Annotated in this window: 56 protein-coding genes and 1 pseudogene (2 of these 57 cut by a window edge); 23 read left to right on the top strand and 34 right to left on the bottom strand. The window is 72.1% G+C overall.

Annotated elements, in window-relative coordinates:
• A protein-coding gene (locus ACLJN9_RS01310; protein WP_410809097.1) for a helix-turn-helix domain-containing protein crosses the window boundary here: on the bottom strand, positions 1–621 show its 5' portion. It extends 528 nt beyond the left edge of the window; only the first 621 of its 1,149 coding nucleotides appear in the window; the start codon lies at positions 619–621; its stop codon lies beyond the left edge, outside the window.
• Between the two features lie 21 nt (positions 622–642).
• Here ACLJN9_RS01310 and ACLJN9_RS01305 point away from each other — a divergent pair, with 21 nt between their 5' ends.
• Positions 643–2,364, top strand: a complete 1,722-nt coding sequence (locus ACLJN9_RS01305; RefSeq protein WP_410809096.1) for a hypothetical protein — start codon at positions 643–645, stop codon at positions 2,362–2,364.
• Positions 2,365–2,781: 417 nt separating this feature from the next.
• Here the strand turns inward: ACLJN9_RS01305 and ACLJN9_RS01300 are convergent, their stop codons facing one another.
• The gene (locus ACLJN9_RS01300) at positions 2,782–3,882 is read right to left on the bottom strand and encodes an FAD-dependent oxidoreductase (protein ID WP_410809095.1); all 1,101 of its coding nucleotides are present in this window, start codon (positions 3,880–3,882) and stop codon (positions 2,782–2,784) included.
• A gap of 71 nt (positions 3,883–3,953) precedes the next feature.
• On the opposite strand from ACLJN9_RS01300, the gene ACLJN9_RS01295 reads away from it, so the two are divergent.
• Together ACLJN9_RS01295 and ACLJN9_RS01290 are read left to right on the top strand one after the other, a co-directional pair.
• Complete coding sequence (locus ACLJN9_RS01295) at positions 3,954–4,664, top strand: TetR/AcrR family transcriptional regulator C-terminal domain-containing protein (RefSeq protein WP_410809094.1); 711 nt, start codon at positions 3,954–3,956, stop codon at positions 4,662–4,664.
• 94 nt (positions 4,665–4,758) lie between these two features.
• Positions 4,759–5,289: a YfbM family protein gene (locus ACLJN9_RS01290; protein ID WP_410809093.1), complete on the top strand. Its 531-nt coding sequence runs from the start codon at positions 4,759–4,761 to the stop codon at positions 5,287–5,289.
• A 51-nt stretch (positions 5,290–5,340) separates the two neighbouring features.
• Here the strand turns inward: ACLJN9_RS01290 and ACLJN9_RS01285 are convergent, their stop codons facing one another.
• Positions 5,341–5,880 (bottom strand): hypothetical protein, encoded by a 540-nt coding sequence (locus ACLJN9_RS01285; RefSeq protein ID WP_410809092.1) that lies wholly within the window; start codon positions 5,878–5,880, stop codon positions 5,341–5,343.
• A gap of 832 nt (positions 5,881–6,712) precedes the next feature.
• Between ACLJN9_RS01285 and ACLJN9_RS01280 the strand changes: the two genes are divergently transcribed.
• Positions 6,713–7,045, top strand: a complete 333-nt coding sequence (locus ACLJN9_RS01280; protein ID WP_410809091.1) for a DUF4279 domain-containing protein — start codon at positions 6,713–6,715, stop codon at positions 7,043–7,045.
• A gap of 141 nt (positions 7,046–7,186) precedes the next feature.
• Here ACLJN9_RS01280 and ACLJN9_RS01275 read toward each other — a convergent pair whose 3' ends face one another.
• The gene (locus ACLJN9_RS01275; protein ID WP_410809090.1) at positions 7,187–7,852 is read right to left on the bottom strand and encodes a Type 1 glutamine amidotransferase-like domain-containing protein; all 666 of its coding nucleotides are present in this window, start codon (positions 7,850–7,852) and stop codon (positions 7,187–7,189) included.
• Between the two features lie 427 nt (positions 7,853–8,279).
• Positions 8,280–8,660, bottom strand: a complete 381-nt coding sequence (locus tag ACLJN9_RS01270; protein ID WP_410809089.1) for a hypothetical protein — start codon at positions 8,658–8,660, stop codon at positions 8,280–8,282.
• A 413-nt stretch (positions 8,661–9,073) separates the two neighbouring features.
• Here ACLJN9_RS01270 and ACLJN9_RS01265 point away from each other — a divergent pair, with 413 nt between their 5' ends.
• Positions 9,074–9,784 (top strand): helix-turn-helix domain-containing protein, encoded by a 711-nt coding sequence (locus tag ACLJN9_RS01265; protein ID WP_410809515.1) that lies wholly within the window; start codon positions 9,074–9,076, stop codon positions 9,782–9,784.
• On the opposite strand, the gene ACLJN9_RS01260 is transcribed toward ACLJN9_RS01265, so the two are convergent.
• Complete coding sequence (locus ACLJN9_RS01260; protein ID WP_410809088.1) at positions 9,766–10,344, bottom strand: dihydrofolate reductase family protein; 579 nt, start codon at positions 10,342–10,344, stop codon at positions 9,766–9,768. The genes ACLJN9_RS01265 and ACLJN9_RS01260 overlap by 19 nt on opposite strands.
• Positions 10,345–10,589: 245 nt before the next feature.
• The gene (locus ACLJN9_RS01255) at positions 10,590–10,766 is read right to left on the bottom strand and encodes a tyrosine-type recombinase/integrase (RefSeq protein ID WP_410809087.1); all 177 of its coding nucleotides are present in this window, start codon (positions 10,764–10,766) and stop codon (positions 10,590–10,592) included.
• Positions 10,767–12,168: 1,402 nt separating this feature from the next.
• Between ACLJN9_RS01255 and ACLJN9_RS01250 the strand changes: the two genes are divergently transcribed.
• The 3 genes from ACLJN9_RS01250 (at position 12,169) to ACLJN9_RS01240 (ending at position 14,787) form a co-directional block, all read left to right on the top strand.
• Complete coding sequence (locus ACLJN9_RS01250; protein WP_410809514.1) at positions 12,169–13,140, top strand: quinone oxidoreductase family protein; 972 nt, start codon at positions 12,169–12,171, stop codon at positions 13,138–13,140.
• A gap of 366 nt (positions 13,141–13,506) precedes the next feature.
• Complete coding sequence (locus ACLJN9_RS01245; RefSeq protein WP_410809513.1) at positions 13,507–14,286, top strand: hypothetical protein; 780 nt, start codon at positions 13,507–13,509, stop codon at positions 14,284–14,286.
• Positions 14,287–14,367: 81 nt separating this feature from the next.
• Complete coding sequence (locus ACLJN9_RS01240) at positions 14,368–14,787, top strand: DUF6188 family protein (protein ID WP_410809086.1); 420 nt, start codon at positions 14,368–14,370, stop codon at positions 14,785–14,787.
• Positions 14,788–14,845: 58 nt separating this feature from the next.
• Here ACLJN9_RS01240 and ACLJN9_RS01235 read toward each other — a convergent pair whose 3' ends face one another.
• The 11 genes from ACLJN9_RS01235 to ACLJN9_RS01185 all read right to left on the bottom strand — a co-directional run bounded on the left by ACLJN9_RS01235 (position 14,846) and on the right by ACLJN9_RS01185 (position 24,676).
• The gene (locus ACLJN9_RS01235) at positions 14,846–15,502 is read right to left on the bottom strand and encodes a hypothetical protein (RefSeq protein ID WP_410809085.1); all 657 of its coding nucleotides are present in this window, start codon (positions 15,500–15,502) and stop codon (positions 14,846–14,848) included.
• Positions 15,503–15,747: 245 nt separating this feature from the next.
• Positions 15,748–16,494 (bottom strand): phosphotransferase family protein, encoded by a 747-nt coding sequence (locus ACLJN9_RS01230; protein WP_410809084.1) that lies wholly within the window; start codon positions 16,492–16,494, stop codon positions 15,748–15,750.
• A gap of 66 nt (positions 16,495–16,560) precedes the next feature.
• Entirely contained in the window at positions 16,561–16,878 is a 318-nt protein-coding gene (locus ACLJN9_RS01225) for an antibiotic biosynthesis monooxygenase family protein (RefSeq protein WP_410809083.1), read from the bottom strand.
• Positions 16,875–18,122: a beta-ketoacyl synthase N-terminal-like domain-containing protein gene (locus ACLJN9_RS01220; protein WP_410809082.1), complete on the bottom strand. Its 1,248-nt coding sequence runs from the start codon at positions 18,120–18,122 to the stop codon at positions 16,875–16,877. Before ACLJN9_RS01220 ends, ACLJN9_RS01225 begins: the two co-directional genes overlap by 4 nt.
• The gene (locus tag ACLJN9_RS01215; protein WP_410809081.1) at positions 18,119–19,393 is read right to left on the bottom strand and encodes a beta-ketoacyl-[acyl-carrier-protein] synthase family protein; all 1,275 of its coding nucleotides are present in this window, start codon (positions 19,391–19,393) and stop codon (positions 18,119–18,121) included. Before ACLJN9_RS01215 ends, ACLJN9_RS01220 begins: the two co-directional genes overlap by 4 nt.
• Positions 19,390–19,797 carry a cupin domain-containing protein gene (locus tag ACLJN9_RS01210; RefSeq protein WP_410809080.1) on the bottom strand — a complete coding sequence of 136 codons (408 nt, stop codon included), beginning with the start codon at positions 19,795–19,797 and terminating at the stop codon, positions 19,390–19,392. The genes ACLJN9_RS01215 and ACLJN9_RS01210 overlap by 4 nt, the downstream gene beginning before the upstream one ends.
• On the bottom strand, positions 19,790–20,545 hold the full coding sequence (locus ACLJN9_RS01205; RefSeq protein ID WP_410809079.1) for an SRPBCC family protein: 756 nt from the start codon (positions 20,543–20,545) through the stop codon (positions 19,790–19,792). Before ACLJN9_RS01205 ends, ACLJN9_RS01210 begins: the two co-directional genes overlap by 8 nt.
• Positions 20,542–21,981 (bottom strand): acetyl/propionyl/methylcrotonyl-CoA carboxylase subunit alpha, encoded by a 1,440-nt coding sequence (locus ACLJN9_RS01200; protein WP_410809078.1) that lies wholly within the window; start codon positions 21,979–21,981, stop codon positions 20,542–20,544. The genes ACLJN9_RS01205 and ACLJN9_RS01200 overlap by 4 nt, the downstream gene beginning before the upstream one ends.
• 21 nt (positions 21,982–22,002) lie before the next feature.
• On the bottom strand, positions 22,003–22,572 hold the full coding sequence (gene accB / locus ACLJN9_RS01195) for an acetyl-CoA carboxylase biotin carboxyl carrier protein (RefSeq protein ID WP_410809077.1): 570 nt from the start codon (positions 22,570–22,572) through the stop codon (positions 22,003–22,005).
• The gene (locus ACLJN9_RS01190) at positions 22,569–24,341 is read right to left on the bottom strand and encodes an acetyl-CoA carboxylase carboxyltransferase subunit alpha (protein WP_410809076.1); all 1,773 of its coding nucleotides are present in this window, start codon (positions 24,339–24,341) and stop codon (positions 22,569–22,571) included. The genes accB and ACLJN9_RS01190 overlap by 4 nt, the downstream gene beginning before the upstream one ends.
• Positions 24,338–24,676 (bottom strand): TcmI family type II polyketide cyclase, encoded by a 339-nt coding sequence (locus ACLJN9_RS01185; RefSeq protein ID WP_410809075.1) that lies wholly within the window; start codon positions 24,674–24,676, stop codon positions 24,338–24,340. The genes ACLJN9_RS01190 and ACLJN9_RS01185 overlap by 4 nt, the downstream gene beginning before the upstream one ends.
• 446 nt (positions 24,677–25,122) lie before the next feature.
• Between ACLJN9_RS01185 and ACLJN9_RS01180 the strand changes: the two genes are divergently transcribed.
• From ACLJN9_RS01180 to ACLJN9_RS01165, 4 genes and pseudogenes are all read left to right on the top strand, one after another.
• Positions 25,123–25,917: an AfsR/SARP family transcriptional regulator gene (locus ACLJN9_RS01180; RefSeq protein WP_410809074.1), complete on the top strand. Its 795-nt coding sequence runs from the start codon at positions 25,123–25,125 to the stop codon at positions 25,915–25,917.
• Positions 25,918–26,010: 93 nt separating this feature from the next.
• Positions 26,011–26,358, top strand: a complete 348-nt coding sequence (locus ACLJN9_RS01175; RefSeq protein WP_410809073.1) for a TcmI family type II polyketide cyclase — start codon at positions 26,011–26,013, stop codon at positions 26,356–26,358.
• A 13-nt stretch (positions 26,359–26,371) separates the two neighbouring features.
• Positions 26,372–26,491 (top strand): annotated as a pseudogene (locus ACLJN9_RS01170) (FAD-dependent monooxygenase); the annotation flags it as partial.
• A 271-nt stretch (positions 26,492–26,762) separates the two neighbouring features.
• Positions 26,763–27,911, top strand: a complete 1,149-nt coding sequence (locus ACLJN9_RS01165; protein WP_410809072.1) for a hypothetical protein — start codon at positions 26,763–26,765, stop codon at positions 27,909–27,911.
• A gap of 89 nt (positions 27,912–28,000) precedes the next feature.
• On the opposite strand, the gene ACLJN9_RS01160 is transcribed toward ACLJN9_RS01165, so the two are convergent.
• Positions 28,001–28,753 carry an Asp/Glu racemase gene (locus tag ACLJN9_RS01160; protein WP_410809071.1) on the bottom strand — a complete coding sequence of 251 codons (753 nt, stop codon included), beginning with the start codon at positions 28,751–28,753 and terminating at the stop codon, positions 28,001–28,003.
• Positions 28,750–29,577 carry a hypothetical protein gene (locus ACLJN9_RS01155; RefSeq protein ID WP_410809070.1) on the bottom strand — a complete coding sequence of 276 codons (828 nt, stop codon included), beginning with the start codon at positions 29,575–29,577 and terminating at the stop codon, positions 28,750–28,752. The genes ACLJN9_RS01160 and ACLJN9_RS01155 overlap by 4 nt, the downstream gene beginning before the upstream one ends.
• Positions 29,578–29,830: 253 nt before the next feature.
• Here ACLJN9_RS01155 and ACLJN9_RS01150 point away from each other — a divergent pair, with 253 nt between their 5' ends.
• The 3 genes from ACLJN9_RS01150 to ACLJN9_RS01140 all read left to right on the top strand — a co-directional run bounded on the left by ACLJN9_RS01150 (position 29,831) and on the right by ACLJN9_RS01140 (position 31,311).
• A complete protein-coding gene (locus tag ACLJN9_RS01150) occupies positions 29,831–30,037 on the top strand; it encodes a hypothetical protein (RefSeq protein WP_007460667.1) in 207 nt (68 codons plus the stop codon).
• 313 nt (positions 30,038–30,350) lie between these two features.
• A complete protein-coding gene (locus ACLJN9_RS01145) occupies positions 30,351–31,082 on the top strand; it encodes a TIGR03557 family F420-dependent LLM class oxidoreductase (protein ID WP_410809069.1) in 732 nt (243 codons plus the stop codon).
• Entirely contained in the window at positions 31,075–31,311 is a 237-nt protein-coding gene (locus ACLJN9_RS01140) for a hypothetical protein (RefSeq protein WP_410809068.1), read from the top strand. Before ACLJN9_RS01145 ends, ACLJN9_RS01140 begins: the two co-directional genes overlap by 8 nt.
• 108 nt (positions 31,312–31,419) lie before the next feature.
• On the opposite strand, the gene ACLJN9_RS01135 is transcribed toward ACLJN9_RS01140, so the two are convergent.
• The 4 genes from ACLJN9_RS01135 to ACLJN9_RS01120 all read right to left on the bottom strand — a co-directional run bounded on the left by ACLJN9_RS01135 (position 31,420) and on the right by ACLJN9_RS01120 (position 38,303).
• On the bottom strand, positions 31,420–31,956 hold the full coding sequence (locus ACLJN9_RS01135) for a hypothetical protein (protein ID WP_410809067.1): 537 nt from the start codon (positions 31,954–31,956) through the stop codon (positions 31,420–31,422).
• Positions 31,957–32,049: 93 nt separating this feature from the next.
• Positions 32,050–34,146 (bottom strand): amino acid transporter, encoded by a 2,097-nt coding sequence (locus ACLJN9_RS01130; protein WP_410809066.1) that lies wholly within the window; start codon positions 34,144–34,146, stop codon positions 32,050–32,052.
• A gap of 351 nt (positions 34,147–34,497) precedes the next feature.
• Complete coding sequence (locus tag ACLJN9_RS01125) at positions 34,498–35,268, bottom strand: DUF5995 family protein (protein ID WP_410809065.1); 771 nt, start codon at positions 35,266–35,268, stop codon at positions 34,498–34,500.
• Positions 35,269–35,402: 134 nt separating this feature from the next.
• On the bottom strand, positions 35,403–38,303 hold the full coding sequence (locus tag ACLJN9_RS01120) for a helix-turn-helix transcriptional regulator (RefSeq protein WP_410809064.1): 2,901 nt from the start codon (positions 38,301–38,303) through the stop codon (positions 35,403–35,405).
• A 268-nt stretch (positions 38,304–38,571) separates the two neighbouring features.
• On the opposite strand from ACLJN9_RS01120, the gene ACLJN9_RS01115 reads away from it, so the two are divergent.
• On the top strand, positions 38,572–40,617 hold the full coding sequence (locus ACLJN9_RS01115; RefSeq protein WP_410809063.1) for an AAA family ATPase: 2,046 nt from the start codon (positions 38,572–38,574) through the stop codon (positions 40,615–40,617).
• Positions 40,618–40,709: 92 nt separating this feature from the next.
• Here ACLJN9_RS01115 and ACLJN9_RS01110 read toward each other — a convergent pair whose 3' ends face one another.
• Together ACLJN9_RS01110 and ACLJN9_RS01105 are read right to left on the bottom strand one after the other, a co-directional pair.
• On the bottom strand, positions 40,710–41,276 hold the full coding sequence (locus tag ACLJN9_RS01110; RefSeq protein WP_410809062.1) for a dienelactone hydrolase family protein: 567 nt from the start codon (positions 41,274–41,276) through the stop codon (positions 40,710–40,712).
• Positions 41,277–41,331: 55 nt separating this feature from the next.
• Entirely contained in the window at positions 41,332–42,438 is a 1,107-nt protein-coding gene (locus ACLJN9_RS01105; RefSeq protein WP_410809061.1) for a nucleotide disphospho-sugar-binding domain-containing protein, read from the bottom strand.
• Between the two features lie 232 nt (positions 42,439–42,670).
• On the opposite strand from ACLJN9_RS01105, the gene ACLJN9_RS01100 reads away from it, so the two are divergent.
• From ACLJN9_RS01100 to ACLJN9_RS01070, 7 genes are all read left to right on the top strand, one after another.
• Positions 42,671–43,057 (top strand): hypothetical protein, encoded by a 387-nt coding sequence (locus ACLJN9_RS01100; RefSeq protein ID WP_410809060.1) that lies wholly within the window; start codon positions 42,671–42,673, stop codon positions 43,055–43,057.
• Between the two features lie 128 nt (positions 43,058–43,185).
• Positions 43,186–43,944, top strand: coding sequence for a class I SAM-dependent methyltransferase (locus ACLJN9_RS01095; RefSeq protein WP_410809059.1), 759 nt, complete (start codon positions 43,186–43,188; stop codon positions 43,942–43,944).
• Between the two features lie 89 nt (positions 43,945–44,033).
• Positions 44,034–44,510, top strand: a complete 477-nt coding sequence (locus ACLJN9_RS01090) for a fluoride efflux transporter FluC (RefSeq protein ID WP_410809058.1) — start codon at positions 44,034–44,036, stop codon at positions 44,508–44,510.
• Positions 44,507–44,869 (top strand): fluoride efflux transporter CrcB, encoded by a 363-nt coding sequence (gene crcB / locus ACLJN9_RS01085; protein WP_410809057.1) that lies wholly within the window; start codon positions 44,507–44,509, stop codon positions 44,867–44,869. The genes ACLJN9_RS01090 and crcB overlap by 4 nt, the downstream gene beginning before the upstream one ends.
• A 59-nt stretch (positions 44,870–44,928) precedes the next feature.
• Positions 44,929–45,453 carry a PadR family transcriptional regulator gene (locus ACLJN9_RS01080; RefSeq protein WP_410809056.1) on the top strand — a complete coding sequence of 175 codons (525 nt, stop codon included), beginning with the start codon at positions 44,929–44,931 and terminating at the stop codon, positions 45,451–45,453.
• Positions 45,450–46,130 (top strand): ABC transporter ATP-binding protein, encoded by a 681-nt coding sequence (locus tag ACLJN9_RS01075; protein ID WP_410809055.1) that lies wholly within the window; start codon positions 45,450–45,452, stop codon positions 46,128–46,130. The genes ACLJN9_RS01080 and ACLJN9_RS01075 overlap by 4 nt, the downstream gene beginning before the upstream one ends.
• Positions 46,127–48,283, top strand: a complete 2,157-nt coding sequence (locus tag ACLJN9_RS01070) for an FtsX-like permease family protein (protein ID WP_410809054.1) — start codon at positions 46,127–46,129, stop codon at positions 48,281–48,283. The genes ACLJN9_RS01075 and ACLJN9_RS01070 overlap by 4 nt, the downstream gene beginning before the upstream one ends.
• A 3-nt stretch (positions 48,284–48,286) precedes the next feature.
• Here ACLJN9_RS01070 and cobA read toward each other — a convergent pair whose 3' ends face one another.
• The 8 genes in view from cobA to cobI are tightly spaced (each overlapping or abutting the next) and all read right to left on the bottom strand, a layout consistent with a single transcriptional unit that may run on beyond the window.
• The gene (cobA, locus tag ACLJN9_RS01065; protein WP_410809053.1) at positions 48,287–49,963 is read right to left on the bottom strand and encodes a uroporphyrinogen-III C-methyltransferase; all 1,677 of its coding nucleotides are present in this window, start codon (positions 49,961–49,963) and stop codon (positions 48,287–48,289) included.
• The gene (locus ACLJN9_RS01060; protein WP_410809052.1) at positions 49,960–50,556 is read right to left on the bottom strand and encodes a precorrin-8X methylmutase; all 597 of its coding nucleotides are present in this window, start codon (positions 50,554–50,556) and stop codon (positions 49,960–49,962) included. The genes cobA and ACLJN9_RS01060 overlap by 4 nt, the downstream gene beginning before the upstream one ends.
• Entirely contained in the window at positions 50,553–50,858 is a 306-nt protein-coding gene (locus ACLJN9_RS01055) for a DUF362 domain-containing protein (RefSeq protein WP_410809051.1), read from the bottom strand. The genes ACLJN9_RS01060 and ACLJN9_RS01055 overlap by 4 nt, the downstream gene beginning before the upstream one ends.
• Positions 50,846–52,573: a precorrin-3B C(17)-methyltransferase gene (cobJ, locus tag ACLJN9_RS01050; protein WP_410809050.1), complete on the bottom strand. Its 1,728-nt coding sequence runs from the start codon at positions 52,571–52,573 to the stop codon at positions 50,846–50,848. Before cobJ ends, ACLJN9_RS01055 begins: the two co-directional genes overlap by 13 nt.
• Complete coding sequence (gene cbiE, locus ACLJN9_RS01045) at positions 52,570–53,817, bottom strand: precorrin-6y C5,15-methyltransferase (decarboxylating) subunit CbiE (protein WP_410809049.1); 1,248 nt, start codon at positions 53,815–53,817, stop codon at positions 52,570–52,572. The genes cobJ and cbiE overlap by 4 nt, the downstream gene beginning before the upstream one ends.
• Positions 53,805–54,953: a cobalt-precorrin-5B (C(1))-methyltransferase gene (locus ACLJN9_RS01040; protein WP_410809048.1), complete on the bottom strand. Its 1,149-nt coding sequence runs from the start codon at positions 54,951–54,953 to the stop codon at positions 53,805–53,807. Before ACLJN9_RS01040 ends, cbiE begins: the two co-directional genes overlap by 13 nt.
• On the bottom strand, positions 54,950–55,822 hold the full coding sequence (gene cobM / locus ACLJN9_RS01035) for a precorrin-4 C(11)-methyltransferase (protein WP_410809047.1): 873 nt from the start codon (positions 55,820–55,822) through the stop codon (positions 54,950–54,952). Before cobM ends, ACLJN9_RS01040 begins: the two co-directional genes overlap by 4 nt.
• Positions 55,819–56,026, bottom strand: partial view of a precorrin-2 C(20)-methyltransferase gene (gene cobI, locus ACLJN9_RS01030; protein ID WP_410809046.1) — the final stretch only. 572 nt of this gene lie beyond the right edge of the window; 208 of the gene's 780 nt are visible here — the last part of the coding sequence; its start codon lies beyond the right edge, outside the window; the stop codon is at positions 55,819–55,821. The genes cobM and cobI overlap by 4 nt, the downstream gene beginning before the upstream one ends.

Below are 56,026 nucleotides of genomic sequence, written 5' to 3'. Positions count from 1 at the left end.
GAGACGGTCGCGGCCGAGGGCGCGTAGTGCCTGGGTCACGGTGATGGTGGCGGTGCCGGTGCCGATGGGGTCGCCGGTGGCGGCGGTGATGGCGCGGTCGGCGGCGAGCCAGGCGAGGTCGGCCTCGCCGAGTTTGACGAGTACCGAGGCGGTGATCCGGTATGCGGATACCAGCAGCGCCGGTGTGGTGTGGGCGGCGTCGAGCAGGGCCGGTAGTGCGCGCAGGAGTTGCGGGTAGTGGGCGTGCTGGTAGGTGAGCCAGGCGTGCGCGACGTGCCGTCGCACCTGCTCGGCTGGCAGGGTTCGGGTGGGGCGTTCGTTATAGTGGGCCAGGGCGGCGCGGAGCGCGTCGATGCCGTCCAGGCCGGTGGCCGCCGCCGGTGGCGGTTTGCGCGCGTCGAGGAGGACGGCCGGGTCGAGGCGGAGCACCTCGGCGATCTCCTGCACGACCGAGTAGCGGTCCAGGCTGCGTACGCCGCGTTCGACCTTGTCGACCCAGCTCTTGGACTTGCCGAGCCGGTCGGCGAGCATCTGTTGGGTCATCCGGCGGCGGACCCGCCAGCGAGCCACCCGCCGCCCGACCGGCAGCTCGTCGGCGTCGGCCCGGCCCGGCCCGGTCATCGGTCCACCGGCATTTCGTGGGTGGCCTTTCCGCAGTGGGGACACCACCTCGACTTCACCCGGAACGCCAGCAACCCGAGCAGAAAGCCCGGCACCAGCCCACCGAACACCATCGCCACAATTTCGGAAACCACAAGCAGTCTCACCTTTCGCCGTGACATGAGGGCGGGCACCTGCCACACCCCAGCCCGCTACCTGGACTCGAACCAGCGAGATGACCGCTCGTTTCGACGTGTCCAGTGGACTCCGTTCACGCCGTCCGAAAAGCAGGTGCGCTTGGTGCCTATCGGTGCGGACCAGAGTCGTGCCCGCCTGATGTCAGACGCGCTCGCTACTGTTCGTGTGGTTATCGCTACAGGTGAGGAGGGCCGGAGGGTGACCCCCAGCGGAGAGGCGTTGACGCGGTTGTTGTCCGAAGTGGGCTGGCAGCCGGAGCAGTTCGCCCGACGCCTCAACGAGTGTGCCGAGCGACACGGGCGCGCAGAGCGGCTACACCTCAAGACGCCGTACAAGTGGAAGAAGGGAGATGTTCCCCGCGCTCCGTGGCCGTCGCTGAGCACGGCACTCTTGTCCGAATATCTGCAGCGGCCGATTGATCTCGATGAGCTGGGTTGGCCGGACGACGGGTTCGAGGCCGCCCCCGCCTCTGCCGGTCTGGACCTGCCCTGGTCCTCAAGCGGGGCCTTGCGGGCGGCCAAGGCGGTAAACGACTCTGAGGGGATGATGCATCGGCGGATGTTTCTCACTCTGCTCGGTTCCGCACTGACGTCACCGGCGCACGAGTGGCTGATCGCTCAATCGCCACAGGACATCGCATCGACTTCCGGCCGTTCCCTGTCCGGCGACGTCGTGGACCATTTGGACGCGGTGACCGCCAGCCTGCGACGGATGGACGACCACCTCGGCAGCGGCCAGACCTTGGGGCTGGTCCGTCAACACCTGAGCACGGTGGTCGGAGTGCTTCGAGAGCGCAGCTATACCGACACGGTCGGCCGACGCCTCCACAGCACCGCGGGCGAGCTGTTGCGCCTCGCCGGCTGGCTCTCCTTCGACGACGGCCATCACACCCAGGCCCAGCGATTCTGGATCGCCGGGCTCTACCAGGCCAACGCGGCCGGCGATCGCGGACTCGGCGCCAACATTCTCGGCTTCATGTCCTGTCAGGCCAAGGATCTCGGTCAGCTCCGCCAGGCTGTGACCCTCGCCGAGACTGCGCGAGCCAGTTACCCGGCCACGAGCCCCAAGGCGGCGGCGATCCTCGATCTACGGGCCGCCGAGGCATACGCCAACAACCGGTCGGTGACCGACACCCGCCGTGCACTCGACAACGCATTCGACAGGTTCACCGACAGTCGGCCGGCGCACGGTGACCCGGACTGGTCCTACTGGGTCAACGAGGCGCAGGCCCACGCCCAAGCCGGCTACTGCTTCGTCAAGCTCGAGGACTGGCCACGCGCCCGCGACCACCTGCGGGCAGCACTGCGGCTACAGAGCAACGAGTACACCCGCGAGGGCGCACTACGCAACGCGCTCCTTGCGACCACGTACGTGCAGCAGGAGCACCCCGAGTTGGACAAGGCGCTCACCCTCGGGAACCAGGCCGTGCAGACCTTGACCGGCCAGGTCACCTCCGCCAGGTGCATCAAGCACGTCCGCAACCTGGTGGGCGCGCTGACTCCGTACCGGCGCACTCCCGCCGTCCGCCGATTTTGTCAGGACGCGAGCGAGCTCATCGCCCCCTGATCGGCTGCGGAGGGTGTGGATGCCAGATGCGCGATCTCAGGAGAGGTGGCCGCCCGACGTGTACCGCACGCCGGTGAGCTGCTCCGAGGCGCTCCACAGGCGCGCACCGATGTCCGAGTCGCGGGCGTCGGTGGACGGCTCGACCAGCTTGGGATCGCACGCAACTCCCCAAGACCGGCGGGGTGCATGATCGACGAAACGGTGACGACGCGCGGCTCGCCGCTGGCGGCGAGCAGGTCGAGGAGTGGACCTGTGAGCGCGAAGTGACCCAGGTGGTTGCCCGAGCAGCGGCAGATCCGGATGACGTTGACCGGGTGAGGGGTCAGAGGTTTCGAACCGCGCACGGTGATCCGATCGGACCGAATTTGGCGGGCTGCATGCCGCGTTCGGTGCAGGCGTCTGTGCCCGCTCGGGAGGTCAGGATGGCTGGACCTGATCGAAAAGGGCGAGGGCTTCGGCGGGGTCCGGGCTTACGAGGCGTTCCAGACCCGTGGTCGTGATCTTCGCCCACCTGCCGGCCCGTGCCCACATGCGTTCCTCGAAGGCGCGGACGGCCTCGTCCAGATCTCCGGTGCTGGTGGCGATGGACTCGGCGAGTTCTGCGCCTTCCAGCATCGCGAGGTTCGCGCCCGCCCCCAATGGGGGCATCAGGTGGGCGGCGTCGCCCAGGAGTGTCACCCCGGGGACGTGGGTCCAGGTGTGGGACACGGGCAGGACATAGAGGGGACGGTGGACGAAAGCAGTGCCGTGGCGGAGGAGGTCGAGGACGGGATCGGCCCAGCCGTCGAACAGAGCCAGCATGCTCGATCGCACGGCCTCGACGTCACCCAGGTCCAGGTTCGTGTGCCAGTCCAGCGGTGCGCGGAAGTGGGCGTAAACCTTGACGTGGCCGCCGCTGTTGCGCTGGGCGACGAGAGATCGGTTCACGCCGTACACGGCCACCGAACCGTCGCCGACCATCCGGGCGAGGTCGGGGTGGTGGGTGTCGGTGTCGTCGAGGGAGGTCTCGATCGAGGTGACGCCCGTGTAGTGCGGCGACACCGGCGACACGGTCGGGCGTGTCCGGGACCAGGCGCCGTCCGCGCCGACCACAAGGTCGAACGTCTCCTGTCGCCCGTCGCTGAAATGGACCCGTACGCCATCCTGCGTGCCCGGCACCACGCGCGTCACCCCTCGCCCCCACTGGACGTCGAGGGGGCCGAGCAGCAGGTCACGAAGTTGCCCGCGGTCGATCTCGGGATTGGCCCGCTCGTCCGGGCGGGGTCGCCAGTCGCGCAGGACGGTCCCGGCCGTGTCCAGGATGCGCATGGCCTGCCCCTCCGGGCGAGACAGCGCATGGAACTCCGCCAGCAGCCCCGCCTTGTCCAGTGCCAGCTGGCCCAGTCCTTCGTGCAGGTCCAGGGTCCCGCCCGGGGGCCGGGCCTCGCGGGCGGGATCGCGTTCGAGGACGGCGACGGGATAGCCGTGGCGGTGCAGGACTCGGGCGAAGGTGAGGCCCGCAGGGCCGCCTCCGACCACGGCGATACGGTGTCTCATGCCGATACACTGTATTCTGTTCTGACGAGGCATCGCAACAGAACGGTGTGACCATGACAGTGTGGGATCGGCCTGAGCCGTCGAATCCTCCCGCGCCGCTCGACCGGGAGCGGATCGTCAACGCCGCCATCGCGCTGGCCGACGAGGGCGGACTGGAGGCGGTGTCGTTACGCAAGGTCGCCGCCCAGCTGAACGCCGGCCCGATGCGGCTGTACGGATTCATCTCCACGAAGCAGGAGCTGTTCGACCTCATGGTGGACGAGGTCCACGCCGAGATTCTCCCTGAGGAGCAGCCCGCTGACTGGCGGGAGGCGTTGCGCATCCTCGCCCACCGCACCAGGCAGGCCGCTCTCCGTCACGAATGGCTGGCCGACCTGCTCGGCGGCCGCCCGACCCTGGGCCCGAACGGCATGGCCGTGACCGAGGCCAAGCTGGCCGCCCTCGACGGTCGCGCCGACATCGACACCGTCATGCGCGCCGCGGAAACCGTCAGCGCCTACCTCACAGGCGCGATCAGGCGCGAGATCGCGAACCTGCGGGCCGAGCGTGTCACGGGCCTGTCCAAAAGAGAGTGGCAGCGCGCCTCCGGCCCCCATGTGACGAGAATGTTGGCTACGGGCCGCTTCCCGGCGTTGACCAAGGCCGTGTACGACGGCACAGACATCGAAGCCGAAACATCCTTTGCGACCGGTCTGGACTGGGTCCTCGACGCCGTGGCCGCCAAACTCACCCAGCCTCCCAGAGGCAGCAGTTGCGCCCCATGACGGCGGTCGGCGGCAGAACAGTGCGCAGCTGGGTTGCCGGAGACCCCTCCCCGCTGTCGGGGGAACTGTCGTAGCCGGTATTTAGGCTGCCGTCATGAGCGTGAACGGTAACTGGCTACGCGTTTCCCCGGACGAACTGAAGCGGGCAAGGACCGACCTCGGCTGGGCCTACAAACTCGCCAAGGCGGAGCGGGACGACAACTCCGACCGCTATACCACCACCGACAAGGCGTGGAACGGTCTCGACTTTCTACTCGACCGGCTTGGCTTCGAAATTCCGCTGGTCCTCGGAGCGGAGAGATTCGTGGAGCTGCCAGACGTCGCACCCGACAGCGAGGAGATGTTCGATTTCCTGGAGAACCTCGAGGACGACTGGGGCTATGGGCCTCCCTCCTATCTGACACCGGTTCAGGTAGAGGCTGCGGCGTCGCGGCTGGCCGCGCTAACCGAAGACGACCTCATCCGCGGCGTCGACCCGCAGGAGTTGGATCGGGCCGAGATCTATCCTCAGATTTGGGACAGACCCGGCGAGCTGACGTGGGTAGCCCACTATCTGCCAGGCGTCCGAAGCTTCTTCTCCGCAGCCGCCACGGATGGCAACGCGGTGATCTGCTGGCTAGATTGAGCGCTGGCTCAGCTAGCTGGAGCACGTGGGTTTACCGCGTTCACGTACAGCTCACGCTCCGTCGCCGAGTGGCGCGGCTGGTGCCAACTCAGCCGCTAGGTTGTCCCACGTTGCGCTGCCGCCCGGCACTGGCCACGCCCGGGTGCGTCCCTCGGTACGGGCGATTCCCTGCAACTCCCTAGCAAGGCAGCCGCCCAGACGAGCGATGCGAGACCTATCCGATGGGCCGGCGCGGTTCTGGAGATCGGCGATGCGCTCCTCGTAGGCGCGCAGGGGCGGCTGCTGAACCGCCGAGATCCATCGAGGATCCGCCGCGGGCGCGAGCACGACAACCTCCGGCACGCCGCCCTCGGCGAGCGATGCGGCGATCCGGTCATGACCGTCGATGACGAGCAGTACGGCCAGCCCGCTCACCCACCAGAGCAGGACGGGCGGCAGAATGCCCTCTCGGTGCTGTCGCCGGTACGACGTGACACGAGCAGCATTGACCGGGGACAGGCGTCGCAGTGGAAGAACGTCGCGGACGTCTTCGTCCGGGTCGCCATAGCCGAACCAGGTGATGTGGCCCTGATCCGGGTCGACGACCTGCACCCGGTGCCAATGCCCCGGCACAGCCCAGCGCGGCATGCCCCAGGCGAGTGTCCAGCGGCCGTCGTGTAAGGGGCCCTCGGTGCCAGCCTGTAACCACGCCGCGATGTGGTGTGTCCAGCGGGCCGCCCACGCGTCGTCACCCTCGCTTGTCTCCCGGACGCTGCGAGCGTGGCGGACCGGGATGGGAGGCAGCGGAGACCTATAGAGTCCCGTACGGCAGTAGTACACGCCGCGATGCTGAGCTCGCTGGCGGCCGAGGAGAACAACGCGGTCAGCTTGGCGGAGCAACAGCCGTCGCCCACCCGTGGCCTCTATCCGCAGCCCGGGCAGGCCGGGGCGTGAGACATCCAGGTGCAGACCAGCCCAGCCTTGGCCAGGAGACAACGGATCTGAACGCACGTCGGAAATTATGCTATGACTGCACGAGTCACAAGCATCTCGCTCGCCGCAGGCCCAGCACCAGGCGCTCGTCAACACAGGCGGGCGTGCGCCCGAACAGCAGCTGTCTAGAGACGTTGCGCAGGATCGATGTCCGGCGCGTGTGTCGAGTCAGTCGGCGAAGGAACCCGATCCTTCGGCCACCGCAGCGATACGCGCGGTCACCGCATCTGGATCAACGAGTCGGCGTACAAGTCCACCAGGTCCGGCGTACTGGTTGTTACCGCATCTGTCCGCGCCAACCAGGTTCGCTTCTGCCTGGCCCGCTCGTCGCGGCCCCGCCGCTGAGCGCCGACCGGGCGAGCGGCATGTGCTGACATCTCGGTCGACGTTGCGGGAATGAGCGGCGGGCAGGTCTTCGTGGCCCTCCGAGGGATCGCAGGATTCCCGGATCGTGGACAACGATGAGGACCAGGGCCCTACCGGTCAGCGCGTTCACAGGTCGAGCGGCTGGTACGTCGACGTGCCACGGCGGGATGAGTACGACACCGAGCTTCTTCTCGGGGAGTTGCTCGATCTCATCGAGCCTCACGCCGACGGGCTGGCACGCGCCCAGCAGGTGTTGGAACTCCGGGCGGGGATCAACGTCGTGATCGAGATGCATTCCGAACGGGACGGGGCCGACGACATCCTGGTGACGACTCCCGCTCTCCACCTCACCGCGGATACGATCCGACGACTGGCCGGCCTTCACCTGTGGCTCGACTGCGACCAGTACATCTACTGAGTAGCTTCGCGGCGCTCCGGCAGCGTGAGCGCGGGCCGCACCATCGGCACGCCTGTCACGCTCTGCCCCGAAGCCAACGACGGTCGACCGTACCTCCGAGCCCTCAACGCGGCGGATCCGGATGGCCGCCCCGGGCGGCAATCACCCGAACTTCGTCCACTGCCCTTCGGAGACCACCTCGACGGAGCCGCCAACGACCGTGATGGCCGTCTGTTCGTCGATGGCATAGGCCGGAACGCCGATTCCAGCGGCCCACCGCTCCGCGTCGGCCATGGTGTTCGTGGGGAAGAGGTTGAGGTGCGGGAAGATCGAGAAGTCGACGACTCCCAGGGTGCGGTCGTCCGGCGCGGACGGCCACTCGACGAAGTAGTCTCCGACCCGGGGCGTCATCACCATGCTTCCGGCGCTCACTCCCACCCAGACCTTGTCGGGCAGCGAAGGCAGCAGATCGGCCAACCCGGACTCGCGCATCCAGTGGCACAGGTACGTCGCGTCACCGCCGTCGGCAAGAAGCACATCGGCCTCCCGGACCCAGGGGACCCATCGCTCCGCGCCGATGGTGGGCAGCGCGGTGAGCTCAAGGACACCGAGCGACGCCCACCCCAGGCCGGACATGTACTGCCAGTCGGGTTTGGGCACGGCGGCGACGAAGTCTCGTACCGATGTCGGACCGCACATCGGGTGACCCCACTGTGCAGTCGGAACGCAGAGAGCGTGGCACTCGCCGATCGGCTTGCCGAGCATCCGCACGAGCGCTGAGTGGATGCTGGGGTTCGTGACGCCACCCGACGTAAGCAAGAGCTTCAACGTGACTCCTGATTCGCGCGCGTAGGGGCAAACTCCCGAGATGAGGGAACAATCCGAGACTGATCGTATTTCGTGTCCCCTCTTCCGGAGGCCCGCAGGGGTGCCCGTGTCACGACGACCCCTCATCGGCAGAGCCACGAGCGCTGTCTAGTGCCGTGACCGCATACGTTCACCCGCTTCCGGATCGACGACTCGGTCGGGCCTGGGTGCCCTCGGCTGGTGGTAGATCGTGAGCAGTACGGGAGGTATCAGCAGGATCGGATCGTGCTGGCCGCGATCGGGGCTCAGTTTGATTTCCAGATCAGTCGGATCAGCGTCCGGTTGCGTCGGTCTGTGGCTGAGCAGGCGGTCGCTGCCGCGTCGCACGCACGGTCGTCGGCAGATCCGGATGCTGGCGAGCACGGTAGGCGTAGTCAGTGCACCGGCCTCAGAGCCACGGACGGACGGCTCTCCACACACGTACGCTCCAATGTGCACGGCGCGGCTGGAGGAAGATTCCAATGTCGCTCAACGCATTGGTCGCCCCAACGCGGCGTAGTTCGGGAACTACCCGGTTTTGGTCCAGCCGGCCATAGACCCTCGCCAGGTGTCCCAGGCACGTCGCGGCAAGTAGCCTCACCTGGCGATCCTCGTGATCGAGTAGACCAAGATAGAGTTCCTGCAACTCCTGCCAGTCTCCAGCGCCGTACAGCACGGCGCCGACCATGGCGTCCAAGGCGTTGGAAAGCTCGCCGCGATCGAGCGCCGCACACACCTCGCCTGGTGTTGCTGCCGGTGGGTTGCGGAAGACACAGTGCTCATGGCTCACAGGCCGCATCTTCGCTCATCAGTAAGCCTGCGGGATCTGCGGCTAGACGCGAGGCGGCCGTCGATTGCACTCACGTCAGCGTGCTGGACGTGATTTAACCGCCGAGGTGACAAGGCCCGACCTGCGGCAAAAGCGGTTGCCGTCGGCGGCAACGCAGGCGTTATTCCGTCGCGGTGAACACTGTCAGCAGCATGAGAGGACGTCGGGCGACGGTCGTTTCTCACCATGCCGGACCATTTCTATCGCCCTCGTGGGGCCAAAGAGAACCGTCGGAAGCAGGCCGGAGCCGGCGCGATGAGTTTCGACAGCTTGGTTCACCTGGTCTGGCATTCGAGCTCGCCGATGAGGCTGGCCCGTTCGCCAAGTCGAGGCTTCCGGCGCGGCATCTGCGTGCGGGCGACTACCCTGCTCTTGTGACTCTGCGATTTGAGACGCGCGCGTCCGACTCCCCATGGGTCGATTCCGTGTGGACCTCGACGAGCGAGCAGGTCTTCGAGATGACCTCCGTCGCGGCGGTGCGTTGGGGTTTGGTGTTCTGGCAGCGCGAGGGCAGGTCCTACGCGAGCGTCACGGGTCCAGAGAGCAGCTCCAGTACGGCGCCCGTGCCCGACGGCGCGACTTTCCTCGGCATCGACTTCGCCGTGGGCACGTCGCTGCGGAACGTGCCCACCTCGGCCCTGCTCGACGGCGGCATCGACCTGCCCGACACCACACACCGGACCTTCCGGCTGGACGGCGTCCGGTGGGGCATCCCAGGCCCCGACGATGCCGAGGCGCTCGTCACGCGCCTCGTCCGCGCCGGTGCCGTAGTCCGTGATCCGGTCGTCGCCGAGGTCCGGCGGGGGCACGTTCCCAAGGTCTCGGAACGCACCGTCGAACGCCGGTTCCGCGCGGCAACTGGGCTCACCCAGGGCGCTGTGCGGCAGATCGAGCGTGCCAGGAAAGCCTCGATCCTGTTGGCCGCCGGTATGCCGGTCGCCGACGTCGTCGCCGGACTCGAATACTTCGACGAGCCGCATCTGGCCCGCGCACTGCGCCAATACATCGGGCACACGGCACGGCAACTGCGCGAAGGCGTCCGCGGCGCGATCTCGCTGGACCTCAGTCAGCGAACGACGTCGTAGATCAGCTTGACCACCCCATTCGAATAGGCCTCCGACTCGCGTAAGCGAAGCGTCTGCTTGTCGTTGTCTGCCCGGCTGAACAGGCTCTTTCCAGCACCGAGCAGCACCGGGAAGAGCAGCAAATTGTACCTGTCGATCAATTCCGCGTCCGCGAGGCGGCGAGCTAGCTCTGCGCTTCCGTGAATAAAGATCGCGCCGCCGTCGCTCTTCTTGAGTTTCACGACGTCGTCGGTCGAGCGCAGGATCGTCGTCAGGCCCCAGCCGTCGACGAGCGCGTCGTCGGCCAGGGTGGTCGACAGCACGTACTTCGGCAGTTCCTTGTAGGCGGCATGGTCCTGCGAGTCACGCCAGACCGGGGCGAATAGCTCGTAGCTGCGCCGCCCGAACAGCAAGGCCGTCGTGTCCTGCAACTCCTCGCCCTTGAGCGAGAACACCTCGGGTAGGACCTCGATGTCCTTGATCACCCAGCCGCCGCTGCGGTGCTCCTCACCCGGACCGCCACCCGGGGAATCCAGCACGCCGTCGAGCGACATGAAACCGGTGTAGACAAGATCGCGCATGGCGTCACTCCCTGGTAGATCACCGCAAGCTGCTCCGCCAGGATAGAAAGCGTCACCGCCCTCGTCTTGGACAGAAACGACACCCGCGGAGCGGTCCGGCTCCGCTCGTGGTTACCGCCGCCCGTGGTAGCCAGGCGGGGTACTGACGGAGACGATCTGGGCCGTCAGGACCAAAGCGTCGTCAACAGGTCCGGTCGGCAAGGTGGGGTCGCCACGCACTCACATCGGCAAAGGCGCGAGCCTGGCTACGTCCCGGAGGCCATGTAGGCGGCGAGGATGTAGTTGGGGTGCCGGTCGAGGTTCTTGCGGGCTCGGTCGTAGCTCATGGTGGTACGCGGGTCGGCGTGACGAGCGGCGATCTGCACGTCGCGCAGGCTGACGCCGGCGTCGAGCATGGTGGTCACGAACGTGTGGCGCAGCATGTGGGGTGCATCCTCGGCATCCGGATCCCCGCGATGTGGGCCAGGTGCTTGAGCCGACGAGTGGCGGCGTGTCGGTCCATTCGCCGACCGTGGGTGTTGCGCAGGAGCGGCCCGCTGGTGCGCTCATCGACGGCCCGGTCGATGGCTCGGGCGACCGCGGGTGGCAGCGGGACGAGCACGACCTCGCCGCCCTTGCCGCGCACCCGTAGGACCCGGTGGCCGTGTTCCTCTCCCAGGTCGGGCGATGTCCGACCCGCAGGCTTCGAAGATTCGTAAGCCGAGCAGGCCCAAGACGGCGACCAAGGAAATCGTTCGGGTTGGCCGACAGCTAGGCGGCGGTGGTAAGGGCCTCGAACTGCAGGTGGCCCAGTCCGAGTGTCGGTGACTCGGCCGGCACTGTGGGCCGGCGGACGTAATCGGCTGGCGAGTGCTCCAGGATCGCGTCGATTACACAGACCCGACAGATCCCGACCACGACCGACAGCCGACGGGACACCGTGGAGGGCTGGTACCGGCGAACGTCTTGCAGCCAGCGCACGTACCGCTCGACATCCACCCGAGCGGCGGAGAGCGGGTCAAGGCCGTGGTCGCTACACCAACGAAGGAAGACCGCAGGTCGGACTCGGTATGCACACGAGTCTGCCCACGGCAGCGGCCCAAGAAGACGGACACCGCTGCGCGCACGACAGGTTGGTCGGCAGGTACGACACTGGAAGCCGAAGCAGGAGAGGTAGCCATACATCACCGTGCGTCACCACCACCGATGAACGCCAGCGTCCTGAAGAAATGTGGGCGTGGTTGATCTTTGCCCTAGTCGAGGAGGCCCAGGCCGCTCGTGAGGAGGCCCCCGCATTGGAGGAACGCGCACGTGCCGTCCTTGCTGGAAGGGGTTATCCTGCCAAAGCGCTTCCGGGCTTCCGCCTGTACTTCACTTCTCTGCCTGAGATCGAGGCTGGCGGGGGGCGTTTCTACTACTTCCGCTAGCTGGTTGCCGCGTTGCCAGCCGCCGATCGCGAGGCCGTTGCCGTCGTCAGGGCGCGCCTCGCGGCAGATCCGGACGTTCGATCTTGGCCCGAGAAGCTGGCAAGCATCGGCACTTATGCGGATCTGATAGTTATGCCGACATGCCAGTGCAGAGGTCGCGTCCACTCAGGAACGCGAGCACTCGGGCCATTGCGACGCCGGTCGGGACGGGCAACCCGCCGTCGTCGCCAGCGGCGTGGAATCGTTGGAGCACCGACGAAATGGGGTGCCGAGACGTGACGAGAAGGGGTCTTGGAGTTTCGGCTTCGAGACCTCTTCTGCCGCTGACCTGAATGTGACGGCTACGACAGCTCGCCGCAGCGGGAATCGGATCGCCGCGACCAGAGTTCGTGCGGGAAGAGCTGTTCCAGGAGGGGTCATGCGAGCGATTCAGGTTTCCGAAGTAGGCGGTCCCGAGGTACTGCGACTAGTCGATGTTGATCGACCGGTGCCAGGTCCCGGCCAGGCGGTCGTGGAGGTCGCCGCGTCCGGCGTCAACTTCCTCGACGTCTACCACCGCCAGGGCCGGTACACCCTCCCGCTGCCCTTCACCCCGGGCACTGAGGGCGCGGGCACGGTCGTCGAGATCGGACCAGGTGTCGCCGACGTCGCCGTGGGAGACCGGGTCGGCTGGGTGGAGATTCCCGGCACCTATGCCGAGCAAGCTGTGGTGGATGCCTCCCGGCTCGTGCCACTGCCCGACGGCGTCGACTTCGAGGCCGCCGCCGCCGTGCTGCTGCAGGGCATGACGGCGCACTACCTCGTCAAGGACGCCTACTCGGTCCGGCCAGGCGACACGGTGCTCGTGCACGCTGCTGCCGGCGGCATGGGGCTTCTGCTGACCCAGCTCATCACCCATCTCGGCGGCAAAGTGATCGGCACGACCTCGACACCGGAGAAGGCCGAGCTGGCGCGGCGCGCCGGGGCCGCCGAGGTGATCCTTCACTCCACAGTGGACGATCTCACGGCCGAGGTGAAGCGGCTCAACGGCGGCCAAGGACTGCCTGTCGTCTTCGACGGCGTCGGCAGGGACACCTTCGAAGCGAGCCTCGCCAGCCTGCGAACCCGCGGCCACCTGGTGCTCTTCGGCGCCGCGAGTGGTGCCGTGCCGCCCTTTGACCCCATCCGGCTCGCCCAAGGTGGTTCGCTGACCCTGATCCGGCCAAGTCTCGGGCACTTCATCGCCGATCGGTCCGAGCTGCTCCGGCGCGCCACCGACGTGCTCGAATGGGTACGCACCAAGGCGCTTGAGGCCACCGTAACGGCCCGCTACCCGCTCGCCGAGGTCGCCCAGGCTCACCGCGATCTGGAGGCTCGGCGTACTACCGGCAAGCTACTCGTCATCCCATAGGTACGAGGTACGGAAATCGGTCGGTGCGGATTCCCACAGGGAGATGCCTGCCGCACCAACAGCGGCTCCGAGCCGGACGGGCCAAACACTGGAAGACGATCTAACTTAGCGTGGAACCCCGACCAGTGCTCGGACGAGCTTCAGCAGCTCAAGATAGTTTCGTCGGTGGCCCTCGTTGGGCGTGGGATGGCACCCGGATTGCGGCAGATGCGGATGCCGCCTGCGTCAGGCATCGGGCTGATGCGTCAACGACGGCTGACTTTCCGGCATCCTGGTGAGGTGGCACATCTGGAGTCGTTCCTGAGGTTCGCACACGAGCGCCGCGACGGGCTGCACTGCTACGTGGCCCGTGCCGACGAGGCGGATATGCCTGGCCCACGGTGGCCGGGGCTGTGGGAGCAGGACTATGCAGACGATGCGGACCTGAATCCGTGGTCTCGCTATGCGATCAACAACGACGACGGTGAGGCCCTTGCGGTGTGGCGGGCGCTGACCTGGGAGTTGACCGCGGGCCGGAGCCGATTCGCCATTCCCGCCTACTATCGCGACGAGGCGGCTCGTCTGCGGAGTATGAGCCGTGAGGCGGTGCGGCTGGTCCGTTGGGAGTATGAGGTCGACGTCGAGCAGCACGAGTGGCCCATCGCGGACGTCGGGTTCGTTCCGGCCCGCGCCTGCGTTCCGCTGCCGCCAGCGCTGGACCCGTGGCAACGAGAACACGTCGGCTTCGCCGGCCTGTTCGACGTGGCCAGCTTCCGGCACCTGACCGACCTTGCCCTGGCTGTCGCTGGCGACGCCACCTCGGAGATCACGGTGTTCGCCCTCGAGGATCCGGATCGGTGCCGCTTGCTGGCCTCGACGCTGAATCAGGCGCACCCTCCTGACCTGGCCGAGATTCTGCAGCCCGGGGACATCTTCGTCGACCTAGCCGTGGTCCACGACCTTGGAGCCGGCGCTGCCAGCTACCTCACCGTAAAGACCCTTGAAGCCGCCGACGAGGTCGGCCAGCTAGCCGAGCACTTCAGTGAAGCGTTTCGCCACTACGCGGGCCGGGCCAGCCAGATCCGTACCTTCGACGAGTTCAACAGCGCGATCGATGACCTGCTCGCCTATCCCCGAGCATCGTGCCCGGTCGACGACGATTCCTAGACCGCACGCTGCGACGATCGCTCGGCGGCAGATCCGGATACTCGGCGACGACGACATGGAAGCTCAGGGCAGCATGGGCTCATGACCGAGCGTATGAATCACGCCGGGCTGATCGAGCAGACCGGAAGGTGGCTGCTACCAGTCGGCGACGGCGTCGTGACGCAGCTGCGGATCGACTATGCGCTCACGCTCATGATTGAGGCGTGGCTCGAGATCCGTATCGAGGCCGAATTCTCCTACGGACCAGCTGGTGCCGAACGCTGGCTCGACCCCTCGGCGACGGCAGGCCTGGGGCCGTTGCTCGACCGGCACCAAGCAAAGGTCAGTGCAGTCGAAATTCGCAAGGACGGGCGGTTGACGCTGACCTTCGCCGACGATGCAATCCTCGCCGTCGAGCCGGACGATCAGTACGAGGCGTTCACCGTCGCGGGCACGCCGCCCACCGTGTCAGTGGGATTTCACTTCGTCGCCGTACCCGGAGGCGGCCTCACCCGCTCGTAGCCGGACACCGGCGCTGATGCAAACGCAGTTCACGGACAGCGGCAGATGAGTTATACGTTCAAGGCTGCTCGGGCAGGAACGGCGCGAAGTGCTCGGCTACCAGGTCGGCCACGCTTTCGGCGTCACGGGATCCGTCGACCTCGATGACGCGAACCCCCAATCGGTGCGCCTTGCGGACAGCGTCTGCGGCGATCAACCGATCCCGCTCGACGCGGTTGCGTTGAGCGAGTTGCGGGTCGCTGACCTGATGACCGATGGCGCCTGCACGAGGTACCCGGGCGACCTGGCGCCGCCGGAACTCCTCGGTCGCGACCATGACCACCATCCGGCCGATGGAGCCGGCGACCGGCGCGACCAGTTCTGGGCGTAGCCCCCAGCCCTCAGCAAGGATGGGCCGAGGGGAGACGAGGGCCCGCAGGTCGTCTTGCACCCACTGGAAACGGTCCGGGAAGTCGGCGATGACCTGATCGGCCATCTCCTCTGGCGTTGCTTGGACCCAGACTGCCTCCCAGTCCGGTCCCGTTGGGGACTCGCCGCGGCGGATCCGCTGTGCTATCCGCCGATCACCATGACCGCGAGCGTCGTGGTAGTCGTAGTGGTAATGGGTGAGGCCGTACTGCTCAGCGAGAATGCCAGCGACAGTGGATTTCCCGGCCCACTGGCCGCCCCCTATCCACAGGGCGCGTTGGAGCGTGGTGAAGGGGTCCCATTTCATGTGTCACAGCGTGGAACCCCTGCGCTACAAGATCAAGTCTTGTTCTTCGTCCGAGGACCTGATTCTCTGAAGATAGGCCGGGCGGCACTTGATGTCAGGTGGCGGAAGGGTCGACACCGTGACCTGCCATGCCAGCGACATCCGTGAGCGCTGAACCGTGGATGACCTCTCATCGGCATGACCGGATGGCGCCTCGACAGCTGAGGATCGCGGACGCCACTCGTGGCAGGCGAGCTGTTGCGGCTTCACATCCGGGATTTCAGCACGTCGAACTCGCATCCCGGCGCGGCCGGGTCGAAGCCGTGTTCCACCAGCCAGCGGATCGCCAGCAGGCTTCGCAGTGACCACCATGCACGGATGACGGTCAGGTCGACGTCGGTGCCGTAGCCGGTGACGACGTCGCGGAGGCGCTCCTCGTGGCCGAGTGTCAGGACGGCGAGGTCGTACAGGGCATCACCCTGGCCCGCCTCCGACCAGTCGACGACGCCGGTGACGTCGTCGTCGGCGACGAACACGTGGGCGACCTGCAGGTCGCCGTGCATGAACACCGGAATCCACGGCCGAAGCGCGGCCTCGGCAACCCGACGGTTGCGCAGAACCAGGTCAGCGGGAAGGACGCCGTTCGCGACGAGCCATTCGCATTCACCGTCGAGGCGCGACGCCACGTCGTCGAGGCGGGGACCGGGCCATGGCGGCAGCGGCGCGTCGTGCAGCATCCGTACGGCGGCACCGGCCGCGGCCCACGCCGCCGACGACGCGGTCGACGGCTGACCGAGGCGGCCGAGTGCCGTCCCGGGGAGAGCGGCGAGCGCGAGTACGGGCGGCTTGCGCCAGAGGATCTCCGGAGTGGGAATCGGCGCCATGGCCATCGCCTCGACCTCGACATCGGTGCGCGTCTGGTCGGCGTCGATTTTCAGGAACACGTCACCGACCCGCAGGGTCGCACGCTCATGATGGGCGACGACGACCTCGACCTCTTCCACGACGGGCATTGTCGCGGAGATGACAACCGACGTCACCGGCTTATCGCCTGCGGCTACCGCGGTCGAGCGCCGCCCTCAGGCCAGCGCGGGCGTCTGGGCGTGGATGTGGAAGCGCAGCGAGCGGGCGTCGGTGAAGCACTCCCGCATCGGCCGCACCAGATCCCGGTGCTCCCCGCTGCGTTCCCAGTTCTCGAAGTCGGCCAGGCTCGCCCACTCGCTGGTGATCAGCCACTGCTCCGGATCGGTCGACGAGCGACAGACCTGGTCGACCAAATGCCCCGGCACGCCGCTGGCGACCAAGTGCCGCACCTCCTCGTACGCGGCGAGGAACTGCTCGGTACGCGCCTGGGGCACCCGTACCAGGAAGACCACCCGGGCCCGTTGCTCGCTCATGGAACCTCTCCCCTCGCCGGCGCGGCGCCGCGCAGGACCAGCGCGCTGTTGAACCCGTCGAAGCCCCGTGCGCAGACCAGGGCGAGCCGGCTTCGGGGCCGGCGGTGCTCGCGCAGGAAGTCCAGCTCGCACCCGTCGGCCACCTCGTCGGGGCCGGCGGAGGCGGGAAGCGTGTCGTGCGCGAAGGCCAGCAGCGCGGTGGCCACGTCCAACGCCGACCCGCCCTGGTGGGCCCGCCCGGTCAACGGCTTCTGCGTGGTCACCGGGGGCGGCCGGTCGGCGAACACGGCGCGCAGCGCCTCGGCCTCGCTGCGGTCGTAGCGGGGAACCCCGAGGGCGTCGGGCAGCACGACGTCGATGCCGGCCGCCGCCACGCCGGCGCGGTCCAGGGCCAGCCGCATGGCCCGGGCGTACTGGGCCGGGTCACCTGCGCTGTCCGCCGTCGTGTGGACGGCGTCGTGGGTGGCGCCCCAGCCGCTGACCTCGCCGTAGACCCGGGCACCCCGCGACAGGGCGTGCCCCAGCTCCTCCACCACGAAGACAGCGCCGCCCTCGGCGGGCAGGTAGCCGCTGGCCGTGGCGTCGAACGGACGGTACGCCCGCTGCGGGTCGGCCACGTCGCTGAGCAGCCCCGAACTGAGCTGGCAGGCCAGCGCGTACGGGCTCAGGGGGCACTCGGTGGCCCCGGCGATCACCACCGGAGTGCCGCGGCGCACCGCGCGGGCGGCGTGGGCCAGGCTGTCCAGCCCACCGGCCGTCTCGGCGACCAGCACCCCGCTCGGGCCCTTGAACTGGTGGTGGATGGAGAGCTGCCCGACGCTGGCCGCGTAGAACCAGGCGATCGACTGGTACGCCCCGACGGTGCGCGACGAGCCACCCCAGAGCCGTTGCAGTTCGCGCTGGCCGAACAGGTTGCCCCCGGACGAGCTGGCCAGGGTCATCGCGTAGCCGTACGGGTCCGGTGCCCGGTCGGGCAGACCGGCGTCGGCCAGCGCCAACCGGGTGGCGGCGAAGCCAAGATGCGTCCAGCGGTCGGTCTGCACCAGTTGCCGACTGTCGGCGTAGGAGTCGGCGGCGAAGCCGGGCACCTCCCCGGCGAAGCGGGTCGGGTAGCCGGCCGGGTCGAACAACGTGATCGGCCCGGTCCGGCGGGTACCGGCCAGCACGGTACGCCAGTGCGCGTCCACGCCGATGCCGCTCGGCGCGACCACCCCGATGCCGGTCACCACCGCCCGCGCGGTCACGCCGCCACCGACCCGGGCAGTCGGCGGAACACCATGGCCGACTGGAAGCCGCCGAAGCCGCTGCCCACCGACAGGGCCACGTCCACGGGGACCTCCCGCGCCTCGTTGGGTACGTAGTCCAGGTCGCACTCCGGGTCCCGGGTGGTCCAGTTGGCCGTCGGTGGCACCACGCCGAACTCGATGGCGAGAGCGCAGGCGGCCATCTCGATCGACCCGATCGCGCCGAGCGAGTGCCCGACCATCGACTTGATCGAGCTGATCGGAACCCGGTACGCGGCCTGGCCCAACGCCCGCTTGAACGCGGCCGTCTCGTGCCGGTCGTTCTGCCTGGTGCCCGAGCCGTGCGCGCTGATGTAGGAGACCTGCTCGGGGGCGATCCTCCCCTGCTTGAGCGCGTCGGTGACGGCGAGGCCCATCTCCAGCCCGTCCGGCCGCAGCCCGGTCATGTGGTAGCCGTTGCTGCGGCTGGCGTAGCCGGCCACCTCGCAGTAGACGTGCGCACCGCGTCGGCGGGCGTGCCCGGCCTCCTCCAAGACGAGGACCGCCGCGCCCTCGGCCAGCACGAACCCGTGCCGGTCGGCGTCGAACGGGCGGGAGGCGTGCGCCGGGTCGTCGTTGTCCGGGCTGGTCGCCCTGATCGCGTCGAACGAGGCGACGGTGACCGGCGAGATCGGCGAGTCGGCCGCGCCGGCCAGCATGATGTCGGCCTCACCGTCGATGATCATCTGGTGGGCGTAGCCGATGGCGTCGATACCGGAGGTGCAGCCGGTGGAGACCACCTGCGCCGGGCCGTGCAGCCCGTGCCGGCAGGCCACGTCGGCGGCCAGGCTGCTGGGCACCAGGGCCTGATAGAGGTACGGGCCACCCAGCGCCGCGTCGACCAGCCAGCGCCGGCCGTGCTCGCTGACCCGCACGTACTCCTGTTCCAGGGCCATCGTGCCGCCCACGGCGGTGCCGAGGACCACCCCGGCGCGTTCCCGCTCGGCGTCGCCGAGCACCAGTTGAGCGTCCGCGACCGCCTCGGCCGAGCAGGCCAGCGCGAACTGCACGTACCGGTCGGCGCGACGCTGTTCGGCCTCGGTGATCCCGGCGGCGACCGGGTCGAAGTCGCACTCGGCGGCGATCTGCGAACGGAACGCCGACGGGTCGAAGAAGCTGATCCGCCGGGTGGCCGTACGCCCCTCGGTGATGGTCTTCCAGAAGCGGTCCCGGCTGGCGCCGCCGGGGGCGACCACCCCGACGCCGGTCACCACCGTGCGGCGCCCGCTCACGACTGGCTGCTTCGCTGCTCGACCAACTCGGTGTCGACGTGGCCCAGCTCCGGACGGGGGGCCAGCGGGCCGAGGTGGAACACCACCTCGGCCGGCTCGACACCGGTGTTGCGCAGCCGGTGCCGCACGTTGACCGGCACGAACAGCGCCTCCCCGGCGGCCAGCAGTGTCGGCTGGTCGTCCAGGTCGACGGTGATGGCGCCGCGCGCCACGTACAGGAACTCCTCGCTGTACGGGTGGTAGTGCTCGGCGATCCGCTCCCCCGGCGCGAGCGCGGCCACCCCGAGGAAGCCGGAGGTGCTGCCGACGGTGCGGGGGCCGAGCAGCACCCGCAGCTCACCGCCGCGCCGCCGGTCGGCGGGTACGTCCCGGGCCGCGATCGGCCGGGTGCTCAGGTCACTCATCGTCGGCCTCCGTCGGCTCGTCGTCGGCCGCCGGGCGGCCCTGGTCGGCGTGCTGCCGGGCGGTCCGCTCGACCCGGTCCTTGATCACCGCGAGCTGGATGGTGCTGTTGGTGTTGATCCGCTCGGTCATCGCGGCGTTGTCGAGCGGCGCGGTCGGCTTCATGGCGAAGTCCTGCGTCCAGGTCATCCGGGTGCCGCCGGCCTCCTCGGTGTAGCGCCAGTGGATGCGCATGTACTCGAACGGCCCGGTCTCCACCCGGTGCGCCCGGACCTGCCGGCTGACCGGGTCGGCGGTGCGTTCACTGACCCAGCTCCAGGCCACCCCGTTCTCGTCGGGGTGCATGGTGAGCCGGAACCGCACAAGGTGTCCGTCGCGGTGCAGGATCTCCACCACGGCGTACTCGGTGAACAGCTCCGTCCAGTTCGGCACGTCGTTGGTGATCGCCCAGACCAGGGCGATCGGCGCGTCGATGAGCACGCCGTTCTCGGTGTGCCCGGGTGGGTCGGCGCGACGGCCGACCAGGTCGGCGACCGCCGGGATGCTCAGCTGGCCGGCCTGCTCCGGGATGCTCACTTGCCACCGGTCGGCGACGACGGCGGAGAGCTCCAACAGGGCGAGTGAGTCCATGCCCAGCTCCTCCAGCGACGCGGCGGGCGCGCGGGCCGCGGCGTCGGCGTCCAATCCGCAGTGCGCCACCAGGATGTCGGTGATCTCGGCGGCCAGCGGGCGAGGTTGGGTGACGGTCATCGGGTCCTCCTGAGGGTGACGTCGGGCTCGGCGGGACGCGGTGCGGGGGTGGCCGCCGACCGCGGCACGGGCGTCGGGCCGGGGCCGGGAGGGGCGAGCAGGCGGTCGACCAGGCCGGTGGTGTACCGGCCCTTGCGGAACGCGGCGTCGTCGAGCACCCGCCGGACGAACGGGATGGTGGTCCGCACGCCCGGGCCGGCGATGTCGAACTCCTCCAGGGCGCGCTCCAGCCGGTTGAGCGCCAGCTCGCGGTCGGGCGCCCACACCACCACCTTGGCCAGCAGCGAGTCGTACCAGGGACCGACCACGTAACCGGTGCTGGCGTGGGTGTCCACCCGGGTGAACGGGCCACCGGGTGGGGTGAAGCGGTCCAGCCGACCGGGGGTCGGAGTGAAACCGCGCTCGGGGTCCTCGGTGTTGACCCGGCACTCGACCGCGACGCCGTGCAGCCGGATCTCCTCCTGCCGCCAGCGCAGTGGCACCCCGGCGGCGATGTGCAGCTGCTCGTGCACCAGGTCGATCCCGGTGACCATCTCGGTGACCGGGTGCTCGACCTGGATCCGGCAGTTGATCTCCAGGAAGTGGAAGCGCTCCTCGGCGTCGACGAGGAACTCCAGCGTCCCGGCGCCCACGAAACCGACCTCCAGCGCGCCCCGCAACGCGATCTCCGCGATGGCGTCGAGGGTGCTGGTGGGCAGTGCCGGCGCGGGTGCCTCCTCGACGAGCTTCTGGTGCCGACGCTGCACCGAGCAGTCCCGGGTGCCCAGGTGCACCCCGTTGCCATGGCTGTCGCAGAGCACCTGCACCTCCACGTGCCGGGCCTCGGTGAGGTACCGCTCGACGTACACCCGGTCGTCGCCGAAGGCGGCCTGGGCGGCGGCCCGGGTGCGGGCGTACGCCCGGGCCAGCTCCCCCGGGGCGTGCACCACGGTCATCCCCCGGCCGCCACCCCCGGCGGCGGCCTTCACGATCACCGGATAGCCGATGGCGGCCGCCACCTCGGCGGCCCCGGCGGCGGTCGGCACCGGCTGGACGCTGCCCGGCGGCAGTGGCAGGCCCACCCGGCTCATCAGGGCCCGAGCCGAGGACTTGTCGGCCAGCGCGGCCATCACCGCCGGTGGCGGGCCGATGAAGGTCAGACCGTTGTCGGCGCAGATCTCGGCGAAGTCGGCGTCCTCGGAGAGGAAGCCGTAGCCGGGGTGCACGGCCTGCGCGCCGACCTGCCGCGCCGCCTCCACGATAGCCGCGGCGTTGAGATAGCTGCGCCGGCTCGACGCCGGCCCGATCCGGACGGCCTGATCGGCGAGGCGGACCACCGCCGAGTCGGCGTCCGCGGCGGAGTAGACCACCGCCGTGCGGACGCCGAGTTCCTTGCAGGCCCGCAGCACCCGCAACGCGATCTCGCCCCGGTTGGCGATCAGCACGGTCTCGAACACGTCCTCACCCCACCCGCGCCATCAGTCCGTGTCCAGCTCGACCAGCGGCTGGTCGTACTCGACCGGTTGGCCGTCCTCGACGAGGATCGCGACCACCCGACCGGCGCGGTCGGCGGCCACCTCGTTCATCAGTTTCATGGCCTCGACGATGGCGACCGGCTGACCCGGACGGACCAGGTCGCCCACCGCGACGAACGGCGCGGCCCCGGGCTCCGGCGCCCGGTAGAAGGTGCCGACGATCGGTGCCCGGACCGCGGGCCGTCCGGGCACCGCCGGCCGGATCAGCGCCGCCGGCGGACCAGGCAGCGTCGCGGCCGCCGGCACCGCCTCGGCCGGGGACGCAACCGGGGGTACGTCCGGTAGCGCCGCGTCGGCGGGGTGCCATTCCACCTCCAGTACCGCCGGACCGCTGCGCAGCCGGATCCGGCGTACCGGCCCGCTCAGTTCGTCGATCAGCTGCCGCGCCTGCCGGCGCAGCCCGACCAGCACCTCCTCGTCGCACACCGCGACGTCGTCGGGCCGGCTCCCGCCCGGCAGGCGGTCCGCGCCGGGCGTCTCGACGGTCGACACCGCCCGGTCGGCGGCGGTCACCGGGCACCCGCCCGGGCGCCGGCGCGGACACCACCGAACCGCCGGAACCGCTGCCGGCGCAGACGGACCAGCATCGCGGGCGGCACGTCCAGCAGCGGCAGCAGGTTGGCCAGCAACGCGGCACGCAGCTGCCGGGCGGCCTCCGCCGGGTCGTCGTGCGCGGCCGGCGCCGGCTCGGGGACGATCTCGTCGACCACGCCGAGCCGCCGCAGGTCGGGCGCGGTCAATCGCAGCGCCCGGGCCGCCTGCGGCGCCGCGGACCGGTCGGGCCAGAGGATGGCGGCGCAGCCCTCCGGGCTGATCACCGAGTAGACGGCGTGCTGCAGCATCAGCACCCGGTCGGCGACCGCCAGTGCCAGCGCCCCACCGCTGCCGCCCTCGCCGGTGATCACGGCCAGCACCGGGGTGGGCAGCACGGTGAGGGTCAGGATGTTCTCCGCGATGGCCGCGGCCTGGCCCTGCTCCTCGGCGGCCACCCCCGGGTCCGCGCCGGGGGTGTCGACGAGGGTGACCACCGGCAGACCGAGTCGGGCGGCGAGGCGCATCAGCCGCAGTGCCTTGCGGTGCCCGGCCGGGCTGGCCATGCCGAAGTTGCGGGCGACCAGCTCGGCCGTGGTGTGGCCCTTCTGGTGGCCGATCACCATCACGTGCCGGCCGTCGAGCCGGGCCACGCCGCCGACGACCGCCGGGCAGTCGCCGCCGAGCCGGTCGCCGTGCAGCTCCACGAACCCGTCGAAGACGGAATCCAGATAGTCCAGTGTGGTCGGTCGGCCCGGGTGGCGGGCGAGGCGCACGGTGTCCCACGCGTCAAGTACCGCCGGCCCCTCATCGCCGGCGGTCGCCGGACCGGTGAGCGTGGCCCGGCCGTCACCGGAGACCGGGAGCGTCGGGCCCGGGCCACCGGCGTCCAGGCGCTCACGGCGTGGCGCCGCCTCCTGCCGGGGTACGGGTGGACGGGCCGGCCGGCCGGCGCGGGTCACGGCGAGCAGCGCCACCAACCGCCCGCGCAGCGACCGGCGCTGCACCACCATGTCGACCTGACCGTGGCGCAGCAGGAAGTCGGCGGTCTGGAAGCCCTCCGGCAACGCCCGTCCGGTGACCTGGCGGATCACCCGGGGGCCCGCGAAACCCATCCGGGCGCCGCTCTCGGCCAGCACGAGGTCGGTGTTGGTGGCGAAGGACGCGGCCACCCCGCCGTACGTCGGGTCGGTGAGGACGCTGACGGTGAGCAGACCCGCCTCGCGCAGAGCGGCGATGGCCTGGCTGATCGTTGCCATCTGCATCAGCGACAGTGCGCCCTCCTGCATCCGCGCCCCACCGGAGGCGGTGACCAGGATGAGCGCGGTCCGGTCGTCCAGCGCCCGTTCGGCGGCCCGGGTGATGAGTTCGCCCACCGCGCAGCCCAGGCTGCCGCCGAGGAACCGGAAGTCCATCACCGCCAGCACGGCCGGGTGCCCACCGATGCTGGCGGTACCGCAGACGACCGCCTCGGCGAGCCCGGTGCCGGCCCGGGCGGCGGTGAGCCGATGCGGGTACGGCACGACGTCGACGAAGGCGATCGGGTCCGCCTCGGGCAGACCTTCGGGCAGCAGGCGCAGCGATCCCGGATCCACGAGCTGGCGGAGCCGTTCCGGGGCGCCGAGCCGGGTGTGCGCTCCGCACTCCGGGCAGACGTCCAGGTTGCGCCGCAGGCGTTTGCGGTACAGCAGGCTCGCGCAGCCCGCGCAGCGGGACCACAGCTGCTCCTCGCGCGGCGCGGTGGCCGTCACGACCGCCGCCCGGCGTCGGCTGCGTCGTACCGGTAGAAGCAGTGCGCCATCGCGTCACGCGGCGAGCGCCAGGTCGGCAGGTACGGCGAGACGTACGGCCGAAGCCGGTCGCTGACCCGGACGAACTCGGGATGGTCACGGGCTGCCTCGACGGCCCCCTGCGCGGGCTGCTCGGTCTCGAGCAGGTGCACGTAGAGGTCGTGCAGGCGGTACAGCGCGCGGTGCCGGACGCCGACCAGGCGCGGCAGCTCCGTCGCGTCCGACTCGGCGAAGATCTCGGCGACCCGATCCTCTGCGGTCGGGACCACCCTCGCGACGATCAGCGATCGGTCCATGGTTGGGCCTCCCCCCACGGCGTCCGGGCCGGCGGCGGGTGACCCCCGGACGCGCTGGACGCTGCCGACACGATGCGGCAGCGCTCGTCACGGCGGCGTCACCGGAGCGGGCGGTTCTGCGACGCTGTCTCGTGACGCTGCGTTGACGCAACCTGTGTATCAGCTATGCGTTTTCACAGCCCTCCGCAGTGGTCTCACACGGATGTTTTCCCAGTTCAGAAGTGATCTCATGGTTGGTCGTCACTGATTGAAGGTGACTCTGCCGTTGACTCAAAGTGACTGCTATTGATAATCTTCACGGTGGTCAGCCCGGCGACTTCGGCGGGTGGGGCCGCGCCCCGACAGCCGTGGTCGCGCCCCGCCGGTGGGGTCGACAGCGGCGTCACGGGCAGCCGATCCGGGACACAGGAGACAGTCGGGACGAGCGTTCCGCAGGGGGTGCCGCCGTGGCCGCTCATCCATCCGTGCCGACCGCCGGAGGTCCTGGAGACAGCGACGTCTCGCTGCACCTGCTGGGCGGTTTCCGGCTGCTGCGCGGCGTGGCGCCGGTCGTCGTGCCGCGCGGGTTGCAACGGGTGATCGCGCTGATCGGGCTGCGTCCGGGCGCCACCCGCAGCCAACTCGCCGGCCTGCTCTGGCCCGACGTGTCGGAGGAGCGGGCGCTGTCGTCGCTGCGCACCGCGCTGTGGCGGCTGCGGCAGGATCCGTGCTGCCCGATCACCGTGGCCGGTGACACGGTGCGGCTCGGCCCGACGGTTCGACTCGATGTGGACGACCTGGTCGGCACGGCGGCCCGCGTCCGTGACGGCGGCGACGCGCGGATCGCCGCCGGCGCGCTCGCCGCCGGACGGCACGACCTGCTGCCCGGCTGGTACGACGACTGGGTGCTGCTCGATCGGGAACGGCTGCGCCAACTACGCCTGCACATGCTGGAGCAGGTTGCCGGGCAGCACCTCGTCGCGGGGCGGCACGGCGAGGCCCTGGAGGCCGCGCTCGAGGCGATGGCCGCCGAGCCGCTGCGCGAGACACCCCACCGGCTGGTGGTACGCATCCACCTCGCCGAGGGCAACGCCTTCGAGGCCGTGCACGCCTTCTACGTCTACCGGGACCTGCTGCGCCGGGAGCTGCGCCTGGAACCCAGCCCCGCGATGAGCGCCCTGCTCGACGACACGCTCGCCCCGATCCGCCAGGCCAGTCGCACGCCTGTCGACCGGCCGTCACCGGTGGGCCGGCGCACGTGACGGTGAGGTGACAGGCGCTGCGGCACGGTGGGCAGCCAGGAGCACGTGGCCGCCGACCGGACGGTCGGGAGAGCCACCGGCGGAAGGGGTCCCATGAGTCGTCTACTGATCGTCAGCCGGATCGTCCCGGGCGCGGAGGGGCGGGTCGCGCAGATCTTCGCCGAATCCGACGCCACCGAGTTGCCCGGCCTGACCGGCGTCACACACCGGTCCCTGTACTGCCTGCACGACCTGTACGTGCAGCTGATCGAGACCTCCGACATCGACCCCGACGCGCTCGCCGCCGCCCGCAACCACCCGCTCTTCCGGGAGGTCAACGAGCGGCTCTCCGCACACACCTCCCCGTACCTGTCGACCTGGCGCTCCCCGCGGGACGCGATCGCCGGATGCTTCTACCGGTGGGACGCAGCCGAGGCGCCCGCGGTGCACCCGGCCGGCTGAGCGGACGGGCGACGTGTCTTCACCGCCACCGCATGTCCTGATCATCGGCGCCGGCACCGGCGGGCTCCGCCTGGCGCACGGGCTGCGCCGGGCCGGGATCAGCGGCGCCGTGTACGAGCGGCACCGCCACCGCTTCCACACCGACGAGGGCGACCAGGACTGACCGTTTGCGCGAACCCGGGACCGGCGCCTCCGCCGAGCCCGGGTTTCGCCGTGTTCAGGCGACGCTGCGTCACCCACCGGGCACCCGGTGCGGCGACCGTCCCACCCGTACCGCACCGGACCGGTCCTCCCTGTCGTCGTCAACGCGCGTGTGCGAAGCTGCGGCGAGTTTTTCTCGTGACTTTTCCGACGACGTGATAGGGAGGTTCGCCGTGGCGTGGTCTATCGGACACTCGCTGATAGTGGTACTGGCATTGCTGCTGGGCCTGGCCGCCGGGTGGTTACTGCGTGGCCGGCAGGGCGTACGCGGGCAGGGTCGGTCGATCGTGGACGGTGACCCGGTCGCCGGACTGGCAGTGGTCTCCACGCCGACGCCGGCGGCCACCACCGACGAGGGCCGGCCGGAGGCGACCGTCGACCCGGCGCCGACCGCCGTCTTCGACGAGCCGACCCCGGTGGACACGGTGAGCGCGCCGGCTACGGTCACCACCACCGCCACGCCGGACAACTCCGCACCGAGCACCGTCGACGTCGCCGACATGGCGCTGACCGAAGCGCCGCCGGCCAGCCCGGCGATCGAGCGTTCCGACGCGGACGACGTCCGGCCCGAGCCGGTCACGGATCCGGTACCCGCTCCGGTCACGGTCGAGGAGCAGCCCGCTCCGGCGGGCATCGTCGCCCCCCGGCAGCCGGCGGACGACAGCCCGGCAGACGACAGCCACACCGACGACAGCCCGACGTACGCACCGTCGACCGAGACCACACCGGCCGACACGACGCCGGCGGACGCACCGCAGGCCGAGGCCACGCCGGCCGACACGACGCCGGCCGACGCACCGCAGGCCGACACGACGCCGGCCGACACGACGCCGGCCGACGCACCGCAGGCCGACACGACGCCGGCCGACACGACGCCGGCGGACGCACCGCAGGCCGACACGACGCCGGCCGACACGACGCCGGCGGACGCACCGCAGGCCGACACGACGCCGGCCGACGGCATTCGGGCCGACACGGCTCCGGTGGACGTCGAGGCGGTGCCGGTGCGGGCCACCCCGCCGGTCCGCCCGGGTGCCACCGCCACCCCGCCGGTGCGTACGGTCGCCGCCACCCTGCCCAACGGCGCCGCCGACACCGACCCGACCGGCCCGGCCGACGACTTCCGCCGGATCCAGGGCGTCGGGCCGAAGATGGCGGCCGCGTTGCAGGCCGCCGGCGTACGCACCTACGGCCAGCTCGGCGAGTTGGACGAGCCGGCGCTACGCGACCTGATCCGGGCCGCCGGCCTGCGCGCCGCCCCCGGGCTGGCCAGCTGGCCGCAGCAGGCCCGGCTGCTGGCCGGAGCCGGCGACGAGTTGCTCGCCGTACTGCCGGGCGACGCCCAGGGCTGACCCCGGATCCGGAGCCCCCGGCGGACCGTCCCACGCGACGATCCGCCGGGGGCTCCGCCGTTCGGGGCGCAACGACCGCCGGCGCACGGTCAGCGCGCCCCGGCCAGCAGCCGACCGGCCTCCGGCACGTACGGCTCGACGCCGAGCCCGCTGAGCAGTTGGTGCACGGTGGCGGTGGCCGCGGTGAGCACCGGTCGGCCGACGCGGGCCTCCACCTGCGGTATCGCGGCCAGCGACGGCAGCTGGACACAGGCGGAGAGCACCACGGCGTCCACGTCGGTCACGTCCAGACGATCGGCGAGCTCCACGAGGCGTCGGGCCGGGATCCGGCCCACGGCGACGTTGTCCGGCTCGCTGAGACTCACCGCCTCCGTCACCCGCACGCCGTGCTCGGCCAGGTAGCCGACGACCGTCGCGGTGAGCGGCGGCAGGTACGGCGCGATCAGCGCCACCCGGCGGGCACCCAGCGCGCGCAGCCCGGCGACCAACGCGCCGGCGCTCGTGACCACCGGCATCGGGTGACCGGCGCGGCCGGCCGCGCGGCCCAGCCGCCGCTCGGCCCGCTCGTGCGCGCCGCTGCCCTCGCACATGACAGCCACCAGGCAGGCGTACGCGAGCACGTCGCAGCGCGCGTCGGCGAGTTCGGCGGCGCACCGGGAGGCCGCACGGTTCATCCGGGCCAGCTCGTCGGGCGTCACCTGGTGCAGCCGTACCCGGCTGGCGTGGGTGGTGAAGCGGACCGTCGGGTCGACGCTCTCCCGTCGGCGCAGCATGGCCGGGATCTCGGTCTCCATCGTGGTGTTCGAGCTGGGCACCACCAGCCCGATCCGGTGGTCGCTCACACCAGCGCCCCGGCGTACGCCCGGACCTGGAGGCGCTGCCTGGCGGCGCCGCCGAGACGCACCTGGAGGCCGAGCGGCGCGGCGGCGCGGCGCACGTCGTCCAGGTGCAGGGAACCGTGCCGGTCCACGGTGAGCACGGGGGGTTCCTCCCACTCACCCTCCGGCGCGTGGAACGAGAGCAGGGTCACCGAGGTGGTGAGGTAGCCCGGGTAGGCGGCGCGGGCCGCCGCCTCGTCGCGGTGGGCGAGCACCACGAGGTCGTCGAGGTGGGCGAAGTCGGCGGCGAGTCCTCCGGCCTTCCAGTGCGCCGGTTCCTCGGCCGCTCCGGTCAGGTGCCGGGAGCGGTTCGCCGAGGTGATGTAGAGGTGGTCCGCCCCGGTCGCGGCCAGCGCCTCTTCGAAGAACACGTTGGACGGGCAGGTCAGCCCGGGCGCGATCACCTGGGTGGTGCGCAGCCCTCCATCGACCTGGGTGAGGTGCTCGGGCAGTCGGTCCGCCGCCGGGCCCCGGAAGCCGAACGGCCCGGCGCCGTAGAGGGCGTCCATCAGCGCCCGCACCCGACCGACCGGCAACCGGGGCGAGATCCGGGACCAGTCGAACATCGCGGGGATCCGGTCGACCGCGGTGGTGATGCTGCCGACCTGGTGGATCGGCCGACCCTTGGCCAGGTTGACCCGGCTCACGGTGGCCGCATCCGGTCGGGTGACGATGACGTAGAAGTTGGCGAACGCCGCCGCGACAACCGCGCCGCCGGCCAGCGCGCGGGCCGCGACCGCGACGTCCTCGGGGCGGTCGATGTACAGGGGCGGGAACGGGGCGTCCATGAATCCTCCTCGGCGGGGCCGTGAGGCAGTTCTACGTCCGCCGACCCGTACGACGGCGAGGTCGGTCGTCGATCCGATAGCCGACCCGCGTTACCCGGTGCGGGTGGCCGATGCCCGGGCGGTACTCAACGGCGGACGGCATCGGCCGGATGGAGGATTCAGCGGCGGTCGCGGCGCGCACCCGTTAGCCGCGCGACCCGACTGGGTACAACGCCTGCACCTCAGATCCACCACATACCCCCAGGAGGCAGCGATGCGCGGCACCTCGATACTCGGAGTCATCGTCGTGATCTGGTTGGTGATCGGCGCGATCGCCGGTGGCCAGCGCGGTTACTACAGCGGCGACGACACCAACTGCGCCGAGGCCGGCACGATCCTGGTCACCATCGTGGCCGGGCCTTTGAACTACATCGGCGCCAACCCCAAGGTCGACTGCAAGCTGCCCGAGCCGTCCAAGTAGGACATACGCGCGCCCCGGCCCGTGCCCCTCGAACCGGGGACACGGGCCGGTCTGCCTTGGTCAGGATGGTTCAGCCGTTGCACGCCGGCTCCGATGACAGCCGCCACGGCTACGGCGGTGGCACGGCAGATCAGTTGATTGGCCATCTCTTCACTTCCCCCTGTTGGGCTCTGCCGCGACCGGCCGAAAGAGCGTCCCCACACACCCTGCACAGCGTCCTAGGAGGCTGGTTCGCAGGTGCCGATGGCGTTTGTCGGTGCCACGGCCGGGAACCGACCCGGCGTCAGCCGGCGGACGGAATCGGGAGCGTGGCATGCAGATCGGCTACAAGCTGGCCTCAGAGGGATACGGCCCACAGGAGATCATCCGGCAGGCCGTCCGGGCCGAGCAGGTTGGTTTCGACTTCGTCGAGATGAGCGACCACTTCCATCCCTGGCTCGACGTCCAGGGCCACTCGTCCTTCACCTGGAGCGTGCTCGGTGCCGTCGCGGCCAGAACCAGCACGCTGCGCCTGGCCACCGGCGTCACCTGCCCCACCGTCCGCTACCACCCGGCGATCATCGCGCAGGCCGCGGCGACCATGGCGCTGATCTCCGACGGCCGGTTCACCCTCGGGGTGGGTGCCGGCGAGCGACTCAACGAGCACGTCGTCGGACAGGGCTTTCCGAGCGTACGGGGCCGACACGAGCGACTACGCGAGGCGCTGGAGATCATCAGACTGCTCTGGCAGGGCGGCTACCAGTCCTACGAGGGTCGGCACCTGCACCTGGAGGACGCCCGGATCTTCGACCTGCCGGACACGCCGCCGGTGATCGCGGTGGCGGCCAGCGGGGAGCCGTCGGCCCGGCTCGCCGCCGAACTGGGCGACGGGCTGTTCGCCACCGAGCCGGAGGCGTCGATCGTGGAACACTACCGACGAGCTCACGGCTCGGGCCCCCGCTACGCCGAGGTGCCGCTGGCCTGGGCAACCGACGAACAGCGGGCGGTGCGGGCGGTGCTGCAGACCAGCCGGTGGATGGTCACCGGCTGGAAGGTGATTGAGTGAACTGCCGAACCCGGTCAACTTCGACGCGGCCAGCGCGCACGTGGAGGAGAAGCACGTCCGCCAGCTCTTCGCCGTCGGCCCCGACCCGGAGCCGCACGTGGCCAAGGTCCGGTCGTACGTCGAGGCCGGCTTCGACCACATCGTCCTGCAGAACGCCGGCCCGGACCCGGACGGCTTCCTCGACTTCTTCTCCGGTGATCTTTCCGACCGCCTGCGCGCGATCGGCTGAGGCCGCCCGCGCCGCGACCGTTCACCCGATGCCCAGCGCGGCGGGCCGCCCCGACCATCGTCAGGGCGGCCCGGTTCGCGCGTTCGGGATGGATGCGCGCGGTCGAGGTCAGCGGAAGCAGTGCGCGATCGGCACCGCGCTGCCCTCGCAGTTGGTCGGCTCGTTCTCGACGACCTCGCTCTCGTCGTCGATCCTGACCTGGGCGTGCTCGGCGAAGATGCCGCCGGGCTCCACCGAGGCCGCGTTCCGGACGACCTTGCTCGCGTAGATCGCCACCGAGCCCGCGGTCGCGAAGATGCCACCGCCCCGGGACGTGGCGCCGACCGCCTCGTTGCCGGTCACGTCGCTGCCGCGTACCAGCAGGTTCGACTTGTCGGCGTAGATGCCGGCGCCGACGCCGTGGGTGGTGTTGCCGTCGACCACGCTGTCGTCGAGCGGCAGCGGGCCCTTCACCGTGGAGATGCCGCCGCCGTTGACGGTGGAGGTGTTGCCGCGGACGGTCATCTTGCGCATCACCAGCACCGCGTCGGAGTTCGCGGCGCCGCCGCCGACCTGCGCGGTGTTGTTCAACAGCTCGGTGTCGTAGACCTTGGTCCGGGCCGAGAAGCTGGCCTGGCGCGGGGTGCTCGACACACCGCCGACCACCAAACGTCACGATAATTCGCAATACGGACAGGAAGGCGTGAACGTGAAGAGTGCTGCCATTCGTCAGCGCAGTCAGCGGACGGTAGATCGCGGTCAGCCGCCGACGTGGATACCGGGCCGGCGCAGCGGATCCGGCTCGGTACGGCGAATGATCTCCCGCACCACCGGCGGGGTGTCTCCCCGGCCGAGGATGAGGTAGCGCAGCAGGTGCGCGATCGGGCTCCCCTCCGACCACTCGAAGTGCCCGTGCGGCCGGACCCCGGTCGCGTCCCGCAACGCCAGCAGGATCGCGGCGATCGCATTGGGCACGGCCGGGCTGCCCGCCCGCAGTACCCGGAACCCAGCCACCTCCACCCCGTGCACGCGCAGCACCTGACTGAACCCCGACGGGTCGACCACGTCGATCTCCAGGAACAGCACGTCGGCGGCCCCCGGCACCGGGTTCATCCCGCGCTGCGCCCGCTCCTTGACCGTGTACTCCTTCACCGAGCCGCTCTGCCGCTTGTTCGCGATCAGGTGCAGCTGCCCGTCGTGGGCCAGCGACTCGGCGATGAACCGGCGGGCCGGCTCGTCGAACTCGATCCGCTCGGCGCGCAGCTCGGTGGTCCGGGTCACCCGGGAGATCAGCGAGACCACGATGATGCCGAGGATGAACAGCGCGGAGATGGTGATGCCGTCCGGCTGCTCGATGACGTTCTCCAGCAGCGCGTACAGCAGCACCAGGGTCAGCACCGTGAAGCCGATCGCGGCCGAACGCCGGTGACGGCGCGCCGCGGAGATGGTCACCGCCACGGCGGCGGAGACCATCATCGCCAGGATCCCGGTGGCGTACGCCCCGGCCTGGGCGTTGACGTCGGCCCGGAAGGCGATCGTGATGGCGACGCTGACCAGGGTGTAGACGATCACCACCGGGCGCACCGCCCGCGCCCACTCCGGCGCCATGCCGTAGGTCGGCAGATAGCGGGGCACGATGTTGATCAGCCCGGCCATCGCAGAGGCGCCGGCGAACCAGAGGATGAGCACGCTGCTCACGTCGTAGACGGTGCCGAACAGCTCGCCCAGGGAGTCGTGCGCCAGAAAGGCCAGCGCCCGGCCGTTCGCGGCGCCACCCGGCCGGAACTCGTCGGCCGGGATGAGCGCCGTGGTCACGAAGGTGGTCGAGATCAGGTAGACCGACATGATCAGCGCGGCGGTGGTGAGCAGCCGCCGCGTGTTGCGGATCCGGGCGGCCAGCCGGGCCTCGGCGTCCGCTCCCCCCGCACCCACCAGCGGCATCATGCTGACCCCGGTCTCGAACCCGGACAGCCCCAGCACCAGCAGCGGAAAGGCCAGCACGGCCGTGAACAGGACCTGGCCCGGTCCGCCGCCCTTCGCCGTGAGCGCGGCGGTCCAGTCCGACACGATGCCCGGGTCGGCGGCGATCCGGCTCACCGCGACCACCACGATCACCGCGTTGAGCAGCAGGAACACCGCGACCAGCGGGATGGCCACCACCACGGCCTCTCGGAACCCGAGCAGGAACACCCCACCGAGGATGAGCAGCAGCGCCACCGTGACGACGACCGGGACGACAGGGCCGTGCAGGGCGTCCGGCAGGTACGGGTTCTCCAGCAGGTGCACGGTGGCGTCGGCCGACGAGAGGGTGATCGTGATGATCCAGGAGGTGGCCACGAAGCCGAGCAGCACGAGCACGAAGATCTTGCCCCGCCAGAACGGCAGCAGCCGTTCCAGCATCGCCACCGAACCCTGGCCGTGCGGGCTCTCGTGGGCCACCCGCCGATACATCGGCAGCATCCCGAACAGGGTCAGCGCGACGATCAGCAGGGTCGCCAGCGGGGAGAGCGCCCCGGCCGCCACGGCCGCGATGCCCGGCAGGTAGGACAGGGTGGAGAAGTAGTCGACGCCGGTCAGGCACATCACCTGCCACCACGCGTGCGTCCGGCTCTGCCCCTCGATCGCCTCGGGGCCGGGTGGCTGCACCTGGTGTTGAAAGAGCCACCGACGCAGCGGGCTGGCCGGTGCCGCCGGCCGGACCGGGCTGGCCACCCGTTCGGGCATCACCACACCCTGCCGCCCGCCCTGGCTCGGGCGCGACGGGTCGCGAGCGGCCCGCAGCGCCGGTGCCGGGCCGGTGGGTTGGTGGCGACGTCCGCCCCAGCGTCGCGGTTTCGCCCGGTGCTCGTCAGCCATCGCCCGTCCCACCCTCGCAGGTCCCGCTCACAGGCGGGCCGAGCCGGCCGCGTTCTCCCCGCCGGTCACCCGGCACCCGGGCGAACGGTGGGTCGCGGCACCGGGCCACCCGGCCGCAGGGGGCCGGGCCGCGCGGGCCGGGGGCGGGCGGCGGGGCGGCGCCGGGCCAGGACGGTCATGGCGCGGGCGTACCCGCGAACAGCCGGGCGACACCCCCGTCCCGCCGGATCTTTCCCCGATCACGAGGGCGCCGCTCCCGCCGCGTCGGCCGGCCCGTGGCCGGCTGGACGGGACGTGTCCCCGCGCTCCGCCCACCCCCCCGGGGCGGAGCGCGGGGACCCCCCGTCCCGGCTACTGCAGGAACGCCCCCAGGGGCGAGAGCAGCAGCCGGCCGAGCGCCGCGGCGTTGTCGTCCAACCGCGTACGCTCACACTCGCGGGCGTCCGGATCGTGCCGGCACCGCCAGATCTTCTGCGCGTTGCGCCAGGCGACATCACGGGTGTACTCGACCAGCTCCCCCTGGTACCAGTCGTCGATGTCACCGTTGAGCATGTCGATGAGCAGCTGCCACCGCTCCAGGTAGCCCCGGCGCAGGCCGGGGATCTTGTCCGCGAAGATGTCGTTGATCACGAGGTAGTCGTGGTGCTGGTCGCTGCCGTCGACCGGCTCCGACTCCAGGTGATCGAACGTCGTCACCAGCGCGAACGGCAGGTCGAAGTTGATGTGCGCGTTGACCCCGGCGGCCGCCGACGGCAGCGGGCGCGCATCCGGCCCCCGCATCCGCTCGAACAGACACGACCAGGCCTTCGGAGTGCCCGGGCTGGAGTCGGTCCACAGGCGCATCGCGTCGAAGTACCGCGCCGCGAACTCGACATCCAGCCGGGAGAGGAACGCCGGGTCGACGAAGCGGTCGTCGTAGAGCCCGTCCAACACACTGCTGGTGATGGTGAGGTAGAGCCGGTTGAAGTCGGCCAACGGGCAGCTGTCTTCCAGGGGCGGCAGCCGCACCAGCAGGTCCTGGAGCTTGGTGAGGTGATCGACCACTGCCGGCACGTCCGCGGGGTGGTCGGCGAGCAGGTCGACGATGTCCCGGTGCACGGGCCCCCAGACCGGTTCGGTCATCATTCCTCCCTGGTGGTCCGCGGCACCCCCGTGCCGCCGTCGACGGTGCCCAGCCTGTCAGCCGACACCCGTACGCCGGATCAGTAGAACGACGTATCCCGGGGCGCACACGCGCCCGCTGACGGACCGGTCGGTCAGCCGCGTCGGTTGCGCAGCTGGATCGCGCTCGCCTGGACACGGGTGCGGACCTGGAGCTTGTCGAAGATGTGCGACACGTGCACGCCGATGGTCCGCTCGCTGATGAACAGCCGCTGCCCGATCTCCCGGTTGGTCAGCCCCTCGGCGACCAGGGAGAGCACCTCGCGCTCCCGCACCGTGAGCGCCGCCAGCTCGTCGTCGACCGGGCCGGTCGCCAGCACGCCCGGCGCACCGTCGGTGGCCTCCCGCTCGTCCAACGACACCCGCGCCCGCCCGGCCAGCTCGCGGATCTCCGAGGTCAACGGCACCGCACCCAACCCCTGCGCCACCCCGTACGCCTCGCGCAGCAGCTTGCCGGCGAAGGCCACCCGGCTGCGCCGGGCCAGGAGCGCCTCGGCCTGGCGCAGCCGCGAGTACGCCGCCGGGTAGGGGTGGTTGCGGCGGTCCCACTCGGCCACCGACCTGGCCCACAGCTCCGGGTCACTGCCGTCGAGGCGGCTCACCTCGGCGGCGCAGAGCGCCAGGAAGCCGTCCACCACCGAACGCACCGGGCGGGCGGCGGACGCGCCCTTGCGGGCGACCCGTTCGGCGACGTCACGCAGTCGGCGTACCGCCGTGGGGTCCACCTCCTCGGTGCGGCTGGCGTGCGCCTCCGCCTCGGCCCGCAGGCCGTGCCAGACCAGCGCGCCAAGGATCGTCACGTCGTCGGAGCGGCTCTCGGTCAGACCCCGCTGCACCGCCTGCCGCGCCACGTCGTGCCGGCCCTCCCACATGGCCAGCCCGGCGCGCAGGGTGAGCAGCGGGATGACGTGCCGTGCCCCGCCGCCGGCGAGCACGGTGGCCACCGCGTCGAGGTCCCGGTCGGCGGCCTCGATGTCGCCGTAGCCCACCGAGAGCCGGCAGCGGGCCAGCAGCAGCTCCACCGCGTCCGCGCCGGACGGTCGGTGCCGCAACGCGGCGGCGACCACCTTCTCCGCCTCGGCCCACTGGCCCACCCGGAACAGGCCGTTGGCGGCGATGGCCAGCAGCCGGGTCTCCCAGGTGCGGCCCAACCCCAGCTCGGCCACCCGCTCGGCGCCCCGCCGGGCCACCACCACCCCCTCCTCGAGGATGTTCAGTGGCCCGGTCAGCAGTTCCGCCAGGTGCAGATACGCGCAGGCCACGTCCTCTGGCTTACCGGCGCGCTCGGCGGTGTCGAGGGCCTGGCGCATCACCGCGAGCCCGGCGTCGGGATCCTCCAGGTAGGCGTCGCTGAAGCCGAGCGCCGCACTGGCCAGCACCACCTCGGTGGCGGAGCCCTCCACCGAGGCGGCCAGCTCCAGTGCCTCCCGGGCCCGACGGCCGGCGTCGGCGTAGCGGCCCAGGTGCAGCAGCAGCTCGGCCAGGTGGGCGGCTGCGGTGGCCCGGTCGCGCGGGGAGCAGTCCGCCGCCTCCAGCGCCCGCTGGTACTCCTCCTCGGCCAACGCCGAGCGCCCAGCGGCGGCCAGGTAGCGGGCGCGGCGGATGTGCAGCGCGCAGCTCGGCTCACCACCCTGAACCGCGGCCAACTCCTCCAGCAGGGACAGCGCCCGGGCGTGCTCCCCACAGTGGTGGGCCGACTCGGCGGCGTGCCCGAGCAGCTCCACCCGGTCCGCCGTCACTACGGTCGGGTCGCCGGCCAGCTGCAACGCCACCGACCAGTGCCGGTGCGCCTCGGCGTAGCCGTGCAGCCGCTCGGCCTCCTGCGCGGCGGCCACCGCCGCCGGCAGCGCCCGGCCCGGTTCACCGGCCAGCCGCCAGTGGTGGGCCAGCCGGGCCTGGTGCAGCTCGCCCGGCGCCGCCGTCAACGCCTCGGCGTAGCGGCGGTGCAGGCCCGAGCGCTCGGCCGGCAGCAGCTCGTGCGCCAGCACCTCGGCGACGAGACGGTGCCGCAGCCGGTAGCCGTCGTCGGCGCCGACCAGCAGCCGGTGCGCGACCGCGGCGCGGGCCGCGTCGATCAGCTCGTCCTCGGGCAGTCGGAGCACCTGGGCCAGCAGCCAGTGCTGGACCGGCTCGACGCCGGTGGCGACCGCGTGCACCACGGCGTGCGCGTGCTGGGGCAGCGCGTCGACCCGGTCGAGGAAGATCTCCCGCAGGGTCTCGGACAGCCCGTCCCGGCCGTCACGCAGGTCGCGGGCCAGCTCCTCGATGACGAACGGGTTGCCGCCGCTGCGCTGCCACACCTGCTCGGCGGCGTCGGCGGACAGCGGCCGACCAACCACGGCGGCGGCGAGCCGTTCGCTGTCGGGCCGGTCCAGCGGGGACAGGTCGAGCACCCGCACCGTCCGCAGCCGGCGCAGCTCGGTGAGGACCCGACGCAGCGGATGTGCGCCCTGCAACGACTCGGCACGCACCGCGGCCAGCACCGAGAGCTGAAGGTCGCCGAGACCGGCCAACAGGTAGAGCAGCAGCTGTCGAGTGCTCCGGTCGACCCACTGGAGGTCGTCCAGGATCAGCACCAGCGGCCGCCCCTCGGCGATCAGGTGCAGCCCGCGGGAGACCCGTTCCAACAACGCTCCCGCACCGTCCGCGCCGGCGGTCTCGTCGGCGAACATCTGCAACAGCCCGCGGACCGCCGACGAGGTGCGGGCGTGCGAGGTGGACATCTCGGCGTCGAGGCGCCGCAGGGCCTGCAACAGCGGATGCAGCGGGGAGGCGTCGCCGATGTCCAGGCAACTGCCGGTGAGCACCAGGGCACCCTGGTCACGCAGCCGGGCGCCGACCTCGCCGAGCAGCCGGGTCTTGCCCACGCCGCTCTCACCGGTCAGGAAGACGGCGGCGGTCTGCCCGTGCGCGGGCTCGCCGAGCAGCGCGGACCGAACCGTCTGCACCAGCGCCGCTCGGCCCACGAGCGGGGCAGTGTCCACATCGCTGGCCATGGCAAGCAGCCTAATCACCCGCCCCCGTACCGTTCTACGGCCATCTGCCGCTTGTGGTACTCCTCGCGTCGACATTGCGACTAAAGGTTGCGGGTGGCCGACATACGTCGTTCTGCCGATCCCCCGTCAGCCCAGGAATGCCAATCTCCGGAGGTCGACAACCAGCACAGTAGGGGGAAAGGCCGGTGCGATATCCATGACCACCACCGTCGTTGACCTGCAGCGGAACGCCCGCCCACACTGGCCGGTGCCAGAGGAGAGACGCACGGTGACCGTGCTCTTCGCCGACATCGTCGGTTCCACCGCGCTGGTCGACCGGCTGGACCCGGAGGACGTCCGGGCGCTCCAGCGGGCCTACTTCGACACCGTCGCCGGTGTGCTGCACCGCTGGCACGGGGTGGTCGAGAAGTACGTGGGCGACGCGGTGATGGCCCTCTTCGGCGCCCGCCAGTCCGACGGCTTCGACGCGTACCGCGCGGTCCGTGCCGGGCTGGAGATCCAGGCCGCGCTGGACCGCCGGCAGATGGTCGGTGACATCAGGCTGCGGGTGCGGGTCGGTGTGGCCACCGGCGAGGTGATGGTCGACCTGGGCGGCGCCGTCAGCGGAGGCCACGGCGTGGCCAGCGGCGCGGTGATCACCAGCGCGGCGCGCCTGCAGGAGTACGCCCCACCCGGCGCCGTCGCGCTCTGCGCGGTCACCGCCCGGGCGACCGCCGGGCTGATCGCCCAGCGCCAGCTCGCGCCGGTGCCGGTCGCCGGTCGGGTGCCCCCGATGTCGGTCTGGCACGCCGTCGGCCCCGTACGCCCGGGTGCCGACCGACACGACGGCCCGCTGATCGGCCGCCGCCGCGAACTGGCCACCGTCCGCGACCAGCTCAGCCGGGCGGTACGCGAACACACCCCCCGCTGGGTGTCCCTGGTCGGCCCGACCGGCAGCGGGCGCAGTCGGCTGCTGCACGAGCTGACCCGGTCGTTGACCAGCGTCGACGGGGTGGCGGTGCGCTGGTGCGTGGCAGCCTGCCAGCCGTACCCCGATCAGGTTCTGGCGCCGGTCGCGGAGCTCCTGCGCGGCCTCGCCGGAATCCGCCACGGTGACGGCCCGGCGACGGTCCGCGACCGACTGGCCGATGCCCTGACGCCGCTGCTCCCGCCGGCGCGTCTCGCGACGGCGGTGCCGGTGCTCGAAGGGTTGCTGGCTGCCCCGGACGGCTCGGCCGCGGCGCAGGCCGGCGCGGCGATCTGCCAGGACGCCCTGCTGCGGCTGGCCGCCCGCGGGCCGCTGCTCGTCGCCGTGGACGACCTGGACCGGGCCGCGCCCGCGGTGAGCCGCTTCCTGCACGCGCTGTTCAGCGCGGCGACGGCGCGTCGGCTGCCACTGGCCGTGGTCACCCTGCACCAGCCGCAGTGGACCGACAGCCGGCCGGGCCCTGCCCGGCGGGTGACGATCCGACCGCTGGCCACGGTGCAGTCCGGGCGTCTGCTCCGTCAGCTGCTGACCCGCGCCGGGCAGCCGGTGGCGCTGGTCGACCGTCTGCTGCCCCTGGTGGGAGGACGGCCCGGGCACGCGGCGGCGTACGTGACGTCGATCGCCGGCGGCGCGGATCCGGTGGCGCCTGCGCTGCCCGAGACCGTGCGCCGGGCGGTCGGCGCCGAGCTGGACCACCTCGACGGCGAGCGCCGGGCGGTGCTGATGGCCGCCGCCACCCTCGGCGGCGTGGTCTCCGGCGCGGCGCTGGACCGGGTGCTCGGCTGGACGCCCGGGCGGTCCGCTCCGGCGCTGCGCGGGCTCGTCTCCCTCGGGCTGCTGCTCCCCCGTCGCGTCGACGGGTACGCGTTCGCCGCGCCCGCGCTGCGCCGGGTCGCGGCTGAACGGTTGCCCCGGGCGCTGCGCGCCGTCTTCACCCGCCGGGCAGCCGACACCCCACGCCTCGACGCCGCCCTCGCGGCGCTGAGGTCGGGGCCGACGTCCGATATCACCGGCCCGCTACGCCGACGCATCCCCTCCCCGACGATGGCCGCACCGACGCGCGGGACCAACCGCGCGCCCGGCGCCCGCCGACTCAGGGTCGTCGCGTCGAGCGGCGACGTGCCGCCGACACCGACCGTGGCGACCCCCGTGCCGCAGACCAACACGGGTGGCCACTGGCCTCCGGAACCCGATCGATCACCGACGCCGATCCGGGCGGCCCTCGCCACCCCGGGATCAGCCGGACGCAGCGCGCCTGCCGGGGTCGGCGCTGCGCCCAGAGCGGTGCGCGTCGTACCCCGCCCGCCGTTGATCAGCCGAGCGGACGGCCTCGCCGCGACCGCCTGAGGGTTCACCCGCGGCCACGGATGGCCGGACGCGCGGACCCGCACGTCACACCGGAGCGCCGGTTGTCCCGGGGGTGCGCTCAGCGCCAACGGTCAGCGGGCGGCCAGGAAGGCCAGCACCCGTGGCCAGGTCGCGGAGGCCGCGTCCGGGGCGTACTCGGCGATGTCCGGGTCGGTGAACAGGTGCCCCACGCCGGGATAGCGGAAGACCGTCAGGTCGACGCCGGCGTCGGTCATCGCCCGTTGCCACTCGTCGATCTCGTCCGGCGCGTCGTACGGATCCGGGTCGGCGACGTGCAGCTGCACCGGCAGGCCGGGCCGGGCCGACGCCGGCGCCCCACCGGTGCCGTGCAGCAGGAGCAGACCGGCGCTGTCGGGGCGCTCGGCCAGCAGCGCCCCCGCCACGCCGGCGCCCATCGAGAAGCCGGCGAGCACGGTCTGCGCCGGCAGGTCCCGCAGCGCCGCCCGCGCCCGGTCGAGCACCACCTCCTGGCCGATCTTGTCGAGCAGCGCGAAGCCCTCCTCGACGGTGTCCGCCGCCGCGACGCCGTACAGGTCGGGGGTGACGACCCGGTGCCCGGCGGCGCGCAGCCGGTCCGCGGCGGCGCGCACGGCGGGCCGCAGCCCGTACACGGAGTGGAACAGCACGACGTGTCGCATCGGGCCATCCTGCCCCAGCCGGGCGTCCGACCGGTGTGGCCACGCGGGCCGGCCGTCAGACCAGCGCCGCCAGCCGGGCCACCAGTTCCGACGGCGGCGGCATGCCGGCGATCTCCCGGCTGACCTGCCCGGCGGCGGTCCGTAGACCGTCGTCGGTCAGCAGCCGGGTCAGCGTCGCAGGGGTGATGTCGCGGGGTCGCAGCGCCAGGCCGGCGCCACGCCGGGCCACCGCCTCGGCGTTGTGCCGCCGGTCCCCCGGGCCGACCGTGGCCACCTGCGGCAGGCCAGCGGCGAAAGCACCGAAGACGCTGCCCGCGCCGCCGTGGTGGATCAGCGCCGCGCTCGACGGCAACGCCTCGTCGAGCGGGATCCAGTCCACCACCCGGACGTTCTCCGGCAGCGTACGGGTCGACCGCCGGTCCGGCCGGACCAGCACGAACTCGGCATCCACCTCGGCGGCGGCCGCCACCACGGCGGGCATCGGCCCCCGGTCGCCCGGGCCGGTGAGGGTGCTGCGGGTGACCAGGATCCGCGGGCGTTCCCCCGGTGCGCGGAGCCAGGCCGGCAGCTCACCGCCACCCCCGTAGGAGGAGTACCGCATCGGCCAGCCGTCCTGGGTGGCCACGCTGGGGGGCGCCACCGCGACGGCGGCGGCCGGTGGCGGCAGCTCGGTGAGGCCGTGCCGGCGCAGCGCGGCGCCCAGTCGGGCGGTGGTGGCACGGACCAGGTCTCGGCCGTCGAAGAGGGAGTTCTCCTGTCGGACCGCCGGCACGCCCAGCCGGGCGGCGGCCACCGCGCCAGCGACCGCGAACGGCTCGTGCAGCACCAGATCCGGGCGCCACTCGGTGGCCAGCTCGACGACCGGGTCGGTGAGCGTGTCGTTGAGCGCGCCGAACAGGAGGCCCGCGCCCCGGGTGTCGGCGGTGCCGGCCAGCTCGGCGCGGGCGATCAGCGGATGGCGCGGGAACACCCGCAGCGCGATCCTTCCGAAGTCGAAGCCCGGGGCGACGTCCTGTACCGGCAGGCCGGCCGCGGCGACGGCCACGCCGTCGCCGCCACTGGCCAGCAGCACGTCGTGGCCGGCGTCGCGCAACGCGACGGCGAGCGGCACCAGCGGGAAGACGTGACCGACCAGCGGCGCGGACACCACCAACACCCGCATGACCGAGATCCTATGTCGACGGAGGCGACGCCGGGGTCCGGCGGCGCCCCCGGAACTCCCCGGACCACCTCGCCGTCGCGATGGTCCCGGCACGGCGGCCCGGTACCGTACGCCGCAGCGGGTGAGCTGGCCCATCCGCACGTGCCAGCACCAACCCCCCGGGGGGAGTCTGGAGGGCAGGGCGGTGGGTGGTCGGAAAAGGCCGAGGAGCACCGACACCTTCGAGACAGAGGTGCGCCGGCAGTTCGGGCCAGCGGCCGCGGCCTGGGGGTTGGACGACCCGGTCGAGGACGACCTGGTCATTCCGGGGATCGAGTACCGCGGCGACCGGTTGACGTACGACTGGATGCTCGACCCTCGGGAGGGTGACCTCTCGGTCGGCGTGCGTCTCGTGGTCGCGGAGGGGACCCTGCGGACCTTCGTGCAGGATCTCGTCGTCGGTGGCGGCCTGGGCGTCGCCCAGGATCTCCACCGAAACGCGCGGACCTGGCGGGGCATCCAGAAGGCAATCGCCTCACACACCGCCTGGCTGGAACGGCTGCACCCGGTGTTGAGCGGCCCGGACGCCCGACAGCTCATGGACCGGGCCGGCGCCCTGCTGGCCGCTCTCGACCGTTGACGGCGCCGGGTCGGCCGCAAGGCCGACCCGGCGTCGCTCCGATCATCGCCCCGCCATCCTCTCGCAATTGCAAATTATGTGCAACAAGGTCTGGACGGCGCGTATCTCCGGTAACTAGCCTGATCGCTATGAGTCCTTACCTTGTGGATCCGTGGGCCTGGCAGGAGAGCTGGGACCGCCAGCAGGAGGCCTACCTGCCGGACCGGGAACACCGGTTCACCGCCATGCTCGACACCGTCGACGCGGTCCTCGACGACCGGCCGCCGCGCGTGCTCGATCTGGCCGGTGGCACCGGCACCATCTCCCTGCGGGCGTTGGCCCGCTTCCCCGACGCCGAGGCGACCCTGCTCGACCTCGACCCGGCACTGCTCGCCATCGCCGACGCCTCGCTGGGCGACCGGGCCACCATCGTCACGGCCGACCTCGGCACCCCGCAGTGGAGCGCCGCCCTCCCCCACCGGAGGTACGACGCGGTGCTCACCGCCACCGCCCTGCACTGGCTGCCGGCCGACCGGCTCGGCCAGCTCTACGCTGAACTGCGCGACGTGCTGCGACCGGGCGGGGTCTTCGTCAACGCCGACCACATGCCGGACGACACCCTGCCGGAACTGACCAAGCGGCTGACGAACCGGGCACGGGACCGGCGCAACGCGCGGTACGCCGCCGGCTCGGTGCTGTCCTGGTCGGACTGGTGGGCGCGAGCCGGCGCCGACCCGGCGCTCGCCCCGCTCGTCGCCCAGCGGCACGCCATCTACCCGACCGGGCACAGCCCGGAGTGGAACCCGCCGGTCTCCTGGCACCTGGCCGCGCTCACCGCGGCCGGCTTCGCCGAGGTCGGCACGGTGTGGCGGGGCGGCTCGGACGCCGCCGTCGCGGCGGTGCGCTGACCCTCGCCTCAGACCGGCGGGAGCGCGGGCCGGCGCTCCCGCCGAGGGTCCACCGGGTGGACGTGATCCCGGGCTGGTAGGCAGGACAGGTGTCAGAGCCGTTCGAGTCGCGTACCGACCCCGACGTCGACCTCCGCGTTTCCGCCGACCGGGGCGAGCTGACCGCGCGCCCGGCGACGATTCTCGTCACGATCGCGGCCGGCGGGGTGCTCGGCTCGCTGTCCCGAGCCGGCCTGCAACACGCCGTCGGGCACCCGCCGACCGGTTTTCCGTGGGCGACGTTCGGCGTCAACCAGTCCGGCTGCCTGCTGATCGGCGTGCTGATGGCGGTGCTGGGGCACCTCGGCGGTGGGCGTCCGCTGGTCCGCCCGTTCCTGGGGGTGGGGGTGCTCGGCGGGTTCACCACCTTCTCCACGTACGCCGTGGACGTCCAGCAGGCGCTGATCGCGGGCGCCCCGGCCATCGCGCTGGCATACCTGGCCGCGACGGTGCTCGGGGCACTCGCCGCGGTGGGGTTGGGCGACGCCGTCACCACCGGCCTGCTGCGGCGAGGGGTGGCCCGGTGACCGTGCTGCTGATCGCCCTGGGCGCCGCCGTCGGCGCTCCGCTTCGCTACCTCACCGACCGGGCCGTGCAGTCCCGGCACCACTCGGCATTTCCCTGGGGCACCCTGACCGTCAACGTGATCGGGTCCCTGCTGCTCGGCGTCCTCGTCGGGCTGCCGGCCGGCCCGGCGATCAGCGCCCTGCTCGGCACCGGGTTCTGCGGCGCGCTGACCACCTACTCCACGTTCAGCTACGAGACGCTGCGGCTCGCCAAGGACGGCAACCGCATCCTTGCCCTGGCCAACGTGCTGGGCAGTGTCGCCGCCGGGCTGGCCGCGGCCAGCGTCGGCTACACCCTGGCCCACCTCCCACCGGGCTGACAACTCGCTAAACACCAAAGGTATATACGCGAGGTATACCCTCGGGGTAGTCTTCGGCCATGAACGTGCCACTGACCCTTCTCGGTCTCCTCGAACGGGAGCCCAGCCACGGGTACGACCTGAAACGCGACTACGACGCCTTCTTCGGGCGGGGCAGGCCGCTGCCGTTCGGCCAGGTCTACTCCACCCTCAGCCGACTGGCCCGGGACGGAAAGGTGGTGATCAGCGACGTCGCCCCCGGCTCCGGTCCCGACCGCAAGCGCTACATCATCACGGACCTGGGCGCGACCGAGGTGCAGCAGTGGCTGAGCCAGCCGGTCGATCCAGAGCCGCACCTGCAGACGGTGCTCTTCGCCAAGGTCGTGCTGGCGCTGATGCTCGACCGTCCCGCCGACGAATACCTCGACACCCAGCGCAGCGCGCACCTGCGGCGCATGCGTGAGCTCACCGAGATCAAGCGCACCGGCAGCCTGGTCGACGCGCTGCTCGCCGACCACGGCCTGTACCACCTGGAGGCGGACCTCCGATGGATCGAGATGACCGGCGCCCGGTTGGACGCCCTGCGACGGGCGGTGCGGCCATGAGCGTCGTGATCGAGGCGCGCGACGTGGAGTTCTCCTTCGGCCAGACCCCGGCGCTGCGCGGCGCCAGCGTCGCCGTCGAGGCGGGCGAGATTCTCGCCATCATGGGCCCCAGCGGCTCGGGCAAGTCCACCCTGCTGCACTGTCTGGCCGGCATCCTCGTGCCCGACTCCGGCGAGATCCTCTTCGACGGCCTCCGGGTCGACAGCATGGCCGAGACCACGCGCAGCAGTCTGCGCCGTGACCGCTTCGGCTTCGTGTTCCAGTTCGGCCAGCTCGTCCCCGAGCTCACCGCGGCGGAGAACGTCGCCCTCCCACTGCTGCTCTCCGGCGTACGCCGGAGTCAGGCGCTGCCCCGGGCGCACGCCTGGTTCGCGCGTCTCGGCCTCGACGGCCTGGAGCAGCGCCGGTCGGGGGAGCTCTCCGGTGGGCAGGCGCAACGTGTCGCCCTCGCCCGCGGCCTGGTCGCGGAGCCGCAGGTGCTCTTCGCCGACGAGCCGACCGGTGCGCTCGACTCGCTCACCGGTGAGCAGGTCATGGACCTACTGGTCAGCGCCGCCCGCGAGCAGGGCACCGCCGTCGTCCTGGTCACCCACGAGCCCCGGGTCGCCGCGTACGCCGACCGCGAGGTCATGGTCCGTGACGGGCGCGTGAACGCGCCGGACCGGATCGCCTCGTGATCCGCTTCGGGCTCCGCCTCGCCGTGGCCGGCGGCCGCGAGGCGCTCACCCGCCTGGCCATCATCGCCGCCGCTGTCGCGATCGGCACCGGGCTGCTGCTCACCACCGTCGCCGGGGTCAACGCCGTCAACGCCCAGCTCACCCGGTACGCGTCCATCTATCCCAGCGCCTCGACGGGCGGCGATGCCGACCCGCTGTGGTGGTCGACCCGGTCTGACTACTTCCACGGCAGGCAGATCATCCGGATCGACGTCGCAGCCAGCGGTCTCCGTGCGCCCACCCCGGTCGGCATCCCGAGCACCCCTCGCCCCGGCGAGTACTACGCCTCGCCCGCGTTGCGCGAACTGGTGGCCGCCCACCCGGCCGACCACCTGGGCGACCGCTACCCGGGGCGTGACCTCGGCACCGTCGACCCGGCCGGGCTGACCTCGCCGGACACCCTGCTCGCCATCGTGGGCGGCACCCCCGACCAGGTCGGCGAACTGCCCAACGCGAGGCAGGTCACCAGCGTCGGCGACACTCCCGCGCTCCCCGAGACCACGGTGGACCTCATCCTGGGCGTGATCGCCGGTGGGCTGCTGTTTCCGGTGCTGATCTTCATCGGCACCGCCACCCGGCTCAGCGCCGCCCGCCGGGAGCAGCGCTTCGCCGCGATGCGCCTGGTCGGCGCCACACCGAAACAGATCTCGGTGGTCGCCGCCGTGGAGGCGACCGCCGCGGCCGTCGCCGGCACCGTCGTCGGCTTCGGCCTGTTCTACGCCTTCCGCGGCTCGCTCGCGGGCATCCCGTTCACCGGCATGCCGTTCTTTCCCAACGACATGTCGCTGGGCCCGCTGGACGCCCTGCTCGTGGGGCTCGGTGTTCCGGCCGGCGCGGCGGTGGCGGCCCAGGTCTCGCTGCGGCGCGTACGAATCTCGCCGCTGGGCGTCACCCGGCGGGTCACCCCCCGCGCACCGCGCGCGTACCGGCTGATCCCGATCGTGCTCGGCGTCGCCGTGCTGATCTTCGCCCTGGGCTTCCGGCCCGAGACGTCCGACGGCCAGACCGCCCTGTTCCTGCCCGCCCTGCTGCTCGTCATGGCCGGTCTGGTCCTCGCCGGCCCGTGGTTGACGATGGTCGGCGCCCGGATGATGGCCCGGTACGCCAGCCGCCCCGCCACCCTCATCGCCGCGCGACGCCTCGCCGACAACCCGAAGGCCGGCTTCCGGGCGATCAGCGGCATCATGCTCGCGCTCTTCGTCACGAGCGTGGCCGTCGGTGTGATCACCACGATCGTCGCCAACCGTGGCCCGGCACCGATCGGCTCGACCGATGCGGGCACCGTGACCACCGTCTTCGACGAGAAGGCACCGTCGGTGCCCGACACGCTCTTCGCCGAGCTGCACGCGATCACCGGCGTGCGGTCCACGACCGCCGTCCGCGAGAACCCGGTGTTGACCACCTCCGGTGACGTCGGGGTGATCGCGTGTACCGACCTCCCGAGCGCGTACGGCCGGTGCGCCGAGGGCGTCACCGTCGCCGAGGTGCCGATGGGCCTCAGCCTGTGGCGGGAATCAGCGTCGTCCACAAAGGTCTGGAACGCCGCGCCGCTCACGCCCGACGACCTCCAGCGGCTCCCGGTGATCTCGATCGTCGTCGGCACGGACGGATCCGCCGCCGCCGTGGAGCGCACCCGCACCGTGCTCGAAGCCGCCTACCCGACCTTCTGGGTCGGCCCGAACGTGCCCGGCGACTTCGAGTCGGACTTCGCCGACACGCTGCGCGGCTGGGAACAACTGGCGAACGTGATCATCATCGCCAGCCTGGCGCTCGCCGGGTGCAGCCTCGCGGTCAGCGTGATCGGCGGTCTCAGCGAACGTCGCCGCCCGTTCAGCCTGCTCCGCCTCAGCGGGGCCCCGGTGCAGGTCCTGCGCCGGGTGGTCGCGCTGGAGAGTGCCGTACCGATGCTCGCCGTCGCCGCGGTCGCCATCGGAATGGGCCTCCTCGCCGCCCATCTGTTCCTCCGGGCGCAGATGGGCTACACACTCACCGCACCGGGAGCCGGCTTCTCCGTGATCGTCGTCGTCGGGTTGGCAGCCTGCCTCGGCATCATCGCCTCCACCCTGCCGTTGCTGGAACGCATCACCGGCCCGGAGACCGCCCGCAGCGAATAGGCATCAGGCCGTCGGCCCGGTGGTCGCAAGAGCGACCACCGGGCCGAGGACGAAGACGGCGGGTGGGCCGATGCCCTCCCTCGCCGCCACGGCGCCGATCTCGTCCAGACGGGCCGGCACCGACCGCTGGTCGGGCTGGCCGGCGTCCTGCACGGCGAGCACCGGAGTTCCCGGCGCGCGGCCGTGCTCGACCAGCACGGCCGCGATCTTGGCGATGGTGTCGACGGCCATCAACAACACGACGGTGCCCCGGGTGCGGGCCAGCGCAGCCCAGTCGACCAGCGAGTCGGGATGCCCTGGCGGCAGGTGCCCGGAGACCACCGTGACGTCGTGCGCGACGCCGCGGTGGGTCACCGGCACACCGGCCAGCGCCGGCGCCGCGAAGGCGCTGCTCACCCCGGGGACCACCGTCACCGGCACACCGGCGGCCACGCAGGCCTGCACCTCCTCGTGGCCGCGTCCGAAGAGGTACGGGTCGCCGCCCTTGAGCCGGACCACCCGTCGGCCGGCACGAGCGTGCGACACCAGAGCCGCGTTGATCGCCTCCTGGGCCATCGACGGGCCACGGGGCACCTTGGCGGCGTCGACCACCAGCACGTCGGGGCGCAGCCCACCGAGCAGGCCCTGCGGGGCCAGCCGGTCGACCACCACCACGTCCGCCGCGTCGAGCAGCGCCTTCCCCCGTACCGTGATCAGGTCGTCGGCCCCCGGCCCGCCGCCGACCACCGCCACCGAACCCGGGCCGTGGCCGTGGCCGTGGTGGTCGTGGTGGTCGTGGCCGTGGTCGTGGTGGCCGTGGTCGTGGTGGCCGTGGTCGTGGTGGTGGCCGCCGACCGGGTCGTCGGGGTGGTCGTGCGGGCGCTGCGGGCGTCCCACCTTGTCGGCGAAGCCGGGCATCAGCACCCGGTACGCGCAGGTGTCGCAGTTCATCCGGATGTCACCGCCCAGCGCCTCGGCGTAGCGCTCCAGCACGAGGTCCGCCAGCGCGTCGCAGTCGCCGATCAGGTCGGCAACCCGCACGTCCAGCTCGGGGTGGGCGGCGGCGAACTCTGCCGACTGGGCGACGATCCGGTCCGGCAGCACCCCGGCGAACAAGAAGTATGGTGCGACCACGATCCGCCGCGCGCCGAGCCGACGCAGCCGGTCCAGCACCCCCGGCACCGACGGCTCGGCCAGGGAGACGAATCCCGGCTCGACACCGGCGTAGCCGCGTCCCTCCCACAACAGCCGGGCCACCTTGGCCACCTCGGCGTTGGCGTCCGGATCGGTGGAACCTCGGCCGATCAACGCAACCCAGGTGTCGGCCCGGTCCGCGCCGGCCAGCGCCGCGTCGATCCGCTCCTGCAAGGCCGTGTGCAGCAGCGGGTGCGGCCCGAGTGGGCGGCCGTAGCGGTAGCTCAACCCGGGGTGGCGTTCCTGTTCCCGGCCCATGGCGGCGGGGATGTCGCCCTTGCCGTGCCCGGCGGCGGTGAGCACCAGCGGCAGCGCCACCAACGCCCGGTGTCCGCGCGCGACGAGCGTGCCCACCGCGTCGGTCAGCGGCGGGCGGGACAGCTCGATGAAGCCGCCCTCCACGTCGTCGACGCGACCACGGCTGCGGACCCTCTCGACCAGCGCGGCGAACTGGTCGACCCCGGCCGCGCTGCGCGTGCCGTGCCCGACGATGACCAGACCGGTCATGACTTCTCCTCGACGTAGAGCAGGGCGTTGAGGGCGGCGGCGGCGACCGCCGAACCGCCCTTCTCCCCCACGTTGGACACCCCGGGCAGGCCGCTGGCCCGCAGCGCCGCCTTGGACTCGGCGGCGCCCACGAAACCGACCGGCAGCCCGACGACAAGCGCCGGCGCGGCATCCAGGGTGAGCAGTTCGACCAGCGCGGTCGGCGCGCAGCCGACCACCCAGACCGCGCCGGGGCCGACCCGGCCCAGCGCGATCCGCACGGCCGCCGCCGAGCGGGTGATCCCGGCGGCCCGGCCCAGCTCGGCGGCGGCCGGCTCGGCGATCGGGCAGACCAGTTCCAGGCCGGCCCGGGTGATGCCGGCGGCGACCATCGCCACGTCGGTGACGACCGGTCTGCCGGCACGCAACGCGGCCAGCCCCGACTCGAGGGCCGCCTCGTCGCAGACCAACTCGTCGACGTACGCCAGATCGGCGCTGGCGTGCACCACCCGCTCGGTCACCGCCCGGCTCAGCGGCGGCAGGTGGGACAGGTCGACCCGGTCGCGCAGGATGCGGTACGACTCGGCCTCGATGGGGTGCACGACCCGGCTCATCGGGCTCCTCCACGTTCCAAGAGTTCGGCGACGCCGATCGCGTCCGAGGGTTCGACGACGCCGATCGCGTCCGAGGGTTCGACGACGCCGATCGCGTCCGAGGGTTCGACGACGCCGATCCCGTCCGGGGGTTCGACGACGCGGATCGCGTCCACCGGGCAGATCTCCAGGCATTCCAGGCAGCCGGTGCAGCGGTCGGCGCGGACCGTGAGGCCGCCGGCAACCGGCCGGATCGCGTGTGTGGGGCAGGTGAGCAGGCAGGCGCCGCAGCCCTGGCAGGCGCCGATGGTCACGATCGCCACCGGTACCCCCGTGGCGTGACCATGCGGCCGGCGACCAGCCGGGTGTCGCTGCTGCCGACGACCACGACGCTGTACATGTCGACCACGGCCGGGTCGAGGGTGGCCAGCGTGGCCAGGTGCACGCGTTCGCCGGGGCGGCTGGCGTTGCGCACCACGCCGACCGGGGTGTCCGGGGGCCGGTGCTTGGCCAGGATCGTCAGCGCCGCGCCGAGTTGCCAGTCCCGGTTGCGGCTGCGCGGGTTGTAGAACAACGTCACGAAGTCACCCTCGGCCGCCGCGGTCACCCGCCGCTCGATGACCTCCCACGGGGTGTGCAGGTCCGACAGGCTCAGGTAGGCGTGATCGTGACCGAGCGGGGCGCCGAGCAGCGCGCCGGCGGCCAGCGCCGCGGTCACCCCGGGGACACCAACCACGTCGATGCGCTCGTCGGCGTACTCCAGGGCGGGGCTGGCCATGGCGTACACCCCGGCGTCGCCGGAACCGATCAGCGCGACCGCCCGGCCGGCGGCGGCCTCGGCGACGGCGGCGCGGGCCCGCGCCTCCTCCGCGCCCAGCCCGCTGGAGAGCACCCGGGTGCCCGGCCGGAGCAGGTCGCGGACCTGGTCGAGGTACTGGTCGAGACCGACCACCACGGCGGCACGGCGCAGCTCGGCCACCGCGCGGGGGGTGCGCAGGTCGGCGGCGCCCGGGCCGAGCCCGACGACGGCGAGCCGGCCGCGCGGCGCGTGCCGGGCCACCGCCACGGTGGCCATCGCCGACGCGGTCTTCGGCACCAGCAACGCGGCGTCGTCGGTGCGGCCGGCCGTGCCGAGCAGGGCGGCGGCCTCCGCCACGCTCGGCGTACCGACCGCGGCGCGGACCACCTCGCTGGGGTGCGGCACGTCGACCGCCGCCAGCTGCGCCGCCGTCCAGGTCACCAGGGGTACGCCGCACGCGTCGGCGGTGCTCAGGATGCCCGCCTCGTCGGCCTTGACGTCGGCGCTGGCCAGGCAGCGCAGGCTGGCCGGGCTGAGGCCGGCCCGCGCCAGCACCCGGTGCAGCAGCTCCGCCACCTCGGCGGCGGGTACGCCCCGACTCGCCCCGATACCGGCTACCAGCGACGGGGGGCGCAGCACGGCGGTCCGCTCGTCCAACGGCACGACCCGGTCGGTGACCAGCAGCCGGTACCCGACCTCGGGGGCGTCGCCGGGCAGCGGGCGGACGTTGGGCGGCAGGGCGGGCAACGGCCAGTCGGCGTCGGCGACCAGCCCGACCGGCTCACCGTCCAGGATGGCGCGGGACACCGCGGCGACGGCGCCCTGCACCGGCCAGCCGAGGGTGTCCAGCCCGGGCAGGTCGACCGCGTCGGTGGCGGTGGTGATCACCGGACGGGCGTCCAGCAGCGCGCCGACGTCCTCGGCGAGCGCGTTGCCGCCGCCGGCGTGTCCGCCGAGCAGCGCCACGGCGTGCCGGGCGGCCTCGTCGACCACCACCACGGCCGGGTCGCTGCGCTTGTCGCCGAGCAGCGGAGCGAGGATCCGCACCACGGCCCCAGTGGCCAGGAAGGCGACCACGGCGTCGCAGCGCTCCCAGGCGGTGCGCAGCGCGTCGGCGACGCTCTCCCCCTCGATCAGCCGGGCGTGCGGCCACGCGACGGCCACGGTGTCGGCGTGCCGACGGCCGGCGGCGGTGGCCGCGACCAGTCCGATCCGGGTGTGCGAGGTCAGGTCGTTCACGGGCGCTCCCCGGTGAGGACGACCACCGGGTTGGTGGCCGCGAGGCGGATCGACCCGCCGGGCAGGTCGGCGAGGCGGGCGGCGGAGAGCTGGCTGCCCTCGACGGTGTAGCCGGCGGCGCGCAGCACGCCGACGGCCGGCGCGACCCGGTCCAGGGCGGCCAGGGTGAGCACCACCCGGTCGGGACGGCGGGCCACCACGGCGGCGAGGACGTCGGTGCCGCCGCCGCCGACGAACACCGCGTCCGGTTCGGGCAGGCCGGTCAACACGGCCGGTGCCCGCCCGACGACCAGCCGGACGTCGACGGCGTGCGCGGCGGCATTGGCGCGGATCGTCGCGCCGCTGTCGACGTCCTGCTCGACGGCGAGCACGGCCGCGCCGAGCAGGGCGCACTCGATGCCCACCGAGCCGCTGCCCGCGCCGATGTCCCAGACGAGCCGACCCAGTCCGGGGTGCAGCCGGGCGACGGCGAGGGCCCGTACCTCCGACTTGGTGATCATCGAGTCGCGGTGGGCGTACCGGATCTCCGGTAGTGCCCAGCCGCCCGCCGGCGCGGCGGCGGGCTGGTTGTTCCACCGCATCCCGCCGGTCGGGGCAGCCTCGACGCGGTCGGACCGGGCTGGATCGGGTGGGGCGATGCTGAGCAGCACGTGCGGGTCCGACCAGGTCTCGGCGGCGGCCTGCGCGGGGGTCACCTCGCGGACCCGTTCGGCGTCGGTGCCCAGGTGCTCGGCGACCACCAGCCGGCGGGACCAGCCGGCCAGTCCGGCACCCAGCTCGGTGGCGCCGGCGCCCGGCGCGGTGAGCACGGCGACCAGCGGCAGCGCCCGGCACGCGTTCAGCGCCGGTCGCGGGTCGCGGCCGTGTGCGGTGACCACGGCGGCGCCGTCCCAGGGCAGGCCGGCGCGGGCGAACGCGGCGGCCACGCTGGACACCGCGGGCACCACCCGCAGCGGCAGCCCGGCCGCACGCAGCCGTCGGACGATGCCGAACAGGCCGGGATCGCCGCTGGCCAGCACCACGGCCGGCACCCCGGCGGCGACGGCGGCGGTCAACTGCCGCACGGCGGGGGCGAGCGGCCCGAGGGCGACGGTGGCCGCGCCGGGCGGCACGCGCACCGCGGCCAGGTGCCGGGCGGCACCGACCACCAGCCCGGCGGCGGCCAGCGCCGGCGCGAGCGCGGGGTGCGGTGGGGCGCCGGCGGCGTCCAGGCCGACCACGGTCACCGGAGTCACGGGTTCCACCGGCCCGACGAGGCGACGACCTGCGCGCCGGCGAAGTCGACCATCGCCACGTCCACGGTCACGGTCGGCCCGGCGAAGCGCCGCAGCACCTGGGCGACCCGCTGGCAGAGCAGGTCACCGGCCGGGGCGAGCAGCCCGGCGACCTCCCACAGCTCGTACGCGTGCCGCCCGGTGTTCGCCTCGGTCACCGCGGCGACCAGCGCCGGAGCACCGCCGGCCTCGGCGGTGACGGCTCCGAGCAGGGACAGGTCCACCTTCGAGCGGGTGTAGTGGGTCATCAGGATGCCGGCGGCGAGTTTGGCCAGCTTGCCGGCCATGCCGACGAAGACCACCCCGGTCATCGCGTCGCCCACGGCGGCGGTCACGGCGGCGCCGGTGAAGTCACCGACCTCGACGAAACAGACCTCGGGCAGGTCGGGCAGCAACGCGCGGGCAGCCCGTTCGGTGCGTCCGCCGGTGCACAGCACCACGGTCCGCTCGCCCTGGGCGGCCATCACGTGCACGGCCTGCACGACGCTGGCCCGCCAGGAGGCGGTGGAGAAGGGGCGGACGATCCCGGTGGTGCCGAGGATCGAGATGCCGCCGAGGATACCGAGCCGCCGGTTGGTGGTCTTGCGGGCCATGATCTCGCCGCGGGGCACGCTGATCACCACGCGGACGCCGACCTCGCTGAGGTCGACCACCTCGGCCACCGCCTCCCTGATCATCCGGCGCGGGGTGTCGTTGATCGCCGGGCCGCCGACGGGAAGCCCGAGACCCGGCTTGGTGACCGTGCCGACGCCGGCGCCACCGGTCAGCAGCAGCCCGGGAGCGTCGGTCCAGTCCACGGTGGCGGTCAGCTCGGCGCCGTGGGTGACGTCCGGGTCGTCGCCGGCGTCCTTGACCACCACCGCCTCCGCGCGCGCCGGCGACCCGGTCAGCTCGCAGCGCGCCACCGGGAAGCGCACCCGTCGCCCGGCGGGCAGGCCGATCTCCACCTCCGGCTGGGCCGCGCCGGTGACCAGTGCGGTGACCGCGGCCTTGGCCGCCGCGGTCGCGCAGGCGCCGGTGGTCCAACCGGTACGCAGCGCGGTGGGCCGGACCTTCGCCGTACGCGGCAGGTCCGGCTCGCGCAGCGGCGGCTCGACGTACGTCACGGGGTGCGCCCGGGGCCCGGTGTTGCCGGCTCGTCGCCATCCTGCACGGCACCGCCGGCGCGGGCGCCGGCCTGGCGGCGAAGCTCGGCGCGGGCGGTCGGCTCGGCCCGACGGAAGGTGTGGAAGTGCCCGGGGTGGTACAGGTGTGAGCGGGTGCCCTCGGCCGCCAGCGCCGGTCCGACCAGGAAGAGGGTGTGCTTCCAGAGTCGGTGCTGCTTGACCGTCGCCTCCAGGGTGCCGACCGTGCACCGCACCACCAGCTCGTCCGGCCAGGTCGCCTGGTACGCCACCACGGCCGGCGTGTCGGCCGGGTAACCGCCGGCCAGCAACTCGGCCTGCACCTGCCCGGAGCGGGCGGCGGAGAGGAACAGCGCCATGGTGGTGCCGTGCCGGGCGAAGTCGCGGACCCGCTCGCCGGGCGGCATGGGGGTCTTGCCGCCCTCCAGGCGGGTGAGGATCACCGACTGGGCGACCTCCGGGACGGTCAGCTCCCGCCCGACGATCGCCGCGACGGCGGTGAACGAGGAGACCCCGGGCACGATCTCGACGGTCAGGTCGAGCGCCGTGCACAGGTCCAGTTGCTCCTGCACCGCGCCCCACAGCGCCGGGTCACCGGAGTGGATCCGGGCCACGGTCAGCCCCTGCTCGGCGGCCCGTCGGTAGAGCGGCAGCACGCCCTCGATGGGCAGCTGCGAGGAGTCGACGATCTCGGCGTCGGGGCGGGCGTGGGCGAGCACGTCGGCGTGTACCAGGCTGGCCGCCCAGATCACGATGTCCGCCTCGGCGATCACCCGGGCGGCCCGCAGGGTCAGCAGGTCCGCCGCCCCGGGGCCCGCGCCCACGAACCACACCTTGCCGTCGCTGGTCACAGTTTTCCTCCTCGGTGCTCGCGGCGGGCCGGGACCAGCAGCGTCGACAGGTACGGCAGGTCGTGCCCGGTGTCGTCGACCGGGCTGATGCGTTCGCCCGGCAGCCCCAGACCGCGCCCGAGCACGGCGCCCGCGAGCCGGCCCTGTCGGCGCAGCTCGGCGAGCAGCTCCGGGTGCCGCCGCCAGCCCTTGTAGACGACCACG

This window comes from Micromonospora sp. 067-2, assembly GCF_046549295.1.
GTDB lineage: Bacteria > Actinomycetota > Actinomycetes > Mycobacteriales > Micromonosporaceae > Micromonospora.
The sequence above is the reverse complement of the archived record's forward strand: the minus strand, read 5'-3'. Positions and strand labels throughout refer to the sequence as shown.

Excerpts from the sequence above, each read along its gene's own strand:
- ACLJN9_RS01295 (WP_410809094.1), top strand. The coding sequence starts at position 3,954 with ATGACAGTGTGGGATCGGCCTGAGCCGTCGAATCCTCCCGCGCCGCTC.
- ACLJN9_RS01290 (WP_410809093.1), top strand. The coding sequence starts at position 4,759 with ATGAGCGTGAACGGTAACTGGCTACGCGTTTCCCCGGACGAACTGAAG.
- ACLJN9_RS01260 (WP_410809088.1), bottom strand. The coding sequence starts at position 10,344 with ATGCGCGATCTTGTCTACACCGGTTTCATGTCGCTCGACGGCGTGCTG.
- ACLJN9_RS01255 (WP_410809087.1), bottom strand. The coding sequence starts at position 10,766 with ATGCTGCGCCACACGTTCGTGACCACCATGCTCGACGCCGGCGTCAGC.
- ACLJN9_RS01250 (WP_410809514.1), top strand. The coding sequence starts at position 12,169 with ATGCGAGCGATTCAGGTTTCCGAAGTAGGCGGTCCCGAGGTACTGCGA.
- ACLJN9_RS01245 (WP_410809513.1), top strand. The coding sequence starts at position 13,507 with ATGCCTGGCCCACGGTGGCCGGGGCTGTGGGAGCAGGACTATGCAGAC.
- ACLJN9_RS01240 (WP_410809086.1), top strand. The coding sequence starts at position 14,368 with ATGACCGAGCGTATGAATCACGCCGGGCTGATCGAGCAGACCGGAAGG.
- ACLJN9_RS01235 (WP_410809085.1), bottom strand. The coding sequence starts at position 15,502 with ATGAAATGGGACCCCTTCACCACGCTCCAACGCGCCCTGTGGATAGGG.
- ACLJN9_RS01230 (WP_410809084.1), bottom strand. The coding sequence starts at position 16,494 with ATGCCCGTCGTGGAAGAGGTCGAGGTCGTCGTCGCCCATCATGAGCGT.
- ACLJN9_RS01225 (WP_410809083.1), bottom strand. The coding sequence starts at position 16,878 with ATGAGCGAGCAACGGGCCCGGGTGGTCTTCCTGGTACGGGTGCCCCAG.
- ACLJN9_RS01210 (WP_410809080.1), bottom strand. The coding sequence starts at position 19,797 with ATGAGTGACCTGAGCACCCGGCCGATCGCGGCCCGGGACGTACCCGCC.
- ACLJN9_RS01205 (WP_410809079.1), bottom strand. The coding sequence starts at position 20,545 with ATGACCGTCACCCAACCTCGCCCGCTGGCCGCCGAGATCACCGACATC.
- ACLJN9_RS01185 (WP_410809075.1), bottom strand. The coding sequence starts at position 24,676 with ATGGACCGATCGCTGATCGTCGCGAGGGTGGTCCCGACCGCAGAGGAT.
- ACLJN9_RS01175 (WP_410809073.1), top strand. The coding sequence starts at position 26,011 with ATGAGTCGTCTACTGATCGTCAGCCGGATCGTCCCGGGCGCGGAGGGG.
- ACLJN9_RS01155 (WP_410809070.1), bottom strand. The coding sequence starts at position 29,577 with ATGGACGCCCCGTTCCCGCCCCTGTACATCGACCGCCCCGAGGACGTC.
- ACLJN9_RS01150 (WP_007460667.1), top strand. The coding sequence starts at position 29,831 with ATGCGCGGCACCTCGATACTCGGAGTCATCGTCGTGATCTGGTTGGTG.
- ACLJN9_RS01145 (WP_410809069.1), top strand. The coding sequence starts at position 30,351 with ATGCAGATCGGCTACAAGCTGGCCTCAGAGGGATACGGCCCACAGGAG.
- ACLJN9_RS01130 (WP_410809066.1), bottom strand. The coding sequence starts at position 34,146 with ATGGCTGACGAGCACCGGGCGAAACCGCGACGCTGGGGCGGACGTCGC.
- ACLJN9_RS01125 (WP_410809065.1), bottom strand. The coding sequence starts at position 35,268 with ATGACCGAACCGGTCTGGGGGCCCGTGCACCGGGACATCGTCGACCTG.
- ACLJN9_RS01120 (WP_410809064.1), bottom strand. The coding sequence starts at position 38,303 with ATGGCCAGCGATGTGGACACTGCCCCGCTCGTGGGCCGAGCGGCGCTG.
- ACLJN9_RS01110 (WP_410809062.1), bottom strand. The coding sequence starts at position 41,276 with ATGCGACACGTCGTGCTGTTCCACTCCGTGTACGGGCTGCGGCCCGCC.
- ACLJN9_RS01105 (WP_410809061.1), bottom strand. The coding sequence starts at position 42,438 with ATGCGGGTGTTGGTGGTGTCCGCGCCGCTGGTCGGTCACGTCTTCCCG.
- ACLJN9_RS01095 (WP_410809059.1), top strand. The coding sequence starts at position 43,186 with ATGAGTCCTTACCTTGTGGATCCGTGGGCCTGGCAGGAGAGCTGGGAC.
- ACLJN9_RS01080 (WP_410809056.1), top strand. The coding sequence starts at position 44,929 with ATGAACGTGCCACTGACCCTTCTCGGTCTCCTCGAACGGGAGCCCAGC.
- ACLJN9_RS01075 (WP_410809055.1), top strand. The coding sequence starts at position 45,450 with ATGAGCGTCGTGATCGAGGCGCGCGACGTGGAGTTCTCCTTCGGCCAG.
- cobA (WP_410809053.1), bottom strand. The coding sequence starts at position 49,963 with ATGACCGGTCTGGTCATCGTCGGGCACGGCACGCGCAGCGCGGCCGGG.
- ACLJN9_RS01060 (WP_410809052.1), bottom strand. The coding sequence starts at position 50,556 with ATGAGCCGGGTCGTGCACCCCATCGAGGCCGAGTCGTACCGCATCCTG.